Source organism: Pseudomonas syringae group sp. J248-6, from assembly GCF_032586995.1.
Lineage (GTDB): Bacteria > Pseudomonadota > Gammaproteobacteria > Pseudomonadales > Pseudomonadaceae > Aquipseudomonas > Aquipseudomonas amygdali.
Genome location: NZ_JAWHOP010000003.1, coordinates 1 through 51,556 on the forward strand (window position 1 = coordinate 1; position 51,556 = coordinate 51,556).

The 51,556-nt window shown below is 56.3% G+C and carries 34 protein-coding genes and 2 pseudogenes; 21 read left to right on the forward strand and 15 right to left on the reverse strand.

Annotated features, from left to right (window positions below; translation table 11 throughout):
- Positions 1-729 precede the first annotated feature (729 nt).
- From RYC17_RS04370 to RYC17_RS04385, 4 genes are all read left to right on the forward strand, one after another.
- A complete protein-coding gene (locus RYC17_RS04370) occupies positions 730-2,259 on the forward strand; it encodes an SIR2 family protein (RefSeq protein WP_316902576.1) in 1,530 nt (509 codons plus the stop codon).
- 160 nt (positions 2,260-2,419) lie between these two features.
- Positions 2,420-3,820, forward strand: coding sequence for a hypothetical protein (locus RYC17_RS04375; RefSeq protein WP_316902577.1), 1,401 nt, complete (start codon positions 2,420-2,422; stop codon positions 3,818-3,820).
- A gap of 58 nt (positions 3,821-3,878) precedes the next feature.
- Positions 3,879-5,444, forward strand: coding sequence for an ATP-dependent nuclease (locus tag RYC17_RS04380; RefSeq protein WP_316902578.1), 1,566 nt, complete (start codon positions 3,879-3,881; stop codon positions 5,442-5,444).
- Positions 5,429-6,460: an AAA family ATPase gene (locus RYC17_RS04385; RefSeq protein ID WP_316902579.1), complete on the forward strand. Its 1,032-nt coding sequence runs from the start codon at positions 5,429-5,431 to the stop codon at positions 6,458-6,460. Before RYC17_RS04380 ends, RYC17_RS04385 begins: the two co-directional genes overlap by 16 nt.
- A gap of 72 nt (positions 6,461-6,532) precedes the next feature.
- Here RYC17_RS04385 and RYC17_RS04390 read toward each other — a convergent pair whose 3' ends face one another.
- Positions 6,533-6,916 (reverse strand): hypothetical protein, encoded by a 384-nt coding sequence (locus tag RYC17_RS04390; RefSeq protein WP_096126656.1) that lies wholly within the window; start codon positions 6,914-6,916, stop codon positions 6,533-6,535.
- 159 nt (positions 6,917-7,075) lie between these two features.
- On the opposite strand from RYC17_RS04390, the gene RYC17_RS04395 reads away from it, so the two are divergent.
- The 3 genes and pseudogenes from RYC17_RS04395 (at position 7,076) to RYC17_RS04405 (ending at position 9,921) form a co-directional block, all read left to right on the forward strand.
- Positions 7,076-7,327 carry a type II toxin-antitoxin system RelE/ParE family toxin gene (locus RYC17_RS04395; protein WP_316902646.1) on the forward strand — a complete coding sequence of 84 codons (252 nt, stop codon included), beginning with the start codon at positions 7,076-7,078 and terminating at the stop codon, positions 7,325-7,327.
- A gap of 276 nt (positions 7,328-7,603) precedes the next feature.
- Positions 7,604-9,724, forward strand: a complete 2,121-nt coding sequence (locus RYC17_RS04400; protein ID WP_316902580.1) for an alpha/beta hydrolase domain-containing protein — start codon at positions 7,604-7,606, stop codon at positions 9,722-9,724.
- Positions 9,725-9,726: 2 nt separating this feature from the next.
- Positions 9,727-9,921, forward strand: a pseudogene (locus RYC17_RS04405) (antitoxin).
- Between the two features lie 13 nt (positions 9,922-9,934).
- Here RYC17_RS04405 and RYC17_RS04410 read toward each other — a convergent pair.
- Positions 9,935-10,810, reverse strand: coding sequence for a LysR family transcriptional regulator (locus RYC17_RS04410; RefSeq protein ID WP_057401012.1), 876 nt, complete (start codon positions 10,808-10,810; stop codon positions 9,935-9,937).
- Between the two features lie 100 nt (positions 10,811-10,910).
- On the opposite strand from RYC17_RS04410, the gene RYC17_RS04415 reads away from it, so the two are divergent.
- Positions 10,911-12,080, forward strand: a complete 1,170-nt coding sequence (locus RYC17_RS04415; protein ID WP_003431122.1) for a mandelate racemase/muconate lactonizing enzyme family protein — start codon at positions 10,911-10,913, stop codon at positions 12,078-12,080.
- Between the two features lie 102 nt (positions 12,081-12,182).
- Positions 12,183-13,490 (forward strand): C4-dicarboxylate transporter DctA, encoded by a 1,308-nt coding sequence (gene dctA, locus RYC17_RS04420; protein WP_003431124.1) that lies wholly within the window; start codon positions 12,183-12,185, stop codon positions 13,488-13,490.
- Between the two features lie 59 nt (positions 13,491-13,549).
- Here the strand turns inward: dctA and RYC17_RS04425 are convergent, their stop codons facing one another.
- A complete protein-coding gene (locus tag RYC17_RS04425; protein WP_057401014.1) occupies positions 13,550-14,143 on the reverse strand; it encodes a TetR/AcrR family transcriptional regulator in 594 nt (197 codons plus the stop codon).
- 101 nt (positions 14,144-14,244) lie between these two features.
- Here RYC17_RS04425 and RYC17_RS04430 point away from each other — a divergent pair, with 101 nt between their 5' ends.
- The gene (locus RYC17_RS04430; RefSeq protein ID WP_122280394.1) at positions 14,245-15,003 is read left to right on the forward strand and encodes an SDR family oxidoreductase; all 759 of its coding nucleotides are present in this window, start codon (positions 14,245-14,247) and stop codon (positions 15,001-15,003) included.
- 674 nt (positions 15,004-15,677) lie between these two features.
- On the forward strand, positions 15,678-16,115 hold the full coding sequence (locus RYC17_RS04435; protein ID WP_058400109.1) for a DUF3757 domain-containing protein: 438 nt from the start codon (positions 15,678-15,680) through the stop codon (positions 16,113-16,115).
- Between the two features lie 57 nt (positions 16,116-16,172).
- Here the strand turns inward: RYC17_RS04435 and RYC17_RS04440 are convergent, their stop codons facing one another.
- Positions 16,173-16,748: a DUF1349 domain-containing protein gene (locus RYC17_RS04440; RefSeq protein ID WP_004664169.1), complete on the reverse strand. Its 576-nt coding sequence runs from the start codon at positions 16,746-16,748 to the stop codon at positions 16,173-16,175.
- Between the two features lie 202 nt (positions 16,749-16,950).
- Between RYC17_RS04440 and RYC17_RS04445 the strand changes: the two are divergent.
- Positions 16,951-17,199, forward strand: a pseudogene (locus tag RYC17_RS04445) (phage antirepressor); the annotation flags it as partial.
- Between the two features lie 75 nt (positions 17,200-17,274).
- A complete protein-coding gene (locus RYC17_RS04450) occupies positions 17,275-18,009 on the forward strand; it encodes an SDR family NAD(P)-dependent oxidoreductase (RefSeq protein ID WP_122258849.1) in 735 nt (244 codons plus the stop codon).
- Between the two features lies 1 nt (position 18,010).
- Here the strand turns inward: RYC17_RS04450 and RYC17_RS04455 are convergent, their stop codons facing one another.
- A complete protein-coding gene (locus tag RYC17_RS04455) occupies positions 18,011-18,889 on the reverse strand; it encodes a carboxylate/amino acid/amine transporter (protein ID WP_005779368.1) in 879 nt (292 codons plus the stop codon).
- A 41-nt stretch (positions 18,890-18,930) separates the two neighbouring features.
- Complete coding sequence (locus RYC17_RS04460) at positions 18,931-19,131, reverse strand: hypothetical protein (RefSeq protein ID WP_227447889.1); 201 nt, start codon at positions 19,129-19,131, stop codon at positions 18,931-18,933.
- 25 nt (positions 19,132-19,156) lie between these two features.
- On the opposite strand from RYC17_RS04460, the gene RYC17_RS04465 reads away from it, so the two are divergent.
- Positions 19,157-23,989: a M10 family metallopeptidase C-terminal domain-containing protein gene (locus RYC17_RS04465; protein WP_316902581.1), complete on the forward strand. Its 4,833-nt coding sequence runs from the start codon at positions 19,157-19,159 to the stop codon at positions 23,987-23,989.
- A gap of 302 nt (positions 23,990-24,291) precedes the next feature.
- Here RYC17_RS04465 and RYC17_RS04470 read toward each other — a convergent pair whose 3' ends face one another.
- A complete protein-coding gene (locus RYC17_RS04470; RefSeq protein WP_058400105.1) occupies positions 24,292-24,606 on the reverse strand; it encodes a hypothetical protein in 315 nt (104 codons plus the stop codon).
- Positions 24,607-24,673: 67 nt separating this feature from the next.
- Here RYC17_RS04470 and RYC17_RS04475 point away from each other — a divergent pair, with 67 nt between their 5' ends.
- The 4 genes from RYC17_RS04475 (at position 24,674) to RYC17_RS04490 (ending at position 29,036) form a co-directional block, all read left to right on the forward strand.
- Positions 24,674-25,597 (forward strand): LysR family transcriptional regulator, encoded by a 924-nt coding sequence (locus RYC17_RS04475; RefSeq protein WP_058400104.1) that lies wholly within the window; start codon positions 24,674-24,676, stop codon positions 25,595-25,597.
- 13 nt (positions 25,598-25,610) lie between these two features.
- Entirely contained in the window at positions 25,611-26,399 is a 789-nt protein-coding gene (locus RYC17_RS04480; RefSeq protein WP_058408525.1) for an alpha/beta fold hydrolase, read from the forward strand.
- A gap of 138 nt (positions 26,400-26,537) precedes the next feature.
- Positions 26,538-27,101: a peptidylprolyl isomerase gene (locus RYC17_RS04485; protein ID WP_122258852.1), complete on the forward strand. Its 564-nt coding sequence runs from the start codon at positions 26,538-26,540 to the stop codon at positions 27,099-27,101.
- Between the two features lie 102 nt (positions 27,102-27,203).
- Positions 27,204-29,036: an ABC transporter ATP-binding protein gene (locus RYC17_RS04490; RefSeq protein ID WP_005732280.1), complete on the forward strand. Its 1,833-nt coding sequence runs from the start codon at positions 27,204-27,206 to the stop codon at positions 29,034-29,036.
- Between the two features lie 176 nt (positions 29,037-29,212).
- On the opposite strand, the gene RYC17_RS04495 is transcribed toward RYC17_RS04490, so the two are convergent.
- The 6 genes from RYC17_RS04495 to fadD2 form a co-directional block, all read right to left on the reverse strand.
- The gene (locus RYC17_RS04495) at positions 29,213-30,340 is read right to left on the reverse strand and encodes a GNAT family N-acetyltransferase (protein WP_316902582.1); all 1,128 of its coding nucleotides are present in this window, start codon (positions 30,338-30,340) and stop codon (positions 29,213-29,215) included.
- Positions 30,341-30,380: 40 nt separating this feature from the next.
- The gene (locus RYC17_RS04500; RefSeq protein ID WP_316902583.1) at positions 30,381-35,273 is read right to left on the reverse strand and encodes an NEL-type E3 ubiquitin ligase domain-containing protein; all 4,893 of its coding nucleotides are present in this window, start codon (positions 35,271-35,273) and stop codon (positions 30,381-30,383) included.
- A 120-nt stretch (positions 35,274-35,393) separates the two neighbouring features.
- Positions 35,394-36,515, reverse strand: a complete 1,122-nt coding sequence (locus RYC17_RS04505) for a beta-ketoacyl-ACP synthase III (RefSeq protein WP_058408529.1) — start codon at positions 36,513-36,515, stop codon at positions 35,394-35,396.
- Between the two features lie 241 nt (positions 36,516-36,756).
- A complete protein-coding gene (gene hrpA / locus RYC17_RS04510; protein ID WP_316902584.1) occupies positions 36,757-40,668 on the reverse strand; it encodes an ATP-dependent RNA helicase HrpA in 3,912 nt (1,303 codons plus the stop codon).
- A 417-nt stretch (positions 40,669-41,085) separates the two neighbouring features.
- Positions 41,086-42,777 (reverse strand): long-chain-fatty-acid--CoA ligase FadD1, encoded by a 1,692-nt coding sequence (gene fadD1, locus RYC17_RS04515; RefSeq protein WP_058408531.1) that lies wholly within the window; start codon positions 42,775-42,777, stop codon positions 41,086-41,088.
- Between the two features lie 355 nt (positions 42,778-43,132).
- Positions 43,133-44,821, reverse strand: coding sequence for a long-chain-fatty-acid--CoA ligase FadD2 (fadD2, locus tag RYC17_RS04520; RefSeq protein WP_316902585.1), 1,689 nt, complete (start codon positions 44,819-44,821; stop codon positions 43,133-43,135).
- A 368-nt stretch (positions 44,822-45,189) separates the two neighbouring features.
- Between fadD2 and RYC17_RS04525 the strand changes: the two genes are divergently transcribed.
- Complete coding sequence (locus tag RYC17_RS04525; protein ID WP_005743244.1) at positions 45,190-45,660, forward strand: MaoC family dehydratase; 471 nt, start codon at positions 45,190-45,192, stop codon at positions 45,658-45,660.
- A 170-nt stretch (positions 45,661-45,830) separates the two neighbouring features.
- Positions 45,831-47,483 (forward strand): type III helper protein HopAK1, encoded by a 1,653-nt coding sequence (locus RYC17_RS04530; protein WP_122280407.1) that lies wholly within the window; start codon positions 45,831-45,833, stop codon positions 47,481-47,483.
- 230 nt (positions 47,484-47,713) lie between these two features.
- Here RYC17_RS04530 and RYC17_RS04535 read toward each other — a convergent pair whose 3' ends face one another.
- Together RYC17_RS04535 and RYC17_RS04540 are read right to left on the reverse strand one after the other, a co-directional pair.
- Positions 47,714-47,869 (reverse strand): hypothetical protein, encoded by a 156-nt coding sequence (locus RYC17_RS04535; RefSeq protein ID WP_005743242.1) that lies wholly within the window; start codon positions 47,867-47,869, stop codon positions 47,714-47,716.
- An 89-nt stretch (positions 47,870-47,958) separates the two neighbouring features.
- Positions 47,959-48,297, reverse strand: coding sequence for an aspartate-semialdehyde dehydrogenase (locus RYC17_RS04540; protein ID WP_316902586.1), 339 nt, complete (start codon positions 48,295-48,297; stop codon positions 47,959-47,961).
- Positions 48,298-48,531: 234 nt separating this feature from the next.
- Here RYC17_RS04540 and rapA point away from each other — a divergent pair, with 234 nt between their 5' ends.
- On the forward strand, positions 48,532-51,378 hold the full coding sequence (gene rapA, locus RYC17_RS04545) for an RNA polymerase-associated protein RapA (protein WP_316902587.1): 2,847 nt from the start codon (positions 48,532-48,534) through the stop codon (positions 51,376-51,378).
- Positions 51,379-51,556: the final 178 nt, after the last annotated feature.

Below are 51,556 nucleotides of genomic sequence, written 5' to 3' on the forward strand. Positions count from 1 at the left end.
TTGCGGGGGGAGTCGGCGCGGGTGGGGGCTACACCGCTGGTAGAGCCATTTCCTACAGAACATTCGGGCTGAACGGCGCAGATAATGCGTAGCTGAATGCTCAAGATGGATTCACACCCCGTAGGGGCTGGATCAGCAGCGATGAGAAACTTTTCACTGTGGTTCCAATTCCGACCATAAACCACTGCGTCCAATCCCGGCCATTAACGTTCCGTAGTCTTCAAAGTTACAGACATTCACCTCAGCCTGGCTCGTCCACGTGGCTTCACATTCTTCACACACCCACAGCAAAATTTGTGCAGAGCGGACACGCATTGCTCGAACGTAACCTTGGCCGCACCTTTGGCACTCAATCAGCATGTAAATAATCTCTGACAGAACTTCTGTGTAGTCTAATCCTATAGGCCGCTTTTGGCGGATAGCAGTCGGTTATCACTGATCGTTCTCGACTCATAGCTGCCTTCCACCGGAATGCAGGAATCGGCCAGATGCAATGCGCGCCTCAAAACCTTGAGCTCGCTGGGGGGGGGTGAGTAGACACATCATTTTCACCTCCGTAGAAAGCCCAAGGATAATCAGCGTCTTTCCTAGGCTGCAATATGAACAGCGTGCCCCCTCAGAGCCAACAGATCAAATAGTTCACGGCTTGGCTACAGCAGCTATCACAGGATAGCCATCAGCCACCACCGTGCTAAGATACGCGCTTGAGGTTCACGCCAAGGATGAAACATGCGTATTGAAAGTATACTAAAAAATATTGACGAACAAGGCACAAGAAGAGGCTATTCGTTTGAAACTTTTGTACTAAACTTATTAAAATATCACTTATCAACTCAAAATAAAGAGCTTGAGATAGGAAACACCCTGACATTTTTCGATGCCATTGCGCCCAATGGTTTTGATGACTACCGGGGAAAAGTCTGCTTTGAAGTAAAATACGACGCCAAAGGACTACTTTACAAATCATCATCATTCTTATCAAAATTTATAACACAAGTCGAATCAATACCCTTCGACGCTCGCCCCAAGACACTAATAATAATATCTGCAACCAGCATCCCGGATCAAGTAAAGGCTTCTATCCAGCGAGTTGGGATCCCCAACTCCAAAAGCACTTGCCGCATAGTTTTTTGGGGGCCAGATGAATTAAATAAATTAGTAACAAAGCACCCAGCAAAAGCTAACGAAATAAGCAATAACTTATTCACCCTGAGATTAGAGGCCGCAGTAAATCCCATAGAGCAAGACTGGCGCAAAAAACGAGACACTATTGTACAGAATCTGAAAGACAGTTTCGACAGAGGGCAGCTTTCATTATTTTTAGGCGCCGGAGTATCAAGCAGTGCAGGAATGCCAGGTTGGGGAAATCTGCTCAACTCACTCTTCATATCCTATCTAACTCAAGAATTTGACACTGACAAAACAATAAACATATCTGAAATCCCAGAAATGGTTGATCGCCTAAACAAAGTCTCTGAATCCTCTCCACTTATGGGTGCGAGATATATTAGAAAGGGGCTTACTGGAAAAACCCCTGCAACTGACAACTTTGTAAATGCAATCACCGAAAGCCTTTATGAACTCAGAAATAAAAGCTTTAACATCAGCTCACCGCTCATCCAAGAAATCGCCACAATGTGCATGCCTAGACGCACAGGAGCCAAAGTTAAATCCGTAGTAAATTATAACTTCGACGATCTATTGGAGAGACAGCTAACAAAATCGGGCATTTCTCATCGTAGCATTTACACCGAAAGTGAGGCATACGACCCTGAAGAACTACCCGTATACCATGTTCACGGTTTCCTCCCTGAAAACAGAAAAAACTACAACTCCCTTGAGAAGTCTACATTAGTCTTTTCCGAGGAAGGATATCACCACATCTATACAAACGCATATCACTGGTCAAATCTCGTCCAACTCAATTGCTTGCGAGAGAACAATTGCTTAATGATCGGCCTGTCAATGACCGACCCAAATTTGAGAAGACTCCTTGATATTTCTGCAAGAAGCGTTGAGCAGAATAAACATTTTGCATTTATGAAGCGGCTAGACCTTCATGAGTTTTGCTATGAAGTTACGAACGGGGAGCAAAGCACGATTTTAAAGAACACCAAGGGCGCGCAAAAGTTTCTGGACACTCATCACGCACTGAATGAAGAGTTAATGTTGGAGCTGGGTGTCAACATCATATGGTACGAAAATTACGGTGAGATTCCAAAAATTCTGCATATCATCAGCCGCGCACGTGGCAGTTGACTAAATAGCCGCATTGGGCATTCCTACGAGCGCAGGGTAAAGAAGGCTCCAAGGCCAGAGGTACCCGCCTTGAGGTTTGGCTCACAATCTCCTAGAAAGGATTAACCTGTGCTGCTTCGAAGTCCTCGTTGTGACCGGTTTCATCGCCATGGAGGTAGGAGTGAAGAATCATTACGGAATAGAATTTCCTGCCATAGAAAAGCTAGCCACCAAAGCGTTCCCAAAGCTTGAACTGGCTCATCCGCTCTACCAGCGCTTTCCTCGCGAGCAAGTGGGTTTTAGACTCGCGTCTACCCTGCTCCACTCCATTGCTGCAGATCCCGACAGATTAGACGTCGTACTGGGGCTGCAGAACCTACTGATCCTCAAAATCGCCACGTGCGACATTCGAATATCCCGGTTGCGGAAGGCGCAAAATCGCGTTCCTCGTATCCTCGCCCAACCGAAGTACCGCAGCGGTGGCGCTGCTGTCAAAGCACGCTCCACAATGCTCAAGGATCTTCGCAAAGGCATCATGGCGAGACAGGACGAGATCCGCCAACTTGCCTACCTGTGGCGATGCTTTGGGGACGGAATTGCTGCGATTTACCAAAGCCAGCATGCCCTGAGACATCTGCTTTACGACGATAGATATCAGGTGAAGCAGACCGCAGGGGCCATATATGGCAAGGAAGGTTTCGGCCACGAGTACGCCAAGCTGAAGCAGGGCATCGAAATGGGCGTACCCGTGGTGATGTCCGACCTCACTAACATCATTCGTCATGGAGATTTGTGCGCGCTCGCCGGCCCAGATCCAGTTCCACTGGAATTGAAATCGTCCAAGGTCACAGGTGGGCGCGTAGCAAGACAAGCTGAACAGCTCGGTAAAATCACAACCTTTTTCGAACAGGATGAGGCCCGCAATTTTAGGGGATCTATCCGAATCATTCGCACAGAGATGGCGAGCGAAGAGGTCGATCATCGGGAGTTTTTAAACCACGGAATTCAGCAAGCGCTTCGGACTGGCCTCTGGAGTGGAGCTCCCGAGCCGGGACTGCGCTATGTCTGCTATCAAAACGCGATCCTAGAGAATCGCGATTTGGTGTACTTAGAGATTGATAAGTGGGCCACAACCTCTACGTGGGTTACACCGTTGGGCCCTGAGCTATCCTGGCTACCCGCGTACCCATTCACACTGTCAATGTCCCCTCAAAATGCCACCCTCTTCATGCAAGAAGCTTTCGGCATTTTCGTACTCATCGATCTCGAGCTAACCAAACAGCTTTTCAAAAATCTGGATGTTCATTGTGTTTGGCTAATGGATGGCACTCACTCCATGCAAATCTGTCGCGACTCCAACAACCTCATGAAAGGCGCCTACAGGGTAAGTGAGTGTTTGTTTGATCGCGTATCAAAAGAATTCCTGTCCCTATCATGGTTTGTCCAAGAGCGCTCAAGCATCTTTGATGACAGTTGCATACCAGTTTTCACAGAGATAAGCTCAAAGGAAATCATTGCTAAGCATATGGATGGTTGGGCAGACGCACAAGATTTCTACAAGTACCAAGAACCGAAGGTCTAAGCAGCACCGCTGCCGACAGCTGACGCTGAAGAAATACAAGGTTTAATAAGGATAAAAAATGCCGGCCATTACCAAACTAATGCTTCGCAACTTCAAGCAGTTTCCTGAACTGGAAATGGATTTCAACCCAACTAAAAATGTGCTCATTGGAGACAATGAAACAGGCAAAAGTACCGTCCTGCTCGCTATTGATCTCGTGAACAGCGCAAGCCGGAGCCGCGTGGAAACTCTCGGGCTAGAAGCACTTATAAACCGCCAAGCTGTAATGGATTTCCTCAGCGGCGAGAAAAAAGTTTCTGGCCTACCTGAAGTGCTGGCTGATCTGTTCCTTGAGGATGGTGATGAACCGTACTTCCACGGCAAACAAAATCAACTTGGTGATAACTACGACGGTATACGAATGAGGATAGCCGTTCCAGATGACTACCACTTGGCCATCAAGCAGATGCTGGAGCACGATCCACAAAATTTCCCCTTCGAATACTACGCCGTCACCTTCCACACTTTCGCAGGCGAGGGATTCAATAGCTATCGACGCCCTCTAAGGCACCTCCACTTGGACAGTTCTCGCATAGACAGTGAGTATGCTGCCAAGGAATATACCCGAGCAGTCTTCGGACTTAATGCTGAGGTTCCAGAGCGGCATCGACTTGAAAATTTATATCGAAGAGGTAAAGAAGGCTTCCGCGACAGCCAACTAGGAGAATTAAACAAAAAGTTTCCGCCGTATGAATTTGGAATTCGTACGAGCACTCGAGCCAATCTAGAAACAGATTTGGTAATTACCAAAGATGGTATTTCAATCGAAAATCGCGGCAAGGGCGAGCAATGCTTCATTAAAACCGAATTTGCGCTAGGTCGTCACGATGCCCGAGGGGGCCTTGATGTTCTCCTGCTTGAGGAACCTGAGAACCATCTCAGCCACACCAACACGAAGAGACTGGTTGAACGCCTCGCACGTACTGAATCGACCCAGCTCTTCGTAGCGACTCATAGCAGCCACATCTGCTCCAGGCTCGATCTCCGACATGCGCTGCTTCTAGGGACATCTCAAAGCACAGGCACGCTCAAAGCACTCTCCGAAAAAACTGCTGGCTTTTTTATGAAGGCTCCTGACAACAGCGTCTTGGAGTTCGCCCTATCCAAGAAGGTCATCCTGGTCGAAGGTGATGCAGAGTTCATTCTCATGGAGGAGCTTTATAAGCGAGTTTCCGGAGGTACAACCCCTCAGGCTGATCACGTACACATAATTTCGATTGGCGGCACTAGCTTCAAGCGCTACTTGGAGCTAGCTAGACTCTTGAGCATCAAGGTTGCCGCGATCAGGGACAATGACAAGAATCACCAACAAAATTGCATTGACAACTATTCAGAGCATATAACCGATAGCGCCAAGATCTTTGCAGATAAAGATCCAAATCGCTATACATTCGAAGTCGGGATGTACCTGGACAACCAGAAGGTTTGCAATGAACTGTTCGGCGAGGATAGGAAGACTCTGACGGTGCAGGAATACATGCTGAAGAACAAAGCTGAAGCGGCGTATGAGCTTCTAGAGGCCAACCATGAGAATCTCTCTGTACCTGGCTACATCCAGGAGGCCGTGACATGGATAAGAAAGTAATGTTCGCGGTAGCTGGCTCTGGAAAAACCAGCGAGATCATAAGAAGACTAGCGGAAAACAAACGCGCGATCATAATCACGTACACTGAGAACAACTTTAATCACCTCCGAAGCAAGGTGATTGGTAAGTTTGGGTACATGCCCAAGCACATTACCGTGATGACCTACTTTTCATTTCTACATAGTTTCTGCTACCGCCCGCTTCTTCAGCAGAAAATGAAAACCAAAGGCCTCTACCTCAAGCTACCCTCCGATAAAGTAACACGCGCTCGGGATAAGATGTCTCACTATCGTCATCCCAGCGGGCGCCTCTACTACAACAGACTGGCTAAATTTCTCGATGAGACAAAATCGCACCCTGAAGTCATACGGCGCCTAGAGCGATTTTATGATCAATTATTTGTCGATGAAGTCCAAGATTTTGCAGCAAACGATTTCAACTTGCTGATGGCGTTATCCCCGGTGAAGGCAGACATTCTCTTTGTGGGTGACTTCTACCAGCACACGTTTGACACAAGCAGGGATGGCAACATCAACTGCAACCTTCACAATAATATTGAAAAATACGAAAAGCGGTTCCGCGATTCCGGATACTTTGTTGACAAGAAAACACTCAAGAACAGCTGGAGATGCGGAACGACGGTTTGCGACTTTATCAGAGCCAACCTGAAGATAGAGATATTCCCGGTAAAGGAACGACACACCGCGATAATCAAAATTGAGGATCAGGTTCAAGCTGACGTGATCCATCGTGATAATAATATCGTGAAGCTATTCTACAACACGCACCACCGCTATGAATGCCATTCAAATAACTGGGGAGCATGCAAGGGTCTAGATCACTACAAGGACGTTTGTATCATCCTCAACAAATCACAGTGGCAACAATACCAAAATGGGCAGTTACACAAGATGAAACCAATAACAAAAAATAAGCTTTATGTAGCGTGCACTCGTGCTTACGGTAAAGTTTATTTCGCGCCCGAGCATCTATTTGCAGCACACAAAAAATCTTGAGTCACTCAACAGCTGAGTTTCGATACATCTACCCACCAAGCACGCAATGCAACGCCTCCTTGCTAGCGATCCCTACTGCAGTACACGCGGAGATAAATGGTGCTGCCCTTTCGAGACTCGCAAATAGTCACGCAGGGACGCTCGCCCATTACCCCTCTGAAACGTCGCTAGTACGTACCGCGAGTTCTCCGTCGTCATCACCCAAAACCTCCCCTCACGTTCGACCTTCAGCACGTCAGAAGTCCTAATCAGGTGACCGTTGCCGAACCGCCCATATTGGTCTTTTCGCTTGTGGCCAAACACCACACCGATACCTGCGCGCGCCCTGATGGATACTCCGCAAAGGTAAGCAGTGACCGGCATGTCGAAACCTTGCTCTTGGGCTTTAATGATTCGCTTGAGGTCGAAATCTGTGTGGCGTTTTCCGTGGAAGTTCATATCTAATGTGTCCAGCATCGTTGGGCTCCGATTGCGGTCTGGATGGAGTTATCAAGAACTGCACACGCAACCAGACGCGCTGGTATCCACACGATCAGGTCATGGCCGAGATGCGTGCGTTTCTAGAGTCGAAGCAGGCTCCGTCAGATGCTGGTTGAGTGACGGCCGGCAGCGCGAATTAACCTGCAGCAAATACTTTCCTATATTGCAGACAGAACCGTACGAGCAGCCAGCGAACTGGGAATGGCAATAGAAGTAGCCACTTTGGCCCTACCTCAACATCCTTACTTGTATCGCCATGGGCTAGCGCCTAGAACACGGGAAATCGTTGTGCACCCTAATTATCTCGTTGTTTACAAATTGACAGATCGGATCGAGGTTCTAGCGGTGCTTCACGCCAGACAGGTCTACCCTACCGACGCCGGGTAAATCTTCGATTGAGGTGTTGGTGCTTATGTCGAATCAGAAAAGGCCATCGGTCCAGCGGTAATATCTAACTTACCGGTCCAGAAATACCTAAGCACCACCTGACTTTGCAGAAAAACAGCCCATGCTGAAATTGGCAAGGCGTGCTCTCGGAACGCTCACGAATTTACGATAACCGAGCTAGCTGCGAGCTATGCTTGAAGCCTTTTTGTCTGTACAAATCATCGTCATCAGAGCATCAAAAGCCATCTATAAAAAAATGACAAATTGGGGGTAAGGATGAATCGCCTATTTCATGCTGCAGCGTTTGCAAGCTCCATAATAATCGTTGCAGCACCTGCCCAAGCCCGTATTACACAATTGGAGATCCTGCGGACCGAGCCCGCTTTCGGAGGCGAAAGCTTCGGGAATACAGGTACTTACGAACGCGTCTTTGCGCGCGCTCATGGTGAATTAGACCCAGAAGCTTCTGAAAACAAGATTATTCAAGACATCGAACTTGCACCCCGTAACGGTCGTGGGATGGTTGAATACACGACCGATGTTGCAATCCTGCGTCCCGCTGACGTGGCCAAATCGAATGACATTCTTCTATTCGACGTGCCAAATCGAGGCTCTAAGCGCGCGATGTTATTGTTCAACGCTGATATGCAGGGTAATCCAGCAGCGTTCAACAACTTCGAAGTCGCCGGGGACGGTTTTCTACAGCGCCAGGGTACGACGCTGATCGCGTTTGCCTGGCAGGGTGACGTTGCACCGGGCGACAACCGCATGATGGTGCAATTGCCGACGGCCATAAATACTGATGGGTCGCCGGTAACAGGTGTGGTGCGCAGTGAGTTGACCACGCTCTCACCGACCGTCAGCCTTAACCTGTCCGCAGGTTGGTTCACCTCCACGCCGCCTCATACAAGCTACAAATCGGTTGAAACCAACAATACCAAAGTGCTCGCAGATGGCTTTCGTCCGACGTTGACGGTGCGTTCGCGGGCAAATGCGCCCAGACAGGAAATTCCAGTGAATGACTGGAGTTTTGGCGATTGCAATACGCCGAGCGAAACCCAGATATGCCTACCCGCAGGTTTTCAGCCCGGTAAGCTTTACGAGCTGATTTACCGGGCCAAGGAGCCGACGGTAATGGGTATTGGTTTTGCTATCGCACGGGATGTTGGTGCGTTTTTTCAGCAGACTGAGCATGACGATACAGGTGTGCCCAACCCTGTAGTGCATGGGCCTAAGGTCAAGTCGATTATCACTGGCTCATCACAATCAGGGCGATTCATCCGCAGCATGATAGCGCTGGGGTTCAACCGCAGCGAGGAAGGTCATCGGGTCTATGATGGTGCGATGCCGCATATTGGTGGCGGCCTGATGCCGCTCAACATCCGATTTGCTCAGCCTGGCCGGGCGTGGGGCCAGCAGGTCGATCATGACTACCCTGCTTACGATTTTTCGTTTACCTATGGCCGGGAAACCGATCCGATTACCGGACGCTCGCAGGGTTTGCTGGATCGCTGCAACGATAACAATACTTGCCCTCTGATTTTCCACATGGCAACGGCCCTTGAACTTTGGGAGGGACGCCAGTCGCTTGGCCTTACCGATCCACTCGGCTTGCGCGATGCACCTGAACCGGAAAACGTCCGCACTTTTATTATGGCAAGTACGCAGCATGCACCGCCGTCTTTGCCACTCCCGGCTAATCCACCCTTTGGGCTTTGTCAGGTTCAATCAAATCCAAATCCACACACCTGGACAATGCGCGCAGCGTTCATCAACCTCGTTGGCTGGGTTCGTGATGAGACAACACCGCCCGCTTCGATAAAGCCCTCTGTGGCGGACGGCACACTGGTGCCGGCGGACAGGGTCAGTTTCCCGCTTATCCCCGCGACCAATTATGGCGGCGTCACGCGCCCCGCGCTCCGCTACACCGGTGCCGTCAATAGCCTGCAAGTGCTTGATTTTGGACCTGGCTTTCGTCCCGAAGACAGCTCTGGAATTCTCACAAACGAGCCGCCGAAATCGGGGGTTGGCAGTTACGGCCTCCTGGTACCTCAAGTGGACGCAGACGGAATTGATGTGGGTGGCGTTCGGGATGTGTATCTGGGTGCGCCCATCGGAACTTACACAGGTTGGAACACCTTCAGGCCCGAGTTTTTTGATGGCGGCTTTTGCAACTTCCAAGGCAGCTTCCTCCCGTTTGCCACGACGAAGAAAGAGCGAATCATGGCCGGAGATCCTCGCCTTTCCCTCGAGGAGCGCTACCCCACGAAGGAGGCTTATGTGTCTGCGGTGAGTAACGCTGCAGACTCGCTGGTTGAAGCGCGGATGCTGCTTCCTGAAGACCGTGAGCGGCTTGTAAAGGAGGCGCAGGAGAAAGGTGTGCGTGTAGGGCCTTGAGCATGAGCGCTCGAATTTCTCCAATCGCGCCGGAATTTGAAACTGAGGAACAGGACACCCGCTATGACAAGTGGTTTCGTACGCAGGTCCAAGCCTCAATCAACTAACCGGCGCCTAATATTCCAAACGATCAGGTCATGGCCGAGATGCGGGCGCTTTTAAAGCCGAAGCAGCTCGCAGCCATTGACTTTGATTGAACAATCTCGCGGATCACTGTCCCGCCCTCCCCCAGAACTCTTCGACCGATTGACTGGACAATGCTTTTGGCCGGGTCAGATGAATCTCCAGTGGTATATCCCAGCTTTCGTCCAGCGCTCTGACCAGGCGACCATCAAGAACCTCCTGTTCGGTGAGGCTCTTGGGTAACCACGCTACGCCTTTGCTTTCCAGGGCCATGGACATGAGCACCGCCGCAAGATGGCTGCTGAACAGTGGTTTGAGGTGCAGGTAATCTTCCTTGCCGCGCAGTCGGTGGGCGACGATACGGCCTAGTCCGGATTCGTGGGTGTACGCGAGGTAGGGCAACGCCGCAGGCGAGGTGCCGACGTTGGCGGAGGCGCTTGCAAGCGGAACGAGAACGTCCTCACCCACCTTCTTGCTGACAAACTGATCAGGGGCCAGGAGAGGCGGAACGTCGGGGTGGCGGTGGCAGAGCAGAAACTGCACCTGACCATGTATCAGCATCTGCTCACAAGCAGCCATGCTGTCGGAATGCAGTTGTACGGCCTCGATCGGGGCACCGTTTTCTGCGGTTCTGAGCCACTTGGGAAAGAACGTGAACGACAGAGAATGAGTGGCTGCAAACCGCAACGACCTGGCTGCCACGCCAGCGACTTCTTGAGCCTCACTGCGCATTCTGTACAAGTGCCGGGCAGCTTCCTGAGCACTGGGCAAAATCTGCCTTCCGGCCTCGGTGAGGGTGGCTCCTTGCGGTGTGCGGACAAATAACTCCACCCCCATCCAGTTCTCCAATGAACGAACTCTTCGGCTGAACGCCGGCTGGGTGACATGGCGTGCTTCAGCGGCACGAACAAAGCTGCCGTACTCCGCGAGCGCTGAAAGGTCTTCAAGCCAGACGAGTTCCAAGGGCCATGCCTCCTGTGCATAGGGTGCGGCATTAATAGCATTGGGCGGGTGGCGTCGCAACGCATAACGTGGCGCTCACAAACAACAAGAGGAGCCCGTCATGCGCATCGTAGACATTCGTGAAAAAACTGTTTCTATCGCCTCCCCTATTGCCAACGCCTACATCGACTTTTCGAAAATGACCTGCTCGGTCGTCGCTGTGATTACCGATGTGATTCGCGACGGTAAACCTGTTATCGGCTACGGCTTCAACTCCAATGGTCGCTATGGCCAGGGCGCACTGATGCGTGATCGCTTCCTGGCGCGCATCACGGAAGCTGACCCGGACACCCTTGTCGATCATGAAAACAACAACCTCGATCCGTTCGCCATCTGGAAAACCCTGATGACTAACGAGAAGCCGGGCGGCCACGGCGAGCGCTCGGTTGCAGTGGGCACGATCGACATGGCTGTGTGGGATGCCGTTGCCAAGATTGAAGGCAAACCTTTGTATCGTCTGCTGGCCGACCGCTATCGCGAAGGTGTCGCCGATGACAAGGTCTGGGTCTACGCCGCGGGTGGCTACTACTACCCTGGCAAAGACCAGACCAAGCTCAAGGCAGAAATGCAGAGTTATCTGGATCGGGGCTACGACGTCGTCAAGATGAAGATCGGTGCAGTGCCACTGGATGAGGATATCCGTCGCATCGAAGCGGTGCTTGAAGTGGTTGGGGACGGTCGTCGACTGGCGGTCGATGCCAACGGTCGTTTCGATCTTCAGACCGGAATCGCTTACGCCGAAGCCATCAAGAAGTACAACCTCTTCTGGTACGAAGAGGTTGGCGATCCGCTGGACTATGCATTGCAGGCCGAGCTTGCCAATCACTATGAACTGCCCATGGCTACCGGTGAAAATCTGTTCTCCCACCAGGATGCCCGTAACCTGTTACGCCACGGCGGTATGCGTCCTGATCGCGACTATCTGCAGTTCGACTGCGCTCTGTCCTATGGGCTTGTGGAGTACATGCGCACCCTCAAGGTAATGGAAGAAATGGGTTGGTCTTCCCGCCGCGTAGTTCCACATGGTGGTCACCAGATGTCCCTGAACATCGCAGCCGGCCTGCACTTGGGCGGTAACGAATCTTACCCGGATGTGTTCCAGCCTTTCGGCGGTTTTGCGGACGGGATCAAGGTAGAAAACGGTTATGTCGGCCTGCCGGATATTCCAGGTGTTGGCTTCGAAGCCAAGTCCGCCTTGTACGCAGTCATGCGCGAGTTGGGCGAAGGCTGATCTCCCTAGATCTGCGGCCTCCTTGAGAGAGGCCGCAGCATCAGGCGTCACCTACTGACGCCAAGCCACATGCCCATCACAAAAATAAAATGAGGTGCTTCCGTGGAAATCTCCAAAACCCGCTGGTATAGCCAGCTGTATGTGCAAGTGCTGATCGGCATCGTGATCGGTGCAGCCATCGGTTACTTCGTGCCTGATGTCGGCGCCAAGCTCCAGCCCTTTGCCGATGGTTTCATCAAGCTGATCAAAATGCTGTTGGCACCCATCATTTTCGGTACGGTGGTTGTAGGCATCGCAAAGATGGGCAGTATTAAAGAAGTCGGACGGATCGGTGTTAAAGCGCTGGTCTACTTCGAGATTCTTTCAACCATCGCGCTGGTGATTGGCCTGATTGTGGTCAACATTGTGAAGCCTGGCGCGGGTATGAATATCAACGCCAGTACGCTTGATGGCAGTGCTATCAGCAAGTACAGCCAGGCTGCCAGTGAGCAAGGAGGCACTATCGAGTTCTTTCTCAATATTATCCCGAATACCTTTCTTGGCGCGTTCTCCAATGGCGTGATGCTTCAGGTGATCCTGCTTTCGGTACTGATGGGTATTGCACTGGTGCAAATGGGCGAAACCAGCAAGCCGTTGATCAATACCATTGATTTGTTCCTGCAAGGTCTGTTCAGGATCGTTGCAATGGTCATGCGCCTGGCCCCTCTGGGTGCTGGTGCCGGCATGGCGTTCACGATCGGCAAATACGGAATTGGTACTCTGCTGTCACTCGGGCAGTTGCTGGTCGCCCTCTACGTTACTACCTTGATTTTCATCGTGGTGGTGCTGGGCTCGGTTGCCAGATGGTCGGGCATGCCGCTGATGCAATTCCTCCGCTACTTCAAGGATGAAATTCTCATCACACTGGGCACCTGCTCGACAGAAGCCGTGCTGCCGCGAATGATGGCCAAGCTTGAAAAGCTTGGCTGCAAAAAGTCGGTAGTGGGCATGGTGCTGCCAACGGGATACACCTTCAACGCGGACGGCACCTGTATCTACCTCACAATGGCCGCCATCTTCATCGCTCAGGCGACCAATACGCCACTGACATTTGTAGATCAGATGATTCTACTGGGGGTGTTTCTGCTGACGTCCAAAGGCTCGGCCGGAGTGGCGGGTGCGGGGTTTGTGACGCTGGCTGCAACGCTCACAACCATCCACTCCATTCCTCTGGTAGGTCTTGTATTACTTCTGGGCATTGACCGGTTTTTGAACGAAGCGCGGGCCGTGACCAACCTGATCGGTAACGGCATCGGCACCCTCGCCATTGCCAAGTGGGACAACTCGTTCGATGTCGAGGCCTGCGAGCGTGAAATCGCCGCGATGAAAGATGAAAAAACAGCGAGAAAAGCATTATTGGCGCAAAAGTAACCCTGGGAGCACCTTGGTCATGCCGTTCAAATACGGCATGACGGTTAGGGTTTGCGGCTTTAGAGCTGGACGTTCTTGTTCAAGCTTTCGGGGCTGCCTGCACATAAACCATCCATCACCAGGTTCAACAATCTGGTGATGCGTGAGCGCCATTCACTTTGAGAATCAACTTGCCATATGCCTGCAATGGCGAGAAAAAAGTCATCGGCAGTTACACCGCTACGAATCGTTCCAGCAGCTTCATTGGCCCGCAAAAGCAGCTCGGCGGCCGCCTGAACGGGTGCGTATCCGGACTGCCCTGGAAATTCATAAACAGACGCGGCCTGCCGAATAGCGGTGGCGAGACCCGCCTTAGTCATTGCATATTCAACGAGGTGGTCCATCCACTCCCGAAGGGCCTGCCTGGGGGCGGTAGTAGCGAGCAGTTGTTCCGCCAACGACGCCACTTGCTGCATTTCGAATTGATAAACCTCGAATACCAGTTTCTCTCGAGTAGGAAAATGGCGATAGAACGTTCCCTGCCCTACCCCGGCCTTCTTCGCAATTGCGCTTAGCGCCACAGCAGGATCGCTGGTCAGCTCAACCACTGCGACCTCCAGTATCCGTTCACGGTTCTTCCTGGCGTCAGAACGCATCACCAATTCGTCAGTCATGAGCAAAGATTTTCCTTGATTGGATTGCTAAGCGGACACCTGTCCGGTAATGTCCTTCAAGTGGACAAGTGTCCGCTTAAGCATTATTTCCGGAGTTTACTATGAATGGCACTGGCAATACGATTCTGGTTACTGGCGGCACCTCAGGCATAGGCCTCGGGCTGGCCCTCAGGCTTCAAAAAGCGGGCAACACTGTCATCATCGCGGGACGTCGCAAGGCTCTGCTCGACAAGATTGTGTCAGAACATCCAGGTATCGAGTCGATATTGCTGGACGTCTCCGATACACAATCAATCCAGCGCAGCAGCGAGGCCCTTGCGATCAGCCACCCGCATCTGAACGTTCTCATCAACAACGCAGGCATCATGCAATGGGAGGATCTGACTGATCCGCAATACCTGAGCACAGCCGAAGATATCGTGACAACCAACTTACTCGGCACTATTCGCATGGTGTATGCATTCACGCCACAGCTGATCAAGCAGCCCAGTGCAACGATCGTGAATGTCAGTTCGGCGTTGGCATTCGTTCCGCTGCCCGCGACACCAACCTACAGCGCAACCAAAGCGGCGGTTCATTCGTTCACTCAAAGTCTTCGAGTGCAGCTAGAGGGCTCGCCGATCGAGATTATCGAGCTCGCGCCCCCGGGTGTACGCACCACATTGCTCGGGCAGGAAAATGACGAGCACGCGATGCCTCTGGAAGAGTTTCTGGATCAAATCTTCGACCTGCTCGAGATCTCTCCGACCCCACCAGAACTTATAGTGGAGCGCGCCAAGCCATTGCGCTTCGCCGAAGCAAGCGGTGCCCATGATGAGGTATTGAAAATGCTTGCAGGGTACAAACCACCGGCACAATGATATTAACCACGTGAGTGGCCACTGATGCCATCGCTGTCGGCAAATGCATTTGCTTGCCCAGCGGCTCAGCTCGCCTCTCATGCTGAAACATTGTGCACAGGGGCATGCGGGGTGGCTGTCGACAGTGTTCGAACCAGCGGTGCTGCGCCTAACATGACCGCCACCACGTTCAATCGCTGATGGGTTCTTAATTGTCGGCAGCCTAGTGTGACCGGAAAGTCGGCGGGCCTCGGCCTTTTGTGTAGTGCTGATGGCCGGCATTGGTTTTGCCAACGTGTCGCCAAGCGCAAAGGCGCAATCACGGACCTTATCGAATGGTCGATCGAGTTGTTCCGCAAAGAAAATAGTCAGCGATAAGAGACCTCCGCCAGCCCATTATCCGAATATAAGCGCCGCCATTTCCTACAAACAATTAAGGCCTAAAGGTGCAGACAATAAACAGCCTGGCGCCTAAGATAAATTCATCCACACTGGATACGATCAAATATTTACTGAAATGCGCACGCCTTTAACAACGAAATAATACGCAACAAAAATACTGTTATACATCAAACAGAAACATGCAATCAACTGGCGTGCCTGACAACAAGCTCGCGCTGCCTAACTGCGTCAAAGCCCCACACTAACGCTCATATAAACACATCAAGAATTAAATCTTTAATTAAAGGAACATCATGAAAAAGGTATTAATCAGCGCTGCAATCGCGACCTCCCTGCTGGGCATGTCCATGACCTCTCAAGCCGCGGAAAACTGCCCTACCGTCGCGAAGATCGAGCAGGTCTCACCCGGCGTATACCGGGCGAGCGGTAATGACGGCGAGTGGACCGGCGTGCTGCAAGGCGTTGTAACAAAGAAAATGCCTGTGCAGTCCTTTGACCTGGCCATCACTATTCAAGAGGGCGCGGACGCACCTGAGATGTTGCAACACTGCACCTACAACATTGGTGGGCGCGAGGCGCTGGACATGCGCTTCATCGCTAAAAACAATAAGGATTTCACTGTAAAAACTGCAGGCAGCGCTTGGAAAAAAGAAGATGGACCTTTTGGTCTCATCTACAACGTGTGTGAAAAAACATCCCCTGAAAACTGCAAGTTCACCGTCGTTCAGTAAAACCGAGATAAGCATATCGCTCTTCAGCGGGCCTGCAATGGCCGGCTGAAGAGTCACTCAAGTCAAATCATGCAAATCCTTGCCCAGTGCAGGCATGACCTCGAAATGAGAGAACACCACCTCCAGCCCTCCCCGTTCCGGACTGCAACACATCGGCCCTACGGCATAAGACTCACTCACGGGAAATGGTGCCAGGCGCAGCAGCGGCCAGCGCAGCCCGTCGCTGGAGTGCTGAATACGCATAACGCCCTTGGCTACCGTGACTCGCAGCCAGAGGCCGGATGACGACTCATCAAACGCACCCGTCGCCCAATCCGATTGCCCGCAGGTTAGAACGCTGCCCAGCATCAGGGCTCCGTCGCTGACTTCAACGCCGGTTTTGACCCAGTTGCGCTCGTCAATGCGGACCATCAAGCCCGCCTGATCGTAAAGCGTCTTGAAATCCCCCTGCACATGCACTTGCGCAGTGAAATCGCCCGTCACCGAAACACCCAGAAAATGACCGGTGTCGCGGCAGAAGCCGTAGTGCGTCTGTTGCCAGAAATCGGTTTGCGGATCTGTGGTGACTGTCAGGCGCTCTTCCGCCACGTTCCAGTGTCGGGGTTGGTTCAGCCAGATGCCTTTGTCGAACATGTTGCCTCCAGTGTAGGGTTGTCGAGGGTGATGGAGGCGTTACCTCATCTAACCCATGCAGATGGGCGCGCTTCAATAATAAACATCAACCGACAACACACTATCTGAACACAACCTAAAACCTAACGCATCGCAGCCGCCCCAAAAAATGCCGTTTCCTACGCTTCAGCCCCACACCCTCGTCCTCCGTCACAGCCATATGCTGCGTCAGTGGCTGACGCATGAGGTGCTGACGGTGTTGCATGATCAGCAGAACGTGACGCTGGATAACCCCAGAATGAGCCAGTTGCAGTGGCCGGGCACCTCGCTGAGCGTGCTGCACTGGCGCAGTGAAACCTGGATTCGCTTGCGGGACATGCCGACTGTGGTGACCGAAGCAACACCCCGGCCGAAGCGGGCGCTGTGGCGCAGGGTCTTGAAGCGGATTAGCCACAAGAGTTCTGCGGCCTGACACCGGACAAACAGCGTTGACACCCCGCCCGCCAAAAAACATGATGCATCCACCCTCAAAAACCGGAACGCACTCATGAGCGACAAGAAAAAGCTGTTGCTGACTGGCGCAAGCCGGGGGATTGGTCATGCCACGGTCAAGCATTTCAATGCCGCGGGCTGGGAAGTGTTCACGGCGTCCAGGCAGAACTGGGTCGCTGATTGCCCGTGGGCTGAAGGTCTGCTCAACCACATTCACCTGGACCTGGAAAACATCGACAGCGTCAGCGAGAGCATGGCGGCAATCAAGGACAAGCTCGGCGGACGGCTCGATGCGCTGGTGAACAATGCGGGGGTTTCGCCGAAGACGGCGGAAGGCGGTCGCATGGGCGTTTTGGAGTCTGATTACAGCACCTGGATCAAGGTCTTCAACGTCAACCTGTTCTCCACGGCGCTACTGGCTCGCGGGCTGTTTGACGAGTTGAAAGCGGCCAAGGGCAGCATCATCAATGTCACGTCGATTGCCGGCTCGAAGGTTCACCCTTTTGCAGGCGTTGCCTATGCCACGTCCAAGGCGGCCCTGTCGGCGCTGACCCGGGAAATGGCTTTCGATTTTGGCCCGCACGGGATACGGGTCAATGCCATCGCACCGGGCGAGATCGATACGTCGATCCTGTCACCCGGCACTGCGGAAATTGTCGAGCGGCTGGTGCCGATGCACCGACTGGGCAAGCCCGAGGAAGTCGCTTCGCTGATCTACTTCCTGTGTACGGCTGGCGCGTCCTACGTGAACGGTGCGGAGATTCACGTCAACGGTGGCCAGCACGTCTGACTCAACGGGTGCCGGAAACGCTCTCCGGCACACGCCGCACGCCCAGGCGACTGATCCACACAGACGCCACAATCACCCCGCCGCCGATCAGCAGGCGGGTGAAGTCCTCATGCTGGTTCCAGATCAGCAGATTGATCAACAGCCCCAGCGGCACATGCAGGTTATTCATGACTGCCAGTGTGCCGCCATTGACCATGCACGCGCCTTTATTCCACCAATACATGCCCAGCGCGGTCGAACACAGGCCGAGGAATAGCAGCACGATCCATTGGGTCGGTGCTTCGGGCAGGTGTTGCGGGTTGCCGAACATCAGGAACGCGGGCAATACCACCGCCAGTGCACCCAGGTAGAAATAGCCGAAACGTCGGTAATGCGGCAGATCGCTGGGGTGCCGCGCCACCAGATGTTTGTACAGCACTTGCCCGGCGGCGTAGGTGAAGTTGGCCAGTTGCAGTAGCAGGAAACCGCCGAGGAAGTCGCCGTCCAGACCGTCGTAACGAATCACGCCCGCACCCAGCACAGCGACCATCGCCGCGAGCAAGGCCCAAGGGTTGAAGCGCCGGTTCAGCGCGTCTTCGATCAGCGTCACGTGCAGTGGCGTGAGGATGGTAAACAGCAACACTTCGGGCACGGTCAGCACCCTGAAACTCAGGTACAGGCAGACATACGTCACGCCAAATTGCAGCGCGCCGATCAGCAGCATGCCCCGCATGAATCGCGGTTCAACCTGACGCCAGCGGGTCAGCGGGATGAATACCAGACCGGCGAGCACCACGCGGATCAGCACCGCGAAATAACTGTCGACGTGCCCGGCCAGATAGACACCGATCAGGCTGAACGAAAACGCCTGAATCAGTGTGACGATAAGTAGATAACCCATGCCTGCCCCCATTTTTGAAGGGCGCGACCATAGCGGCTGCGTCACTCACTGTCCACTCGACGGCCGCCGCTTTTTGACGCCAACCCGTCGCCGCGCCCCGCGTTACCCGTCACAAATATGACAGCCGCATTATTGACGCACATGTCGTCGGTTTCGACGAAAATATAGCCCATATCAAGCAACTTTTCCTGAACAAAAGGTCTTATCATCCGGACGCTGCAATATTGACTAAATTCATCCACATTCGTCGTCGCCTGGAGTAACACCATGATATTCAACACAAAAGACTTCGGAGCAGTGGGCGACGGCGTCACTGACGATACGGCCGCCATTCAGGCAACTATTGATGCGGCTGCAGCGGCGGGTGGTGGGGAAGTTGTGCTGGCAGCCGGGACCTACATTGTCTCCGGTGGCGAGGAACCTTCCGACGGCTGCCTGATGCTCAAAAGCAACGTGACCCTGTCGGGCGCGGGCATGGGCGAGACAGTCATCAAGCTTGCGGATGGCTCGGACACAAAGGTCACCGGCATCGTGCGTTCCGCCTACGGCGAAGAGACCCACGACTTCGGCATGAAAAATCTGACACTGGACGGTAACCGTGACGCCACCACCGGCAAGGTGGACGGCTGGTTCAACGGTTACATTCCAGGCTCTGACGGCAAGGATTCGAACGTTACGCTCGACAGCGTCGAGATCAAGGACTGCTCGGGCTACGGCTTCGACCCGCACGAGCAGACCGTCAACATGGTCATCAAAAACAGCGTGTCGCATGGCAACGGCCTGGACGGCTTCGTGGCCGATTACCTGAGCGACAGCGTGTTTGAAAACAACGTTGCGTATAACAACGATCGTCACGGCTTCAACGTGGTGACCAGCACTCACGATTTCACCCTGAGCAACAACGTTGCCTACGGCAATGGCAGCACCGGCATCGTGGTGCAGCGCGGCAGTGAAAACATCCCCTCGCCTGCCAATATCACCATCACCGGCGGCGCGGTCTATGGCAACGGTGCTGAAGGCGTGCTGATCAAGCTGTCCAGTCAGGTCTCTGTCAGTGGCCTGGACATTCACGACAACGGCAATGCCGGTGTGCGCATCTACGGCAGTTCCGGGGTGGATGTGTTTGATAACACCCTGAGCAACAACTCCCTCGGCGCCCCGGTGCCGGAGATTATCATCCAGTCTTACGACGACACCTCGGGTGTTTCCGGCAAGTATTTCAACGGCAGCGACAACCTGATCCGTGGCAACACGATCACCGGCAGCGACAACTCCACCTACGGCGTTGCCGAGCGCAACGAAGACGGCACCGATCGCAACAGCATCGTCGGCAACACCATCAGCCACACCAGCAAGGGGCTGACCCTGGTGTATGGCGATGGCAGCTTTGCGGGCGATGCGTTCCCGCTGGTGACCGTCAATGGCACCGAGGCCAACGACGTCATCAACGGTGGCGCGGCCCACGAAATGATCTTCGGCCTGGCGGGCAAGGACACCTTGAACGGCGGTGCGGGTGACGACATCCTGATTGGCGGTGCGGGGGCCGACAAGCTCACCGGCGGCGCGGGTGCCGATACTTTTCGCTTCGATCAACTGACCGACAGCTATCGTACGGCGACCACCAGCGCCACCGATCTGGTCACTGACTTCGACGTCAGCCAGGACCGCATCGACCTTTCAAACCTGGGCTTCAGCGGGCTGGGCAGCGGCAAGGGCGGCACGCTGAATATCAGCTATAACGCCACACTTGATCGCACTTACGTCAAATCACTCGACGCCGATGCCAGCGGCAACCGGTTCGAACTGGGCCTGAGCGGCAACCTGAAAGACACGCTCAATGCCAGTCATTTCATCTTCCAGCGGGTCATCGAAGGCGCTGCGGGCGGCGATACGCTGACCGGCACTGACGGCAATGACGTGATCAACGGTAACGCCGGTACGGACCGTATCGATGGCGGCGCGGGCGCAGACACGATCACCGGTGGAGCCGATGCCGACACCCTGACCGGTGGGGCGGGCGCGGACCTGTTCATCTACAACTCGCGCCTGGACAGCTACCGCAATTACACCGCCAGCGGCACCAAGCAGAGCGACACGATCACCGACTTCAACCCGGCCGAAGACCGCATCGACCTGTCCAGCATCGGCCTGCGCGGCCTGGGCGATGGCAGCGCCAACACCATTTACCTGTCCGTCAATGCCGACGGCAGCAAGACCTACATCAAGACCGATGCGGTCGACAGCACAGGCAATCGCTTCGAGATCGCCTTGCAAGGCAATCTGGCCGACAAACTGAGCGCGTCCAACTTCATCTTCTCTACAGCCTCAGCCGCCAATCAGGCGCCAGTGCTCAATACGCCGCTGATGGACCAGAACGTCACCGAGCTGAAAGCGTTCTCCTACGCAGTACAGCCGGGCAGCTTCAGCGACCCGGACAGCAACACGCTGACCTACAGCGCGACCCTGGCCGATAACAGCGCCCTGCCCGAATGGTTGAAGTTCGACAGCAAGACTCTGACCTTCAGCGGCACACCGGGCGGCACGGCATCGGGGCTTTATTCGGTATTGCTGACCGCGAGCGACGCCACCGGCGCGTCGGTCGCCGACAGTTTTGCCATCAATGTGGGCAACGTCACGCCGGGGACCCTCACTGGCACCGAGAACGCCGAGGCGCTGTATGGCACCGAAGGCAACGACACGATTCTGGGCCTGGGCGGTGACGACACGCTGCGCGGCGATACCGGCGCCGACATCATTAACGGTGGCGCAGGACGCGACGCCCTGTACGGAGGAGCCGATGCCGACACGTTCGTCTACAGCGCACTCACCGATAGCTACCGCGATTACGACGCTGGCGGGCTGACCGCCACCGACACGATCTATGACTTCACCCCCGGCCAGGACAAAATAGACGTTTCTGCTTTGGGTTTCCTGGGGCTGGGCAACGGCGAAGATCACACGCTGTACATGACCCTCAACGAAACGGGCGACAAGACTTACATCAAGTCCGCCACGGCGGATGCCGACGGCAATCGCTTCGAAATCGCCCTGAGCGGCAACCTGATCGACACCCTGACCGATGCGGACTTTGTGTTCGGCCAGCGCGAGGCGCAGGAGATTCTCTATCTGCCGACGCTGGGCCAGTCCAACGCGCGCCTGCTGCGCATGACCGAAGACGACAACCAGTCCGGCACCTCGGAAATGGTCAAGGACCTGACCCGCTACACCGATTATGACGTGCGTAGCCAGTTCACCGACGCCAACGGTGATGGCATCGACCTGGCCGTAGGCGGCAGCACCGTGGTCGGCTACTCGACCGGCACGCAGGAAGAACAGCGTGTTTCGTGGTGGCTGGTGGATACCGATCAGCCAGGCCCTGCGCTGCTGCGTGCGACCGAACTGCTCAAATCGCAACTGGCGTCGCTGACGGCTATCGATAAAGTGACCACCGGGATTATCTGGGGTCAGGGTGAAGAAGCCGCGCAGGAAATAGCCCGCGCCACGGACAAGCAGGCTGCAGCCGACCTGTACAAAGCCTCGACCCTGAAGGTGTTCGATTACCTGCACGCGCAGATCGGCGACTTCACCGTGTACATGGCCGAAACCGGCCACTATCAGACCGAAGCGGCCAAGGCGCGCGGCTACACCGAAGAAAAGATCAACGCTATTGTCGAGGGTGCCGGATACGTCAGAAACGCTCAGGAAGCCATCGCCAATGAGCGTGCCGACGTCAAGCTGGCAGTTGACTACACCGACCTGCCTTTGCGTTACGAGGTCAACCCGCTGGTCTACCCCGATGACGTCTGGCACTTGCACGAAGAGTCCGCCGAAATCGTCGGTCAGCGCCTGGCCGACTTCATTGCCGATGACTTGGGCTTTCGTGGCGATGCCAGCGACAACAACGACCCGGCCGCCATTTTCGAGGGTGGCCAGAACGAAGGCGGCAACATCTTCGGCACCAGTGACGACGACACTTTGGTGGGCAGCGCCGGCAATGACGTGCTGGATGGCGATCAGGGCGCAGATGACATGACCGGCGGGGACGGCAACGACATCTATGTAGTCGATAACGCACTCGATACCGTCACCGAGAGCAATGATTCGCCATCGCAGGTTGATACCGTGGTGTCTTCCGTCAGTTGGCAGTTGGGGACGAACGTGGAAAACCTGCTGCTTACCGGCGTATCTGCCATCAACGGCACCGGAAATGCGCTGAAAAACGTCATCACCGGCAATGCCAGCAACAATATTCTCGACGGCGTAGCGGGTGCCGACCTGCTGACCGGCGGCGACGGATCGGACAGTTATTACGTTGACGATGCAGCCGACCGAGTGGTCGAGACCAATGCAGATCAACAAGTGGGCGGCATCGACACGGTGTACAGCTCGCTGGCCAGCTACACGCTGGGGGCCAACCTGGAAAACATCGTCATCAACGGCACAGGGGCGGCGAACGCAACTGGTAACGCCCTTGATAACCTGATCTACGCAGGCGCTGGCGACAACGTCATGGACGGTCGTGACGGCAATGACACGGTGTCTTATCTGTTTGCCACGGCAGGCGTTACGGTTGCGCTGAACACCAGCGCTCAACAGGCCACCGGCGGTTCGGGCCTCGACACGCTCAAGGGTACAGAGAACCTGACCGGCAGCCAGTTTGCCGACACGTTGACCGGCAACAAAAACGCCAACGTCCTGAACGGCGGCAGTGGCAACGACACCTTGTCCGGTGGCGCGGGTGATGACGTGCTGATCGGCGGGTCAGGCGCTGATACGCTGATTGGCGGCACCGGTGCTGACCGCTACGTGTTCAACAACAGCAACGAGACAGGTCTGGGTGGCCTGCGCGATATCATCAACGGCTTCAAGGCAGCCGAAGGCGACAAGCTGGACTTCACAGGCTTCGATGCCCGACCGCTGACCGATGCCCACGATGCGTTCGTGTTCATCGGCAACGCGGCGTTCAGCGCCAACAACACCGGCGAGCTTCGCTTTGCCGATGGGGTGCTGTACGGCAATCTCGATGACAACATCGGCGCGGACTTTGAAATCCAGCTGACCGGCGTGCAGAGTCTGCAAGCGGCAGACATCATCGTCTGATTGCGCCCAGCGTATTGCACAAGTCCTGAGAGCTCGGAATGCCGAGTTTTCAGGCTTCTGCGCGAAGGGCGTGGGAGCGAAGCGGCGACGCTTCACCTGTTCGCGAAGACGGTGTTTCAGCCGATGCATTTTCGGCGATCATACCAGCCCTTTCGCGAACAAGTTCGCTCCCACGGTCTCCGGCCAGAATTGCGTACAACGCAACGGCAACGCCGTTATAAAATCGATTTATCGATTAAAGACTTCAACACCCTCGCTCAACCCATCCATAAATTTGTTTTATCCATAAGAGCGCTCTACTCTCAGGCTGGCTGGCAGGTGAGCCTGATTCGCAACTTGATGATGCTGCGATTGAACGTGGATGAAGCGTCGATACTCTGACCTGCGCCAACCTGCACACGCCGGGTTCGCGGCGCCTCTGGCCCGTTGACGAACACCACCGAACATTTGGCGTCTACATCCCCATAGTTGCTGACGGTGATTGAACCAATGTTGTGATAGACGTCGTGCGTCACATAATCAATCTTCACACCCTGATACTGCTTTTCCACCTCGATGGGGTACGCGAAAGCCGGCACAGGCAACATGACCAGCAGTACATAGCACAGTCGATTCATTCGGCGATCTCCAAAGCGGGATTGTCAGAGTAGAACAAATAGCCAGCACATTAAGAGGAATTACAGCATGAAAGCGCCCCGCGTGACTCTCGACCAGTGGCGCACATTGCAAGCCGTAGTTGACCACGGTGGCTTTGCTCAGGCCGCCGAGGCGCTGCACCGGTCGCAGTCATCAGTGAGTTACACCGTGGCACGCATGCAGGAACAACTCGGCGTGCCATTGTTACGCATCGACGGACGCAAGGCTGTGCTGACCGAGGCCGGTGGTGTACTGCTGCGCCGCTCACGGCAACTGGTCAAACAGGCCAGCCAACTGGAAGACCTCGCCCACCATATGGAACAGGGCTGGGAGGCAGAAGTGCGGCTGGTGATTGATGCGGCCTATCCTTCGGCACGCCTGGTCAGGGCGTTGACCGCGTTCATGCCGCAAAGCCGCGGCTGCCGGGTGCGGTTGCGTGAAGAGGTGCTTTCGGGTGTCGAGGAGGTACTGCTCGAAGGCGTGGCGGACCTGGCCATCAGCGGCTACAGCATTGCCGGTCATCTGGGTACCGAGATGAGCTCCGTCGAGTTCGTCGCCGTCGCTCATCCGGACCACGCCCTGCACCAGGCCAATCGCGAATTGACCTTTCAGGATCTGGAAAGCCAGTTGCAGGTGGTGATTCGCGATTCAGGCAGACAGCAACCGCGGGATTTCGGCTGGCTGGGCGCAGAGCAGCGCTGGACGGTCGGCAGCCTCGGTACAGCCGCCACCTTCGTCAGCAACGGTCTGGGTTTCGCCTGGCTGCCTCGCCACATGATCGAACGTGAACTGCGCGAGGGGCTGCTCAAGCCGCTGCGCCTGGACAAGGGCGGCAGCCGCAACCCGACCTTCTATCTTTACTCCAGCAAGGACAGGTCGCTGGGCCCGGCCACGCAGATTCTGATCGACCTGATCCGCACGTTCGACACCGCACCACTGACCACCGCACTCATCGCTCCCCAACACGCCTGACAGGAGTAGGCACATGGCTTTTTTCGAACACGACGACTGCTCGCTGCACTACGAAGAGTATGGCCGGGGCGAACCCGTCCTGTTGCTGCATGGCCTGGGTTCGAGCTGTCAGGACTGGGAATATCAGATCCCGGCACTGGCCAGGCAATACCGCGTCATCGTCATGGACATGCGTGGCCATGGTCGCTCGGACAAACCCTACGGGCGCTACAGCATTCAGGCCATGAGCAATGACGTGGAGGCGTTGATCGAACACCTTCATCTGGGTCCGGTACACCTGATCGGCCTGTCGATGGGCGGGATGATCGGCTTTCAGTTGGCGGTCGATCAACCGCACCTGCTCAAGAGCCTGTGCATCGTCAACAGCGCGCCACAGGTCAAGGTCAGAAGCGCAGGCGACCTTTGGCAATTAGCCAGACGCTGGACCCTGTCACGCATCGTCAGCATGCAGACCCTGGGCGAGGCGCTGGGCAAGCTGTTGTTTCCAAAGCCGGAACAGGCCGACCTGCGGCGCAAGATGGCCGAGCGTTGGGGCAAGAATGACAAGCGCGCCTATCTGGCCAGTTTCGATGCCATTGTCGGCTGGGGCGTGGAAAACAAACTGGGGCGCATTACCTGCCCGACGCTGGTCATCGCGGCCGAACACGATTACACACCGGTCTCGCTCAAGGAGGCTTACGTCAAACGCCTGCCCAATGCGCGGCTGGTAGTCATCAACGACTCCCGGCATGCCACTCCACTGGACCAGCCCGAGCAATTCAATCGCACGCTGCTGGAATTCATGGCCAGCATCGGAGTCTGAAAACCTTGTGCAGCCCATAGGTGCGCTGGCTGATGGCATGAAGCCGCGCAAACCCTCTAACACGCTGGGCAAAAAGCGCCAAACGTGGTTACCTTGCCGGTCACAGTCGATATCTCTTACCGAAGGACCTGTTGCCACATGCTGAAAAAAATCGCCCTCACCGCCTGCTCCGTATTGTTCGCTGCCAACCTGATGGCTGCCCCGGATAAAGCCACGCACGTGGTACTCGATACCAGCTTCGGCCAGATTGAAATCGAGCTTGCGGACGCCAAGGCACCGGTCAGCACCCAGAACTTTCTGGGTTACGTCGACAGCGGCTTCTACAGCAACACCATTTTTCACCGTGTGATTCCGGGCTTCATGGTGCAAGGTGGCGGTTTTACCAAGCAGTTGGTTCAGAAGCCGACCAAGGACCCGATCAAGAACGAAGCACAGAATGGTCTGCACAACGTGCGTGGCACCATTGCCATGGCCCGTACTTCGGACGTTAACTCGGCCACCAGTCAATTCTTCATCAACACCAACGACAATGCCATGCTCGACAACGGCACACGTGACTTCGGTTACGCGGTGTTCGGTAAAGTCGTCAAGGGTATGGACGTGGTCGACAACATCGTCAACGCCCGCACCATTACTCAGAAAGGCATGGAAAACGTGCCAATCGACCCGATCCTGATCAAGTCCGCCAAACGCGTCGACTAAGCAGGAAACCTGCACCGCATGAAGCCTTCGGGCTTTGTGCGGTCTGGACGGGAGAGCCTCCACTTATCAAGGAGAACCCACGTCGCGTGGGTGTGATAGCCAATGCTTTATCGTCGTTTTGAAAAACTGATCGATATCTTCAAAGACGCCCCTACCCCTGCCCCGCCCAACACCGTCTTCGCGTTTTACATGTATTACCTGCGTCAGGTATGGCCGACGTTTCTCGCTCTTCTGGTCGTGGGCCTGATCGGTGCGCTGATCGAGGTGTCGCTGTTCAACTACCTGAGCCGCATTATCGACCTGGCGCAAACCACGCCGCCCAAGGATTTTTTCAGCGTGCATGGCCCGGAACTGATCTGGATGGTGGTGGTGGCCCTGCTGCTGCGCCCGATCTTCGTCGGCCTGCACGACCTGCTGGTGCACCAGACCATCAGCCCCGGCATGACCAACCTGATTCGTTGGCAAAATCACAGCTACGTGCTCAAACAGAGCGTCAACTTCTTCCAGAACGATTTCGCCGGGCGTATTGCCCAACGCATCATGCAGACCGGCAACTCTCTGCGCGACTCGGCAGTGCAGTCGGTAGACGCGCTGTGGCATGTACTGATCTACGCGATCAGCGCCATGGTACTGTTCGCCGAGGCCGACTGGCGCCTGATGATCCCGCTGGGCACCTGGATCGTGGCGTTCATACTCTCGCTGATGTACTTCGTCCCGAGGGTCAAGCAACGCTCGGTGGAGTCGTCCGATGCGCGCTCCAGACTCATGGGCCGGATAGTCGACGGCTACACCAACATCACCACATTAAAACTGTTCGCGCACACCAATCATGAGCAGCAATATGCGCGTGAAGCGATGCGTGACCAGACCGAGAAAAGCCAGTTGGCTGGCCGTGTCGTCACGTCGATGGACACCACCATCACCACCATGAACGGCGTGCTGATTGTCACCACCACCGGGCTCGCCCTGTGGTTGTGGACCCAGTCGATGATCTCGGTGGGTGCCATCGCGCTGGCCACAGGCCTGGTGATTCGTATCGTCAATATGTCCGGCTGGATCATGTGGGTGGTCAATGGCATTTTCGAGAACATCGGCACCGTGCAGGACGGCCTGGAGAGCATCTCGCAGCCTGTCACAGTGAATGACCAGCCCGGCGCCCTGCCGCTGAAGATCGAAAACGGCGGCGTCCGGTTCGATGGCGTTGATTTCCATTACGGCAATGGCAACGGGATCATTCATAACCTCAATCTGGACATCAAACCGGGCGAGAAAATAGGTTTGATCGGGCCTTCAGGCGCAGGCAAATCGACGCTGGTGAACCTGCTGCTGCGCATGTATGACGTTCAAGGCGGCAGGATCCTGATCGACGGTCAGGATATTTCTGAAATCACCCAGGAAAGCCTGCGTGCGCAGATCGGCATGATCACCCAGGACACGTCGCTGCTGCACCGTTCCATTCGCGAAAACCTGCTGTATGGCAATCCTGACGCCACTGACGAACAGCTCTGGGAATCGATCCGCAAGGCCCGTGCCGAAGAGTTCATCCCGCAGTTGTCGGACTCCGAAGGCCGTACCGGTTTTGATGCCCATGTGGGAGAGCGCGGCGTCAAGCTGTCCGGCGGTCAGCGCCAGCGAATCGCGATCACCCGTGTATTGCTCAAGGACGCGCCGATCCTGATCATGGATGAAGCCACCTCGGCACTTGACTCGGAAGTTGAGGCAGCCATTCAGGAAAGCCTGGAAACCTTGATGCAGGGCAAGACCGTCATCGCCATCGCGCACCGCTTGTCGACCATCGCCCGTATGGATCGTCTGGTGGTACTGGAAAAAGGCCAGATCGCCGAAACCGGCACCCACGCCGAACTGCTGGCCCGCGGCGGGCTGTATGCGCGGTTGTGGCAGCATCAGACGGGTGGGTTTGTAGGGGTGGATTGAAGATGGGCCTCTTCGCGAGCAAGCTCGCTCCCACAGGATCTTCAGAGGCCAGTGATCTACCCGCTGCCATGTATACCCATGACTATCGTGCCAATGCTCCGCGTTGGCATGCATTTCGTGACGCTCCGCGTCACAAGTCTCGCGCCGATGCTCCACGTGCGAAGGCCTATCCTCCGCTACTCCAACTGCCGATACGGCAACGCACTCCTCGCCTCATCGGCATAGGCCAGTACGCCGACGCGTTCCTGCTCGAGAAACTCGCTCACTGCGTCTTTCAGCCCAGGATGCATCAGGTAATGCCAAGACCGGGTGATCTGCGGTTCGAAGCCGCGAATCAATTTATGCTCACCCTGAGCGCCTGCATCGAATCGTTGCAGGCCGTGGGCGATGGCGTAGTCCATACCCTGATAGAAACAGGTCTCGAAATGCAGTCGGTCAAACTCGGCCAGACAGCCCCAGTAGCGCCCGTAGAAACTGTCGTCGCCGATCAGGCTGAACGCCATCGCCACAGGCCGTGAGCCCTGCAAGGCGATGACCACGCGAATCGATTCGGGCATGCGCTCGGCCAGCAGGCTGAAGAATTCGCGTGTCAGGTATGGCGCCTGTCCGCGAATTTCGTAGGTATTGGAATAGCAGGCATAGACGAAGTCCCACAGCACTTCGCTCATCTGCGCGCCTTCAAGCCATTCAAACTCGATGCCCTGCCCGGCTACCTGTTCACGCTCCTTGCGCATCTGCTTGCGCTTGCGCGAACTCAATGCGTCCAGAAAGTCCTGAAAGTCGCGGTAGCCCCGGTTATGCCAATGAAACTGACAACCAAAGCGCTGCAGCCAGCCCGGTTGCGACTCAAGCAAGGCATCGGCAGCCGGGTCGGTGAAGTTCACATGGGCGCTCGACAGCCCCTCACTCTGCAGATAGGCCGGCAGCTCGCTGAGTAGCTCCATGCCGCCTTGAGGCGTTGCACTCAGAATGCGTGAGCCGCCGACCGGGCTGAACGGCACCGCGACCAACAGTTTGGGGTAATAGGCGATTCCAGCGCGGCGGCAAGCATCTGCCCAGGCGTGATCGAACACGTATTCGCCGTACGAGTGCCACTTCCGGTAGGCCGGCAATGCCGCAACCAGTTGATCGTTTTCGTAGTGCAGCACATGTTCGGCACGCCAACCGGAGCGTGGCCCGAGGCTGCCGCTGTCTTCCAGCGCGCTGAGAAAGGCATGCCGCAGGAACGGCTGATTGCCCGGCACCAGTGCGTCCCATTGAGCAGGGGCAACGGTGCTTAGGTTGTCGATAACGTGAACGGGCATGCAGATTCCCCGGATTGTCAGGCGTTATGGAGAGTATCTCTTATTGAGGCCCTGCGTTCACAGCGTCCGAAAGCTGTATGGAAAGTTTGATCGCACACGCCTTGATCGCACGCATGCGTTCCTTGGTGATCTGTTTTACCCGGTCAAGGTATTGTTGATCGGATTGCATGTCCGGCGACAGCTCATCCAGAACGGCGAGACGCTCAGCAAAAGGGCGCTTTACCGGCTCAAACTCGTGGGCGTAGCGGGTTTCCAGATAATCCATCCAAAACTCCCTGGCAATCAGTGATTCGAAAAACGCAGGAGTACTTTCACGCGCAATTATCTCGCGGTAGGCGGAATCCAGATCGGCGTCACTCACCCCCGCCAGAGTCCTGAACAGCATGGATCTGGACCGGCTGGCCAATCCAAGCCGTACCTGCAAACCCGTTCGATAGGCCAGTCGTACTTCGGCTTCATCTACCGTTTTATTGCTTGTCATCCGAAGAGCAATATCGCGACGGGCAATTTTTTCCACCTCATCGAGACGGTCGAGACTGCGGGTCATCTTGAACAGCTCCAGTGGCCGTGCGGCTTCCGGCGTGGATGACGTAATCGCGAACACCCCAACGCGAACTTCCATGTCCCCGAATACTAACGCCAGACCATCGCCACAGGTTTGAGGATGGGCGGCAAGATCAAACAATTGCCGACGCAGCTCCCCATTTTCAGCAGCCGCTTCCATCATCGTCCAGACCCGTGTCGTGAGCGCTTTACGATCATTGAAAAAGTCTGCTGAAGTGGTCAGGTCGCTCAGCACCTGAAAAAAATCCGTAGAACCGGAACAGTCCTGCACGTTATGCCAAAGCTCTGTCCGTGCAGCCAGTTGCTCACCACTCGCACCGCCAAGCCAGGTCTTAAGGGCAGGCGTTTCCTGATGCAACAAGCGGTTATGGCTGATCCCCAAACGTGACTGATACCTTTGCTCACGCAGCACTCTGATCCGTTCATGCGTCTGCACACTCAGCGGATTACCATTCAAATGTATATTCAGACGATTATCGCTGAGGGAGCGATCAATAAGGGCGAGCGCCTGGGTAGTTATGTCCGAGATATGGTTGTCACGAAGGTCGAGAAGCATCAGATCAGAACTGCGCCAGTTCCACTCTGGCACCCTTTCAATACCTGTAGATCGTAAAAAAAGCATGCGCAGTGCGTTGAGCGGACTCAGCCGCGTGCTCCGCCCAAGCGAGCAAAAACTGAGGTCCAGAACTTCCAGTCGGCTCAGATTGCGCAAACCGGCGTTGCACTGGTCGGTCCAGACCAGCGGGTTGTGTCTGAGTGACAACTCTCTGAGTTGAGTCATCCGCCCTATCGACTCTGGCAGGGATTGCAGCGCATTGAAATCCAGGCTCAATGAATGCAGGTTGCTGAAATGCTTAAGTAATACATCAGCCTGTGAATGGGTAAGCCGCATGTTTCGAGCGTTTAAAACCGCCACATGACTGAAGTCAGCCAATACCTGCGGCATGTTTCCTATGCGTAGACCCTCCAGATCAAGCGAATACCCCAAAAACTCACCCTGATAGTTTCTGCAGTGAGCGCTCAGGCGCCTCCAGCAGTTGCGAATTCGCAACGCCGCGATTGCCCTCGGTCTAAGCATTGACGAGGGCTCAGCTTGCAGTACCCAACTGTCCAGGCTGGTTTGCAAAGTGCTCAGTTCCTGAGCGAGGCCTTGCAGCCTTTGTCGAACAAAGTTCGTCAATTGCGAGGCAGAACCTGTGTGCTCTGCACGCAGCGCCTGAAGAAACGTCGTAACCTGCTCTTCGGAAAAATCCGGATACAGGCTTTTTACCGCAAGCTCCGGCGAGTGGCTGGGCGCACCAATGCCGAGCCTGCGGAAGAGGCCACGCAAACGTCCACTCAGGGGATACCCCACACGGCCATCGTGCAGTCGTTGCGGCCATTTGATGCCCGGCTTGATCGGCTGCAACTGCAGGATTTCCGCTATCCGCTCGCGTCTGTCAGAGGCGATACGACACAAAAGACTGCGCAGGTGCTGCTCATCCGCATTCACTGGCAACTCGATGTTGACACGCACCTCATCAGGAAGCGCGTTGAGCAGAGCACTGAAAAAGCTCTGACCGGCCTCACCTATAGACTCACCCAACTGATTGAAGGGCTGAAATACCTCTTCGGTTCGGATCAGAACCCGATGCACGACAGTCGCCTGGTCACTTTCAAGGCTCGCGATCTCATCGCCCTCCAGCGTGTCTTTGAGCAGATCGATTGAAACGTCGCCACGCCAGCCCGGCGTGTACGGCAACATGCCAAGCGCAGCCGCACAGGTGTCCGGATTGCCCGACGAGCGTCGGTAGAAGCCTTCGATGGCCCTGTTTATCCGCAGTTGCTGCTGATACTCACGAGCATGCTCGGCAAGCTCAAGAGGGATGCGTTTTTCCGAGGTCATCCGTGCGGTGTCTGCATCGCTCGCCATCTCGATGAGTTCCAAAGCGATGCTGTCCGGCACACTGCTGAAATCGCGTTGAATCAGCTTGACCAGCGGCTCACTGCTGCGGTTGTGCAGGGCATAAACCTCGTCAAGCAACGGCCCCATGTGAAGTTGCGCACAGTCGGCCAGATAACGTTTGAAACCTTGAACCTGCGAAGTTTTATCTGCACCGCTGGTTCCCGTCAGATGACTGACTTCATCGGGTGTCAGCCCTTCCAGCAATTGGCCGAGCGCCTGCGTGAGGTCTTCTGTCGCGCCCACGACACTGGATGAAAATGTCATATGCGCCCCCACGTTCCAGGCGTCGAGCATGGTTCCGTCTGCGTCTAACACTAACAACCCTCGGCTCTTGTGCCAGCGCGGCGACGACACCAGCAGCTTCATCCATGGCTCGATATGAGTGACAGGCACTGGCGAAGACTCTTCTGCCTTGAGGGCTTCTATGCAGGCTTGCAAGCCCCGCTCGATTTCCATGCGCTGGATGGCATCTCTCAGCAGAGCCGGAAGCGGGTGACTTTCGACATGTATCTGACGCAACAAAGCCTCGTTGCTGCCCGTAATGCTCAAGACCCGCGAGATCTCTTCTTCGGTGAACGCATTACACGTCACATTAAGCCGCCTGAATGCCGTGACTTCATCCCAGCCCATGGGGGTTTCCCACTCGTGACGCCAGGCACCGGCCCCGTTGTGTTCAAGCTTAGGCGAGTAGGCGTGCTGATCCTGCGGGTGCCTGATACGCCAGTTTTTTCCGGTTGCGTCTGCTTCAACGCGGTACAGCTTGCCGCTCATTGGCAGCCACGTCTTGCTGTCGAATTCGTAAAGCCCAAGCGGATTGGCACGCAAACCGTCAGGCAACGTAATCGTATCCGCATAACCGTCAACAGTTGGCTTTCCAAGACGAACCGATCCATCCACCCTCTTCTGCACCAGGCTTTCGATAAACATCGACGGTTCCAGCCGATTGAGCGCGCCAATGGCGCTGCCCACTACCACTGTCTGAGCGACGTTTTCCGCGATGTTGTAAACATGTTGCATGGCCTCTTCCACTTCCCCGTGCGTCCAGTCTTCGTAGGCAACGAACGCTTCGCGGACAAGCTGATAGAGAGCAACCACGGCCATGACTTCACCCAGCACAGGCACAAAGAGCCCGGCCGCATTGAGTATGTCCATGCCACTGTTTTTCAGGTTGTCGAGCAGCGCATCCCTGGCTAGCTGATCAGCCTGCGCAGACGGCACCGCTATGGTCCGTGAATCGCCGTAGGTTTTGGCCAGCAGGTGGTCGTAAAGCAACTCGAACGGGGGCTTCGAAAATGGCTGCGCCTGCAACACCAGGTCGGCATTGACGTCCAGCGTGTGCTCCTGGACCGGGTAGAGCCGCGATTTCAGCTTCGCAAAGAATTCCGGACTTTGGTCAAGCCTGACGAAGCGGCTGAAATAGCGCCTGTAACTGTCACTGTCGAGCGCTGCCACGAGGCTGTCGTTGAAGGCCCTGAGTGACGCGAACTGTTTGAGCGGGTGTGACGGCTCTGAAGGCATATAGACAAGACAAGGCCCACTGTCAGGGTCAGCAATCTCCTGCTGAATCAGCAAAGCCCCGTGCAACAGGCAGCCCGAAAAAGCGTAGGTATCGAGCATATGCAACTGACAATAGCGCAACCCCCTGCCCCCCCATTGCGCATGGACGTCGGGCTTCACTACGCTCAACAGCATCTGGTAAGCGGCTTCGCTGACATCACCCTTCATCATGGCAATGTGCGCAAGCACCTCGACAGCATCGCGCTCACCGTCGATAAAAACAGCAGCAACCGCTTTCGCAGCGTCTGGCGTGGAAGGTTTGAATACACTGTCCAGATGCGTCTGATACTGGCCACCAAGATCCAGTTCATGACAAAAATCAGCGAATTGCTCAAGGTCGATATCAAGACGGTCCTTGTATTCCACCTTGTACCTGCGCTGAGCACTGTCGATCAGCCAGTAACGCAGGCCTCCAGTACGAAGTATTGCCGAGTACGGATCGAAGCGGCTTCGGTTACTGGAGGCGAAGTTCTGCAAGGCGGCCTGCAACAGCGTCTGTTCAAGAGGATTCGGCCTCCAGGAACTGTCGTAACGCCAGGTCATCAGCTGAAAGGCTTCGACATCCAATGGAAGTTCGAAGCGTTCGAAAAACGCTTGCGTCAGCAGAGGCGCTGCGAATGCTTGTGCTGATAAAAGGCGATTGCGAACGGGCCCAAGCGCATGGGTGGAACGCAGGGTTTTCTGATGACTGGCGTGCAGTGCCTGGCGCAAGGTCGCCGGTGCGTTCAAATACCAGTCAGGCAGGTTGCCTCTGATAAATCCGGCATTTGGATGCTCCACGTCGAATGGCGCAGAGTCGAGTTGTCGTGAGGCAGACAGGGAACCAGGCGAGACTGGCGTTTCAGGCGTGGTGTAGGCGTTGAACATGATCGATACCCGTGATGGCTTCGGAAAAAGCCAACACGATAAAGATCCGCCGGGGTGCAGGTGACATAACGGGATATGACAGGCAGCGTCTGATATCCAGACGCTGCCCATAAAGCGCTATCAGCGCTTGCGCAGAATCACGCTGCCAATCGAGTAACCGGCACCGAACGAGCTGAGCACGGCGAGCGCGCCCTTGGCCAAGTCATCCTGATAGGTATGAAACGCAATGACCGAGCCTGCCGAGCTGGTATTGCCATAAGTGTCGAGAATCACCGGCGCTTCCTCGACCGTGGCATCGCGACCCAGCAGTTTCTTGACGATCAACTGGTTCATGCTCAGGTTGGCCTGATGCAGCCAGAAGCGTTTGACGTCAGTGATGTTGATGTCGTTGTCCTGCAAATGCGCAGCGACCAGCTCGGCGACCATCGGGCAGACCTCGCGGAACACCTTGCGGCCTTCCTGCACGAACAGCTTGTCCGGCGCATTCTGGCCCTCGTCCGAGGTACGGTTGAGGAAACCGAAATTGTTGCGGATGTTGTTGGAGAATTTGGTCAGCAAACGGGTGCTGACGATATCGAACTGGTAAGGCGAGGTGGCGAGGTCTGCACGCTCGACCACAACGGCTGTGGCCCCGTCGCCGAAGATGAAATGGCTGTCACGATCACGGAAATTAAGGTGCGCGGTGCAAATTTCCGGGCTGATCACCAGCAAGGCGCGGGCCTGACCCAGCTGCACGCTGTTGCAAGCCGCCTGAATGCCGAAGGTCGCCGAAGAGCAGGCCACATTCATGTCGAAACCATAGCCCGCGACACCCAGCGCTTCCTGAATCTCGATGGAAATCGCCGGATAGGCGCGCTGCAGGTTGGAGCAGGCAACGATTACACCGTCGATGTCGGCAGCGGTTTTGCCTGCACGTTGCAAAGCCTGTTCGGCCGCAGCAACCCCCATCTGGCAGAGGATCGACCATTCATCATTGCCGCGCTCCGGCAGGTTGGGCTTCATGCGCTGCGGGTCGAGAATGCCTTGCTTGTCCATGACAAAGCGGCTTTTGATGCCCGATGCCTTTTCGATGAACGCAGCGCTGGACTCACTGAGCGCTTCCACTTCACCACGTTCGATAGCCGCTGCGTTATCGCTGTTGAACTGTGCGACATAGGCATTGAAAGACTGCACCAGCTCTTCGTTGGAGATGCTGTTGGCCGGGGTAAACAAGCCTGTGCCGCTGATGACGACGTTGTGCACGGTCGTTCCTCTCTTATTGAGTTGCAGGTAAACACCTGCTCAGGCACGGTATTCGGAGACCCTCTGTTTTTGGGACCAACGTACCAATGCGACTGTAAAAGCTGCCCGCAACAGAGAGCAGCATTTCATGACACGGTGAAGACAGGCGCGGAGTGTGCCACAGAGCCCGGTTTTGGCGCTATCGGGCCAATGAATATAGGCCCGATAGCGGCAATTGACTGTACTGAGGGCCGACGCAGGATCAGCCCTCCACCTGACTCCACTGCTTGCTCAACCGTTTGTCCGACACCGGCATTTTGGTGCCTAACTGCTGAGCGAACAGCGACACGCGGTATTCCTCCATCCACCAGCGATACAGCGCCAGTTCCGGGTCGCGCTTGCCTTCCTGGGCGTGCTTGTCGGCACGTGTCTGGTATTGCGTCCACAGGCCTGCCAGCTCGATGCTCCATACCCGGTCTTTCTGCACCTGACCTGGCAGTTTTTCCAGACGCATCTCGATAGCCTTCAGGTAACGCGGCAGTTCCTTGAGCCACACCGCCGGGGTTTCACGCACGAAACCGGGGTACACCAGCTTGCTCAGTTGTGCCTTGATATCGTTGAGGGCAACCGCCTGCGACAGGTCAATCTTGCCTTTGAAGCGCTTTTGCAGACCGTGCCACAGCTTGAGGATTTCCAGTGTCAGCTTCGCCAACCGCTCGGCATGCTCGGTCCAGTCGGCGCGCTTGCGCTCAGCCAGTGACAGCAGACCGGCACCGTCGCGCGGTAGCTCGGCCTCGCCTTCCAGTACGCAACTGTCGAGGCTAGCCAGCAGGATGTCCTCGATCAGCGCATCGATGCGGCCCAGCTCGCGGTGCAACAAGGCCAGCTCGGTCTGCCCCGGCAGTTTGTTGCGCAGAAACTTCGCTGGTTCAGCCAGCTGTTGCAGCAGCAAACGCTGCAACGCACGGCGATGCTGATATTCAGCTTCGGCCTGCGTGGAGAACCGGCCTTCCTTGACCGCTCCGCCCTCTTCGACCAACGCGGGATAAACCGTCATCGACAACCCGGCGATGTTCTGCTGAGTCTTTTGCGCCACCGCAGCAAAGGCCTTGGCCTGCACCGGCTGCTGGCTTTTCGCGGTTTGCGGTACGGCCAGTGCGGCCTGGCTCGCCTCGGCAAAGCGCGCCGTCAGCTCGGCCAGATCACGCCCCTCACCGAGAAACTTGCCACTGCCATCGACGATTTCCAGGTTCATCTTCAGGTGGCCTTCAAGCTGCTGCGCGGCTTCGGCCCAGCCCTCGTCGCTGACCCGCACGCCGGTCATGCGCAGAAGCTCACGCCCCAGCGCCTGGGGCAATGAGCCCTCGCCGAAGGTAATACGTTGCAACGCGGCCTTGATGAAATCCGGGACCGGCACGAAGTTCTTGCGCACAGCTTTGGGCAGGTTGCGCACCAGCGCAATGCTCTTGGTCTCGAGCAAGCCCGGCACCAGCCACTCCAGGCGCTCGGCAGGCAGCGACAGCAACAGGGGCGCAGGGACGCGCAAGGTCACGCCGTCACGTGGGTGGTTGGGCTCGAAGTGGTAACTCAGCGACAGACTGAGGTCGCCCAGGTGCAAGGTATCCGGATACTGCGCGGCGGTAACTTCACTGGCCTCGCGGGCCAGCACATCCTCTTCGCGCATGATCAGCAGTTGCGGGTTCTTCTGGCTTTCAGTCTTGTACCAACTGTCGAACGTCGCCGTCTGATGAATCTCGGCCGGGATTCGCGCTTCATAGAAGCTGAACAAGGTGTCTTCGTCAGCCAGAATATCGCGACGTCGAGCCTTGGCCTCCAGCTCATCGAGCTGCTCCAGCAGGCGGGTATTGGCACTCAGGCATTTGGCCCGCGACAGGATGTCACCGCGCACCAGACCTTCGCGAATGAACAGCTCGCGCGACACCACCGGGTCAATCGGCCCGTAATGCACCGGACGGCGACCAACCACGATCAGGCCGAACAGCGTAATCTGCTCGAACGCTACGACCTGCCCGCGCTTCTTCTCCCAGTGCGGCTCGAAATGATTTTTCTTGATCAGGTGGCCAGCCAGCGGCTCGATCCAGTCCGAATCGATCTTGGCCACCATGCGCGCGTACAGCTTGGTGGTTTCCACCAGCTCGGCGGTCATCAACCACTGCGGGCGCTTCTTGCCCAGCCCGGAAGACGGGTGAATCCAGAAGCGCCGCTGCCGTGCACCAAGGTAGTCACCCTCTTCGGCCTTTTGCCCGATCTGGCTCAGCAGGCCGGAGAGAATGGCCTTGTGAAATTTCGGGTAATCGGCCGGTTCCTTGTTGACCGTCAGTTGCAGATCGCGACAGATCAGGCTCAACTGCCGATGAGAATCACGCCACTCGCGCAGGCGCAGGTAATTCAGAAAATTGCGCCGGCACCAGTTACGCAGCGGGCTGGCCGTCAGGGTCTGGCGCTGCTCTTCAAAACCGCGCCACAGATTGACCAGCCCGGCGAAGTCCGAGTCGGCGTCTTTCCATTGCGCATGGGCCTGATCAGCCGCCTGCTGACGCTCAGGTGGACGCTCACGCACATCCTGCACGGACATGGCACTGGCCACGATCAACACTTCCTGCAGGCTGCCCTGCTTCGCAGCTTCCAGAAGCATGCGGCCCATGCGCGGGTCTACAGGCAGGCGCGCCAGCTGACGGCCCAGCGGGGTCAGCTGATTTTCGCGATTGACTGCCGACAGCTCCTGCAACAGGTTGAAGCCGTCGCTGATCGCCTTGCCATCCGGCGGCTCGATGAACGGGAAATCGGTGATCTCGCCCAGACGCAGGTGCAGCATCTGCAGGATAACCGCTGCCAGGTTGGTGCGCAGTATCTCGGGGTCGGTGAATTCAGGTCGACCGTTGAAATCTTCTTCGCTGTACAGACGCACGCATAAACCGGGCTCGACACGCCCGCACCGGCCTTTGCGCTGGTTGGCGCTGGCCTGCGACACGGCTTCGATCGGCAGGCGCTGGACCTTCGCGCGATAGCTATAGCGGCTGATACGTGCAGTACCGGTATCGATCACGTAGCGGATGCCCGGCACGGTCAGCGAGGTTTCCGCAACGTTGGTGGCCAGCACCACACGACGACCTGGATGGGACTGAAAGATACGCTGCTGTTCGGCAGGCGAAAGGCGTGCGTACAGCGGCAGAATTTCGGTGTGCCTGAGCTGCGCCTTGCGCAGTACCTCGGCGGCATCGCGAATCTCGCGTTCGCCGGGCAGAAACACCAGCACGTCACCCGGGCTCTTGCGCTCGCTACGCTCAAAGGCCGCCAGCTCATCCAGCGTGGCCAGAATGGCCTGATCGACTGTCAGGTCTTCTTCGACGCTGTTGCCTTCCTCGTCCTGCTCGCTGGTCAGCGGGCGGTACCAGAGGTCGACAGGGAAGGTACGACCGGACACTTCGATCACCGGCGCATCGTTGAAGTGCTCGGAAAAGCGCTGCAGGTCGATGGTCGCGGAGGTGATGATGACCTTCAGGTCCGGGCGACGTGGCAGCAGGGTTTTCAGGTAACCGAGCAGGAAGTCGATGTTCAGACTGCGTTCATGAGCTTCGTCGACGATGATCGTGTCGTAGCGTTCAAGGAAGCGGTCATGCTGGGTTTCGGCCAGCAGAATACCGTCGGTCATGAGTTTGATCAGTGTGTTGCTGTCGCTCTGATCTTCAAAGCGCACCTGATAACCGACCAGAGCGCCCAGCGGCGTGCCCAGCTCATCGGCCACCCGGCTGGCCACGCTGCGTGCGGCAATCCGGCGCGGCTGGGTATGGCCGATCAGACCGTGCTGACCACGACCGATTTCCAGGCAGATTTTCGGCAATTGGGTGGTCTTGCCGGAGCCGGTCTCACCGGCAATGATCAGCACCTGGTGCTTGAGCAAGGCCTCCTTGATCTCATCGCGCTTGGCGGCGATGGGCAGGTTGTCGTCATAACGGATCGTCGGCACGCTTTCACGCCGCGCCGTCACCTGCGCACAGGAGGCCTGAACCCGCGCCACCCACTGCGCCAGCTTCGCCTCGTCAGGTTTTTTGCGCAGGTCATGCAACTGACGGCGCAGGCGATGACGTTCGCTGATCATCGCCTGGTCGAGGCTTTTCAGAAGTTGGTCGATAGAGGGCGATTCGTCGGTCATCAGGCGTGCAGGGTCTTTTTTCAAATGGCAGGTGCGGATTGTCGCAGATTGTGGCGGGTCGTGACGAATGGCCTGAGTGTCAGGCTATCCACTGAGGTCATGGTTTGCCGGCAGCACGGCTCAATTACAACAAAGTATGAGGTACGAAATACCGGACGCTCCGCGTCCTTTTTGCGACGCAGAGCGTCGAGAACTGCATTCCCACGCTGGAGCGTAGGGAACGATAATCGCAACTATCGTGCGGAACGATCATCTCGACCATCGTGCGGCGCTCCGCGTCGTATGCCTTTCCGGACGCTCTGCGTCCTCTTGCGACGCAGAGCGTCAAGACCTGCATCCCCACGCTGACGCGTGCGGAACGATAATCTCAACTATCTTACGGTGCTCTGCGTCGCATGTCGTTCTGGACGCTCCGCCCTACTTCTTCACACCCAGCTTCTTCAATTCCTCATCACGCAGCTCGCGACGCAGGATCTTGCCGACGTTGGTAGTGGGCAGGACCTCCCGGAATTCCACGCTACGCGGCACCTTGTAGCCGGTCAGGTTGGCGCGCATGTGCTCCATGACCTGTTCCTTGGTGAGGGTAACGCCCGGTTTGGCCACGACGAAAACCTTGATGGTTTCGCCTGACTTCTCGTCCGGCACGCCGATCGCCGCGCATTGCAACACGCCCGGGAGCGTGGCCAGCACGTCTTCCAGTTCGTTGGGGTATACGTTGAAACCGGAGATCAGAATCATGTCTTTCTTGCGATCGACAATCCGGATGTAGCCATCGGGCTGGATGATCGCGATGTCACCGGTCTTGAGCCAGCCATCACTGTCGAGCATTTCATCGGTAGCTTCCTGGCGCTGCCAGTAGCCTTTCATGACCTGAGGGCCCTTGATGCAAAGCTCGCCGGTTTCACCGAACGCCAGCTCGTTGCCAGCATCGTCGATAACCTTGCACAGCGTCGACGGCACAGGAATACCGATGGTGCCCATCTGCACGTCTTTAGCGGGGTTGACCGTAGCCACCGGGCTGGTCTCGGTCATGCCATAGCCTTCGCAGACCTGGCAGCCAGTGACCTGCTTCCAGCGTTCGGCAGCGGACTGCTGCAAGGCCATGCCGCCGGACAGGGTAACTTTCAACGCCGAAAAGTCGAGGTTGCGGAAACCCTCGTTATTGCACAAGGCCACAAACAGCGTGTTAAGGCCGACAAAGCCGCTGAACTTCCATTTCGAAAGCTCCTTGACCATCGCCGGCAGATCACGCGGGTTGCTGATGAGGATGTTGTGATTGCCGAGCAGCATCATCGCCATGCAATGAAAGGTGAAGGCGTAGATGTGATACAGCGGCAGCGGCGTGATGATGATTTCACACCCTTCGCCAAGGTTTGAAGCCATCAGCGCCCGGCACTGCAGCATGTTGGCGATCAGGTTGCGATGAGTCAGCATTGCGCCCTTGGCCACACCGGTGGTGCCGCCGGTGTATTGCAGCACAGCAACATCGACGCTGCCGGGCGACACGTCGGTCACTGGCTGGCCACGCCCCTTGCCGAGCACATCGTTGAATTTGACGGCTTTGGGCAAGTGATAGGCCGGGACCATTTTCTTCACGTACTTGATGACGCTGTTGATCAGCAACCGCTTGAGCGGCGACAGCATGTCGGCCACTTCAGTAACGATGACATGCTTGATCTGCGTTTTGGGCACGACCTTTTCGGCCAGGTGCGCCATGTTTGCCAGACACACCAGCGCCTTGGCGCCGGAGTCGTTGAACTGGTGTTCCATTTCCCGCGCGGTGTACAGCGGGTTGGTGTTGACCACGATCAGCCCGGCGCGAATGGCACCAAAGACGGCAATCGGGTACTGCAACAGGTTGGGTAACTGCACAGCGATGCGATCACCCGGCTGCAGATCGGTATGTTGCTGGATCCAGGCAGCGAACGCGCCGGACAGCTCATACAGTTCGCCGTAGGTGATGGTCTTGCCCAGATTGCTGAACGCCGGTTTGTCGGCGAAGCGTTGGCAGGACAGCTTCAGGACAGCCTGGACATTGGGATATTCGTCAGGGTTGATATCGGCGGGGATACCAGACGGATATTTGTCCTTCCAGAAGTTTTCAATCATTCAGTCGGCTCCGTAGCGATAGCGAATTCTTCACATCGCCTGAAGCGATGATTTTCTTGTGCTTGGAATTATGCAGTAGACGCTTTTTTCGCTTTATGACTGATCAAAAAGCGCGCCGAGAGTAGCAGCTTTGCCAAACGTCGACCAGAGGCATAAGAAGGCCGAACAGTCACAAAACAGACCATAAACAAAAAATAAGTCATTTTTAAAACTTTAAAAGGATATTTATTATTACCTTGAAAACACCAGAACAGAGCGGTCGCCCCCCATAATTAAGGGTTTTTCAAAAAACAAGACCCCGCATGCAGCAGTCTGCAAGCGGGGTCATGTACACAAATAGAGACGATTAGGTGACTCAGGCGATGTCACGAAGCTCCCGGCGCAGAATCTTGCCTACCGGCGTCATCGGTAACGATTCCCGCAGGACAATATGCCTGGGCACCTTGTAAGCCGTGAAATTCTCCTTGCAGAAGGCCTTGAGCTCTTCAATGCTCAACCCCGGCTCGCGCGCCACCACAAACAGCTTTACAGCCTCCCCCGAACGCTCGTCCGGCACACCGATACAGGCGCAGTTGGCGACTTTCGGGTGGGCCATGACCACGTCTTCGATTTCGTTGGGGTATACGTTGAAGCCGGACACGATGATCAGGTCTTTCTTGCGGTCGACAATACTGACGAATCCGTCGGCACCAATCACCGCAATGTCACCGGTCTTGAACCAGCCTTGTGCATCCAGAGACTCGGCGGTGGCAACCGGCTGGTTCCAGTAGCCCTTCATGACCTGAGGCCCTTGGATGCACAGCTCGCCTCGCTCGCCAAAAGGCAACTCGGCACCATCGTCGTCAATAACCTTCATAGCAGTGCCGGGCACCGGAATACCGACCGTACCCAGACGAGCCAGAGCACCGTAAGGATTGGCACTGGCGACAGGCGAAGTCTCGGTCAGGCCATAACCTTCAACGATTGTGCAACCAGTGATCTGCGCCCAGCGCTCGGCCGTGGCCTTGACCAGCGCAGTACCGCCGGAATTGGTGCTTTTCAGCGCCGAGAAATCCAGACTCCTGAACTGCGGATGGTTCATGAGCGCCACGAACAGTGTGTTAAGGCCGATCATGGCGGTGAACTTCCACTTGCCCAGCTCCTTGATGAAGCCGCCAATATCGCGAGGGTTGGTAATCAGGATGTTGTGATTGCCGCTGATCATCATGCACATGCAGTTCGCCGTGAATGCATAGATGTGATAAAGCGGCAACGGCGCAATCATTACCTCTGTGCCCTCCTCAAACAGCGAGCCGCCTTCGGGACGCTGCTGGCGCATGCAGGCATAGACTTGTTGCATGTTGGCGACCAGATTGCCGTGAGTGAGCATCGCGCCCTTGGCCAGCCCCGTGGTGCCGCCGGTGTATTGCAGCACGGCAACGTCGTCCAGACCTCGCGGCACGACCTGCATCCGGCTATCACGCCCCAGGCGAAGCGCACGCTTGAAGCCGACGGCCTGGGGCAAATGGAATGGCGGGACCAGCTTTTTGACCTTGTCGACGATGGTATTGACCAGCCACCCCTTGGCAGGTGACTGCATGTCGCCCATCTTCACTTCGATCAGGTGTTCAATTGCAGTGTCGGGGAGCACTTCCTGCACCAGCTTGCCGAACAGGTTGAGGTACACCAGCGCCTTGGCACCAGAGTCCTTGAATTGATGGCGCATCTCGCGTGCGGTGTACAACGGATTGGTGTTGACCACGATCAGGCCGGCGCGCATCGCACCAAATACGGCAATCGGGTATTGCAGGATGTTGGGCATCTGTACGGCAATACGGTCACCCGGCACCAGTTGTGTGTGCTGCTGCAGATAACCTGCGAAGGCGGCAGAGTGACGCTCAAGTTCGGCGTAGGTCAGGGTCACGCCCATATTGCTGAATGCGGGTCGGTCGGCAAACTTTCTGCAGCAGCGCTCAAATAACTCAATGACCGACTGATAGGTCTGTAAGTCCACCTCGGAGTCAACACCTGCCGGACGCTTGTCATCCCAGAAATCACTTTGCATTATTTTTATCCTCTTCCCTGCGTAGGCCTGGCCCGACGTTAGCAGTTAAAACGTCTCAGGCAAATAATCGGCCGAGCGTCATCAGCAGCATGAATCTTGCCTCCGTTCAGACTGAAATCTGCCGACGACGATACACTGCCAATTGCAGGCGGCCCGCTAATCAACAGGCTCTCGATACCGCAACAGCAGTATTCTCATGACATTCGCTTATTATTTGCCTTGAATGTGATCCGGGCAGCCCCGGCAAGCGTCTGAATGATCTTGTCCGCGCAATGGCGGCGGCAGGTCATCAAGTGTTACAAATCAAGGCTAAGTCGGATTGCACGAACCGGCCCGCTTCAATCCATTTTTATTGTCAGGACAGCCACATGACTCAAGTCACCAACACGCCTTACGAAGCCCTTGAAGTCGGTCAGACCGCCAGCTATAGCAAGACTGTGGAAGAGCGTGACATTCAACTGTTCGCCGCCATGTCCGGCGACCACAACCCGGTTCACCTGGACGCCGAATACGCCGCCAAGACCATGTTCAAGGAGCGCATCGCTCACGGCATGTTCAGTGGCGCGTTGATCAGTGCGGCCGTTGCGTGCGAGCTGCCTGGGCCGGGCACCATTTACATCGGTCAGCAGATGACCTTCCAGAAACCGGTAAAACTGGGCGACACCCTGACTGTGCGCCTGGAAATCCTGGAAAAACTGCCAAAGTTCCGAGTGCGCATCGCAACCCGCGTTTTCAATCAGAACGATGAGCTGGTTGTGGACGGCGAAGCCGAGATCCTCGCCCCACGCAAGCAGCAGACCGTCGACCTGACCGTATTGCCCGAGATCACCTTCGGCTGATACCGCGCATGGGCGTGCGCCACACAATGCGTACGCCAGACTCGCCAGTGGCTTGAACAAAAAATTCATGATGCATCCGGAACTGCTTTCCTGCGCTTTCCACTCAGGAAACCAGCGGCACTCTCTATCCGGATCACGAATTGTTCATCCCACAGGCGGGGAAATCAGCCATGAATATGATCAACAGAAACTATTACCCCGTCTCCGGGATTCCTGCGCAGGATGCCACTGCACAGACTGATCAAGCGCAGTCGCAAGGCCAGGGCATCAAGCCGGGCCACAATAGCAACCTGATCGACTTCGGCCTGATACAACAGGCCAACGGCCCGCACTCCTCGTTGAACACACTAAGCTCCAGAGTCCAGCCGACTGATACAAGCGCGTCTTCAAACATGCTGGGCGGTAACGGTGAGCAGGTACTGAACAAACTGGTGGCAGCCATTCGTAGCTTCCTCAAGGAACTGTTCTCTCTTTTACGCGGCAATCAGCAACAGGACGCTACACCGCCTGCACAGACTCAACGCGAACAGACACCGACGCTCGCTCAATCGCCCTCTTCCTCATCGTCGCCTTCGACGCCTCAGGGCAACGCAGAAAAACCCTTTGTGGTGCAGAACGATCACCCATCAGAAAAACCTGTATCACTGCAAAAAAATACAGAGCCGACGCCCGCTGCACCTTCACAAATAGCACCTTCACAAACACCACCGTCACACGCAGCCCCTCGCACCGCCGAGCGAAGCAGTGTCCCTCCAGACAAGACACCGACCAGGCCCGATGCGGTAAAACCAGCAGTGGTCCATGACCCTGCGTTGCCGAAAACCTCGACGGCCACCATCGCCACGCCGGATAACACAGTCAAAGCAGCAAAACCCGCCACACCGGCCGCACACGGCCCGGGCGCGGACATGTCAGGCATTGTGGGTTTCGCCAAAGACGCTGGCACGACCGGCGGTAACGGCGGCCAAGTGGTCACTGTGAATACCGTGGCGGAACTCAAGGAAAATATGGAAGACGACACCGCCCGTACGGTGCGTCTGGGAGCTAACCTGTCTGCCGACAGCAAAGTGACCATCAATTTCGGAGCCAACAAAACCCTGCTGGGCACCGACAAGGGCAACACTCTGCACAACATCTATCTGGCCAGTGGCAAAACCGCGAGCAACGATATTTTCCAGAACCTCAACTTCAACCACGACAGCCGTTACCGTGAAAACGGTGACATGCAGATGTTCATCAGCAACGGCAAGAAGTACTGGATCGATCAGAACACCTACACCGGCACCAAGGATCAGAACCCCAAAGGGCTGGATAAGCTGCTCTACGTGGGCGGGACGGCGGATAAAGTCAGCCTGACCAATTCAAAGTTTCAGAACAACGAATATGGGGTGATTCTGGGCCAGCCCGATGATTCTCCGGCTGCCAAAGCCGCCTACAAGGGCTATCCGCAGATGACCATTGCCAACAACGTCTTCAGCAACCTGGATGTCCGGGCCCCAGGCCTGATGCGTCACGGACAATTTCATGTGTACAACAACTCCATCGACAAATTCCACCTCGGCTTCACTGCGACGGGGGATGCAACGATTCTGTCGCAGTCCAACTATTTCGCAAAAGGCGTAGATGTTTCCAACAAGGCAAGTAACTCCGGCGTGCTGGATGACTACGGCGACGCCCACTTCAAAGACATCGGCAGTAACGTCAGTTTCACCCAGAAATCACCGCTGACCGCCTGGTCGCCGAGCTATAACCGGGACGTGAAAACAGCCGAAGAAGCCCAAGCCTACAACCTGACTCATGCCGGCGCAAAAACAGTGGCCTAAAGGCCTGGACTGAAATACGGACGAAAAAAAGGGCGACCTGGGTCGCCCGAAATGCCTTGCGTGCTCACTGACAGAATGACTGGCCCTGGCCAGTCGTTCTTTTTTGTGCCGCCGATACTGCGCTGGCGACGACTGGCTGGTCGTCGTGTTGCGCCGTATTCGATGGCATCAGGTTAAACGTGGTTGCACGGAGGCACCTTGATCCAGATCAATGATGCAGAAAGGGAGTATCAGCGTTTTTTAGGCTTTTTCTTTGGCTTTTTGCTGCTTAAAGGCATTGCCTGTTCGAAGGCATTGCGCACTTCGTTGAGGCGTTTGTCGTTCAAATCGTGAACGCGCCTGGCGCGCTCTGCGCCCAGGTCGATCAATTTTTCATCGTCGCTCATGGCTTGCCGCTCTCGAACACTGGAAATCAGTGCCAATAATGCTTAATCGCAGCGGCCATGACCAGCGAAGAACCGGGCTTTCCCGCTTATCAGATCTGAATATCCACCCAGAGGCCCTGGCGCGGCTCGTCGTCGATGAGCGGTACCACAGGGACAGTGTTGTCAGCGTTCAGAGAATCCCCCGGAACGACCAGCCCCTGATATTCCTCGGCCTCTTCAGAGGTTCGACCCTGCTGCTGTTGCTGACGCTGCTGTTCTTCACGCAACAACAAGCCGCTGCGTTCGGCATCTTCGTTGCGCAGGTCGATGGAAGTCTCGTTGGAGCTTTGCTGCACCGGTGCGACAGGCGGGATATCCGGTATGCGTTTGGCCGGGTCCATCTGTGATGTCACAGGCACCACACTTAACGGAAGCATAGGTTGCAGCATGGTTTTATCTCCTCTTACCGGGGTGTCGGCCGTGCACGAGGCAACTTGAACCGGGCTAAAATAGTCAGCAAATGTTTATAAGATCTTTTTCGACCGCTGACAGTGAAATTAGTGTCATGGAACTAAAAATTCGATGGGTTATCAGCGCTGACGATGAGTTTTTTCACGCTGCCTTTGGCCTTCGGTGCGCGTTCCGTTAACATACTCAGCTTTTTCAAGCGGGAGACAGGCAGCATGGCGCAGCAGTATCAACCGGGGCAACGCTGGATTAGTGACAGCGAAGCCGAGCTGGGTTTAGGCACCGTTCTGGCACAGGACGGCCGCTTGTTGACCGTGCTCTATCCGGCCACTGGCGAAACACGTCAGTACGCACTGCGTAATGCGCCGCTGACCCGCGTGCGCTTCTCCCCAGGCGATGTGATCACACATTTCGAAAACTGGAAGATGACCGTACGCGAAGTCGACGATGTCGATGGCCTGCTGGTCTACCACGGCCTGAACGCGCAGAACGAAGTGGTGACACTGCCGGAAACCCAGCTGTCGAACTTCATCCAGTTCCGCCTGGCTACCGACCGTCTGTTCGCTGGCCAAATCGACCAGTTGTCCTGGTTTTCGTTGCGCTACAACACGCTGGAGCACACCAGCCGCCAATTGCAGTCCTCTCTGTGGGGCCTGGGTGGCGTGCGGGCACAGCCTATCGCCCACCAGTTGCACATCGCTCGCGAAGTCGCGGACCGTATCGCGCCGCGCGTTCTGCTGGCCGACGAAGTGGGTCTGGGCAAAACCATCGAAGCCGGTCTGGTGATCCATCGCCAACTGCTGTCGGGCCGCGCCAGCCGCGTGCTGATTCTGGTCCCGGAAAACCTCCAGCACCAGTGGCTGGTGGAAATGCGTCGCCGCTTCAACCTGCAGGTCGCACTGTTCGACGCCGAGCGCTTCATGGAAAGCGATGCAGGCAACCCGTTCGAAGACACCCAGCTTGCACTGGTTGCCCTGGAATGGCTGGTCGAAGACGAAAAAGCCCAGGATGCCCTGTTTGCGGCAGGCTGGGACCTGATGGTAGTCGACGAAGCGCACCATCTGGTCTGGCACGAAGACAAGGCCAGCCGCGAATACTCGCTGGTCGAGCAACTGGCCGAAGTCATTGCCGGCGTACTGCTGCTGACCGCGACCCCGGAGCAACTGGGTCAGGACAGCCACTTCGCCCGCCTGCGCCTGCTGGACCCGAACCGCTTCCACGACCTCAAGGCCTTCCGCGCCGAAAGCGAGAACTACCGTCCGGTGGCTCAGGCCGTTCAGGAGCTGCTTGATAAGGGCAAGCTGTCCGCTGCGGCTCAGAAAACCATTCATGGCTTCCTGGGTGCCGAAGGCGATTCCCTGCTGGCAGCTGTGAATACCGGCGACGACGAAGCCAAGGCGCGCCTGATTCGCGAACTGCTGGACCGTCACGGCACCGGCCGCGTGCTGTTCCGCAACACCCGTGCCGCCGTGCAGGGCTTCCCGGAGCGCAAGCTGCATCAATACCCGCTGCCCTGCCCTGTGGAATACCTTGAGTTGCCGGTTGGCGAACACGCCGATCTTTACCCGGAAGTCAGCTTCCAGTTGCAGTCGGAAGTCAGCGAAGAAGAGCGCTGGTGGCGCTTCGACCCACGCGTCGACTGGCTGATAGACACGCTAAAAATGCTCAAGCGCGTCAAGGTGCTGGTCATCTGTGCCCACGCCGAAACCGCCATGGACCTGGAAGACGCGCTGCGCGTACGTTCCGGCATTCCAGCCACGGTCTTCCACGAGGGTATGAACATCCTTGAGCGCGACCGCGCGGCGGCCTATTTTGCAGACGAAGAATTCGGCGCTCAGGTCTTGATCTGCTCGGAAATCGGCAGTGAAGGCCGCAACTTCCAGTTCTCTCACCATCTGGTGCTGTTCGATCTGCCATCGCACCCGGACCTGCTGGAGCAGCGTATCGGACGTCTGGACCGGATCGGCCAGAAACACACCATCGAGCTGCACGTACCTTTCCTGGAAACCAGCCCACAGGAACGCCTGTTCCAGTGGTATCACGAGGCGCTCAATGCGTTCCTCAATACCTGCCCGACCGGCAACGCCCTGCAGCATCAGTTCGGCCCGCGCCTGCTGCCGCTGCTGGAAAGCGGTGATGACGATGAGTGGCAAGGCCTGATCGACGAAGCCCGCACCGAGCGTGAGCGTCTGGAAAGCGAACTGCACACCGGTCGCGACCGCTTGCTGGAACTCAATTCCGGCGGTGCCGGCGAAGGCGAAGCGCTGGTTGAAGCCATTCTGGAACAGGACGACCAGTTCAGCCTGCCGATCTACATGGAAACCCTGTTCGACGCCTTTGGCATCGACAGCGAGGACCATTCGGAAAACGCCCTGATCCTCAAGCCAAGCGAGAAAATGCTCGACGCCAGCTTCCCGCTCGGCGACGACGAAGGCGTGACCATCACCTACGACCGCAATCAGGCGCTGTCTCGCGAAGACATGCAGTTCATCACCTGGGAGCACCCGATGGTTCAGGGCGGCATGGACCTCGTGCTGTCAGGCTCGATGGGCAACACCGCCGTGGCGCTGATCAAGAACAAGGCGCTCAAGCCGGGCACTGTTCTGCTGGAACTGATCTACGTCAGCGAAGTGGTTGCTCCTCGCTCGTTGCAGCTGGGGCGCTACCTGCCTCCTGCCGCGCTGCGTTGCCTGCTCGACGCCAATGGCAACGATCTGTCGAGCCGTGTGTCGTTCAACACCCTCAACGATCAGCTCGAAAGCGTGCCTCGTGCCAGCGCCAACAAGTTTATCCAGGCACAACGTGACCAGTTGACCCCGAGAATCAATGCGGGCGAAGAGAAAATCACCCCTAGACACGCAGAACGCGTGGCCGAAGCACAGCGCCGTCTGGCAGCCGATACTGAAGAGGAACTGGCTCGCCTGACGGCATTGCAAGCGGTCAACCCGACCGTACGCGACAGTGAACTGGTCGCCCTGCGCACCCAGCGCGAACAAGGCCTGGCCATGCTTGAAAAAGCAGCCCTGCGCCTGGAAGCGATCCGGGTACTGGTAGCGGGCTGAAGCCTTGATACGCTCCGCGTTATCCATAAGCCTTTAGATGACTATCGTGCCGACGCTCTGAGTCGGTACGCCGTTCTGGACGCTCCGCGTCCAATCTTGCATTTGCGGCGCGGCACACATCTGTGACGCAGAGCGTCACGCACGGCATTCCCACGCGGAGCGTGCGGAACGGCAATAC

Excerpts from the sequence above, each read along its gene's own strand:
- RYC17_RS04495 (WP_316902582.1), bottom strand. The coding sequence starts at position 30,340 with ATGCCCGTTCACGTTATCGACAACCTAAGCACCGTTGCCCCTGCTCAA.
- RYC17_RS04485 (WP_122258852.1), top strand. The coding sequence starts at position 26,538 with ATGCTGAAAAAAATCGCCCTCACCGCCTGCTCCGTATTGTTCGCTGCC.
- RYC17_RS04500 (WP_316902583.1), bottom strand. The coding sequence starts at position 35,273 with ATGTTCAACGCCTACACCACGCCTGAAACGCCAGTCTCGCCTGGTTCC.
- fadD2 (WP_316902585.1), bottom strand. The coding sequence starts at position 44,821 with ATGCAAAGTGATTTCTGGGATGACAAGCGTCCGGCAGGTGTTGACTCC.
- RYC17_RS04370 (WP_316902576.1), top strand. The coding sequence starts at position 730 with ATGCGTATTGAAAGTATACTAAAAAATATTGACGAACAAGGCACAAGA.
- RYC17_RS04470 (WP_058400105.1), bottom strand. The coding sequence starts at position 24,606 with ATGAATCGACTGTGCTATGTACTGCTGGTCATGTTGCCTGTGCCGGCT.
- RYC17_RS04430 (WP_122280394.1), top strand. The coding sequence starts at position 14,245 with ATGAATGGCACTGGCAATACGATTCTGGTTACTGGCGGCACCTCAGGC.
- RYC17_RS04530 (WP_122280407.1), top strand. The coding sequence starts at position 45,831 with ATGAATATGATCAACAGAAACTATTACCCCGTCTCCGGGATTCCTGCG.
- hrpA (WP_316902584.1), bottom strand. The coding sequence starts at position 40,668 with ATGACCGACGAATCGCCCTCTATCGACCAACTTCTGAAAAGCCTCGAC.
- RYC17_RS04490 (WP_005732280.1), top strand. The coding sequence starts at position 27,204 with ATGCTTTATCGTCGTTTTGAAAAACTGATCGATATCTTCAAAGACGCC.
- RYC17_RS04380 (WP_316902578.1), top strand. The coding sequence starts at position 3,879 with ATGCCGGCCATTACCAAACTAATGCTTCGCAACTTCAAGCAGTTTCCT.
- RYC17_RS04540 (WP_316902586.1), bottom strand. The coding sequence starts at position 48,297 with ATGCTGCAACCTATGCTTCCGTTAAGTGTGGTGCCTGTGACATCACAG.
- RYC17_RS04475 (WP_058400104.1), top strand. The coding sequence starts at position 24,674 with ATGAAAGCGCCCCGCGTGACTCTCGACCAGTGGCGCACATTGCAAGCC.
- RYC17_RS04480 (WP_058408525.1), top strand. The coding sequence starts at position 25,611 with ATGGCTTTTTTCGAACACGACGACTGCTCGCTGCACTACGAAGAGTAT.
- RYC17_RS04455 (WP_005779368.1), bottom strand. The coding sequence starts at position 18,889 with ATGGGTTATCTACTTATCGTCACACTGATTCAGGCGTTTTCGTTCAGC.
- RYC17_RS04390 (WP_096126656.1), bottom strand. The coding sequence starts at position 6,916 with ATGCTGGACACATTAGATATGAACTTCCACGGAAAACGCCACACAGAT.
- rapA (WP_316902587.1), top strand. The coding sequence starts at position 48,532 with ATGGCGCAGCAGTATCAACCGGGGCAACGCTGGATTAGTGACAGCGAA.
- RYC17_RS04415 (WP_003431122.1), top strand. The coding sequence starts at position 10,911 with ATGCGCATCGTAGACATTCGTGAAAAAACTGTTTCTATCGCCTCCCCT.
- RYC17_RS04425 (WP_057401014.1), bottom strand. The coding sequence starts at position 14,143 with ATGACTGACGAATTGGTGATGCGTTCTGACGCCAGGAAGAACCGTGAA.
- RYC17_RS04465 (WP_316902581.1), top strand. The coding sequence starts at position 19,157 with ATGATATTCAACACAAAAGACTTCGGAGCAGTGGGCGACGGCGTCACT.
- RYC17_RS04535 (WP_005743242.1), bottom strand. The coding sequence starts at position 47,869 with ATGAGCGACGATGAAAAATTGATCGACCTGGGCGCAGAGCGCGCCAGG.
- RYC17_RS04440 (WP_004664169.1), bottom strand. The coding sequence starts at position 16,748 with ATGTTCGACAAAGGCATCTGGCTGAACCAACCCCGACACTGGAACGTG.
- RYC17_RS04400 (WP_316902580.1), top strand. The coding sequence starts at position 7,604 with ATGAATCGCCTATTTCATGCTGCAGCGTTTGCAAGCTCCATAATAATC.
- RYC17_RS04450 (WP_122258849.1), top strand. The coding sequence starts at position 17,275 with ATGAGCGACAAGAAAAAGCTGTTGCTGACTGGCGCAAGCCGGGGGATT.
- RYC17_RS04525 (WP_005743244.1), top strand. The coding sequence starts at position 45,190 with ATGACTCAAGTCACCAACACGCCTTACGAAGCCCTTGAAGTCGGTCAG.
- fadD1 (WP_058408531.1), bottom strand. The coding sequence starts at position 42,777 with ATGATTGAAAACTTCTGGAAGGACAAATATCCGTCTGGTATCCCCGCC.
- RYC17_RS04385 (WP_316902579.1), top strand. The coding sequence starts at position 5,429 with ATGGATAAGAAAGTAATGTTCGCGGTAGCTGGCTCTGGAAAAACCAGC.
- RYC17_RS04435 (WP_058400109.1), top strand. The coding sequence starts at position 15,678 with ATGAAAAAGGTATTAATCAGCGCTGCAATCGCGACCTCCCTGCTGGGC.